58 protein-coding genes and 1 riboswitch (2 of these 59 only partly in view) are annotated in these 55,110 nt (G+C 71.9%); of the genes, 32 read left to right on the top strand and 26 right to left on the bottom strand.

Annotated elements, in window-relative coordinates:
• A protein-coding gene (locus tag KCQ71_RS18740) for a CLIPPER-2 domain-containing protein (protein WP_223408731.1) crosses the window boundary here: on the top strand, positions 1-635 show its 3' portion. It extends 1,363 nt beyond the left edge of the window; the window shows 635 of its 1,998 coding nt (coding positions 1,364-1,998); its start codon lies beyond the left edge, outside the window; its stop codon occupies positions 633-635.
• A 58-nt stretch (positions 636-693) separates the two neighbouring features.
• Here the strand turns inward: KCQ71_RS18740 and KCQ71_RS18735 are convergent, their stop codons facing one another.
• On the bottom strand, positions 694-960 hold the full coding sequence (locus KCQ71_RS18735) for a GlsB/YeaQ/YmgE family stress response membrane protein (protein ID WP_223408729.1): 267 nt from the start codon (positions 958-960) through the stop codon (positions 694-696).
• Positions 961-1,383: 423 nt separating this feature from the next.
• Here KCQ71_RS18735 and KCQ71_RS18730 point away from each other — a divergent pair, with 423 nt between their 5' ends.
• Positions 1,384-2,118 carry a sugar phosphate isomerase/epimerase family protein gene (locus KCQ71_RS18730; protein WP_223408727.1) on the top strand — a complete coding sequence of 245 codons (735 nt, stop codon included), beginning with the start codon at positions 1,384-1,386 and terminating at the stop codon, positions 2,116-2,118.
• Positions 2,115-3,230, top strand: coding sequence for a Gfo/Idh/MocA family protein (locus KCQ71_RS18725; protein WP_223408725.1), 1,116 nt, complete (start codon positions 2,115-2,117; stop codon positions 3,228-3,230). The genes KCQ71_RS18730 and KCQ71_RS18725 overlap by 4 nt, the downstream gene beginning before the upstream one ends.
• 117 nt (positions 3,231-3,347) lie before the next feature.
• On the opposite strand, the gene KCQ71_RS18720 is transcribed toward KCQ71_RS18725, so the two are convergent.
• The gene (locus KCQ71_RS18720; protein WP_223408723.1) at positions 3,348-4,556 is read right to left on the bottom strand and encodes an MFS transporter; all 1,209 of its coding nucleotides are present in this window, start codon (positions 4,554-4,556) and stop codon (positions 3,348-3,350) included.
• Between the two features lie 173 nt (positions 4,557-4,729).
• Here KCQ71_RS18720 and KCQ71_RS18715 point away from each other — a divergent pair, with 173 nt between their 5' ends.
• Positions 4,730-5,275: a winged helix DNA-binding protein gene (locus KCQ71_RS18715; protein ID WP_223408721.1), complete on the top strand. Its 546-nt coding sequence runs from the start codon at positions 4,730-4,732 to the stop codon at positions 5,273-5,275.
• A 15-nt stretch (positions 5,276-5,290) separates the two neighbouring features.
• Here the strand turns inward: KCQ71_RS18715 and KCQ71_RS18710 are convergent, their stop codons facing one another.
• Positions 5,291-6,025, bottom strand: a complete 735-nt coding sequence (locus tag KCQ71_RS18710) for a glycerophosphodiester phosphodiesterase (protein WP_223408782.1) — start codon at positions 6,023-6,025, stop codon at positions 5,291-5,293.
• Positions 6,026-6,223: 198 nt separating this feature from the next.
• Between KCQ71_RS18710 and KCQ71_RS18705 the strand changes: the two genes are divergently transcribed.
• The 5 genes from KCQ71_RS18705 to KCQ71_RS18685 all read left to right on the top strand — a co-directional run bounded on the left by KCQ71_RS18705 (position 6,224) and on the right by KCQ71_RS18685 (position 11,560).
• Positions 6,224-7,297 (top strand): hypothetical protein, encoded by a 1,074-nt coding sequence (locus KCQ71_RS18705; RefSeq protein WP_223408719.1) that lies wholly within the window; start codon positions 6,224-6,226, stop codon positions 7,295-7,297.
• 125 nt (positions 7,298-7,422) lie between these two features.
• On the top strand, positions 7,423-8,952 hold the full coding sequence (locus KCQ71_RS18700) for a hypothetical protein (protein ID WP_223408717.1): 1,530 nt from the start codon (positions 7,423-7,425) through the stop codon (positions 8,950-8,952).
• Positions 8,953-9,105: 153 nt separating this feature from the next.
• Positions 9,106-9,414: a hypothetical protein gene (locus tag KCQ71_RS18695; protein ID WP_223408715.1), complete on the top strand. Its 309-nt coding sequence runs from the start codon at positions 9,106-9,108 to the stop codon at positions 9,412-9,414.
• An 11-nt stretch (positions 9,415-9,425) separates the two neighbouring features.
• A complete protein-coding gene (locus KCQ71_RS18690) occupies positions 9,426-11,072 on the top strand; it encodes an alpha/beta hydrolase (protein WP_223408780.1) in 1,647 nt (548 codons plus the stop codon).
• A gap of 11 nt (positions 11,073-11,083) precedes the next feature.
• A complete protein-coding gene (locus KCQ71_RS18685) occupies positions 11,084-11,560 on the top strand; it encodes an LppA family lipoprotein (RefSeq protein WP_223408713.1) in 477 nt (158 codons plus the stop codon).
• A 44-nt stretch (positions 11,561-11,604) separates the two neighbouring features.
• Here the strand turns inward: KCQ71_RS18685 and KCQ71_RS18680 are convergent, their stop codons facing one another.
• The gene (locus tag KCQ71_RS18680; protein ID WP_223408711.1) at positions 11,605-12,786 is read right to left on the bottom strand and encodes an RNA polymerase sigma factor; all 1,182 of its coding nucleotides are present in this window, start codon (positions 12,784-12,786) and stop codon (positions 11,605-11,607) included.
• Complete coding sequence (locus KCQ71_RS18675) at positions 12,783-13,196, bottom strand: YciI family protein (protein WP_223408709.1); 414 nt, start codon at positions 13,194-13,196, stop codon at positions 12,783-12,785. The genes KCQ71_RS18680 and KCQ71_RS18675 overlap by 4 nt, the downstream gene beginning before the upstream one ends.
• Positions 13,197-13,355: 159 nt before the next feature.
• Between KCQ71_RS18675 and KCQ71_RS18670 the strand changes: the two genes are divergently transcribed.
• Complete coding sequence (locus KCQ71_RS18670) at positions 13,356-14,264, top strand: phosphotransferase enzyme family protein (protein ID WP_223408707.1); 909 nt, start codon at positions 13,356-13,358, stop codon at positions 14,262-14,264.
• A gap of 17 nt (positions 14,265-14,281) precedes the next feature.
• Positions 14,282-15,091, top strand: coding sequence for an MBL fold metallo-hydrolase (locus tag KCQ71_RS18665; protein WP_223408705.1), 810 nt, complete (start codon positions 14,282-14,284; stop codon positions 15,089-15,091).
• 9 nt (positions 15,092-15,100) lie between these two features.
• Here KCQ71_RS18665 and KCQ71_RS18660 read toward each other — a convergent pair whose 3' ends face one another.
• A complete protein-coding gene (locus tag KCQ71_RS18660) occupies positions 15,101-15,478 on the bottom strand; it encodes a VOC family protein (protein ID WP_223408703.1) in 378 nt (125 codons plus the stop codon).
• 60 nt (positions 15,479-15,538) lie between these two features.
• Positions 15,539-16,294: a hypothetical protein gene (locus tag KCQ71_RS18655; protein WP_223408701.1), complete on the bottom strand. Its 756-nt coding sequence runs from the start codon at positions 16,292-16,294 to the stop codon at positions 15,539-15,541.
• Positions 16,295-16,396: 102 nt separating this feature from the next.
• On the opposite strand from KCQ71_RS18655, the gene KCQ71_RS18650 reads away from it, so the two are divergent.
• The 4 genes from KCQ71_RS18650 to KCQ71_RS18635 all read left to right on the top strand — a co-directional run bounded on the left by KCQ71_RS18650 (position 16,397) and on the right by KCQ71_RS18635 (position 21,145).
• Positions 16,397-16,987, top strand: coding sequence for a PadR family transcriptional regulator (locus KCQ71_RS18650; RefSeq protein ID WP_223408699.1), 591 nt, complete (start codon positions 16,397-16,399; stop codon positions 16,985-16,987).
• Positions 16,984-17,727, top strand: a complete 744-nt coding sequence (locus KCQ71_RS18645; RefSeq protein ID WP_223408697.1) for an ABC transporter ATP-binding protein — start codon at positions 16,984-16,986, stop codon at positions 17,725-17,727. The genes KCQ71_RS18650 and KCQ71_RS18645 overlap by 4 nt, the downstream gene beginning before the upstream one ends.
• Positions 17,727-20,417, top strand: a complete 2,691-nt coding sequence (locus KCQ71_RS18640) for an FtsX-like permease family protein (RefSeq protein ID WP_223408695.1) — start codon at positions 17,727-17,729, stop codon at positions 20,415-20,417. Before KCQ71_RS18645 ends, KCQ71_RS18640 begins: the two co-directional genes overlap by 1 nt.
• 74 nt (positions 20,418-20,491) lie before the next feature.
• Positions 20,492-21,145, top strand: a complete 654-nt coding sequence (locus KCQ71_RS18635; RefSeq protein ID WP_223408693.1) for a vitamin K epoxide reductase family protein — start codon at positions 20,492-20,494, stop codon at positions 21,143-21,145.
• 285 nt (positions 21,146-21,430) lie between these two features.
• On the opposite strand, the gene KCQ71_RS18630 is transcribed toward KCQ71_RS18635, so the two are convergent.
• Positions 21,431-22,108: a DUF433 domain-containing protein gene (locus KCQ71_RS18630; RefSeq protein ID WP_223408691.1), complete on the bottom strand. Its 678-nt coding sequence runs from the start codon at positions 22,106-22,108 to the stop codon at positions 21,431-21,433.
• A 288-nt stretch (positions 22,109-22,396) separates the two neighbouring features.
• On the opposite strand from KCQ71_RS18630, the gene KCQ71_RS18625 reads away from it, so the two are divergent.
• A complete protein-coding gene (locus tag KCQ71_RS18625) occupies positions 22,397-23,509 on the top strand; it encodes an MFS transporter (RefSeq protein WP_223408689.1) in 1,113 nt (370 codons plus the stop codon).
• Here KCQ71_RS18625 and KCQ71_RS18620 read toward each other — a convergent pair whose 3' ends face one another.
• The 7 genes from KCQ71_RS18620 to KCQ71_RS18590 form a co-directional block, all read right to left on the bottom strand.
• Positions 23,510-24,190 carry a 4'-phosphopantetheinyl transferase family protein gene (locus KCQ71_RS18620; RefSeq protein WP_223408687.1) on the bottom strand — a complete coding sequence of 227 codons (681 nt, stop codon included), beginning with the start codon at positions 24,188-24,190 and terminating at the stop codon, positions 23,510-23,512.
• Positions 24,191-24,223: 33 nt separating this feature from the next.
• On the bottom strand, positions 24,224-25,090 hold the full coding sequence (locus KCQ71_RS18615; RefSeq protein WP_223408685.1) for a hypothetical protein: 867 nt from the start codon (positions 25,088-25,090) through the stop codon (positions 24,224-24,226).
• Positions 25,091-25,118: 28 nt separating this feature from the next.
• Positions 25,119-25,775 (bottom strand): cyclodeaminase/cyclohydrolase family protein, encoded by a 657-nt coding sequence (locus KCQ71_RS18610; RefSeq protein WP_223408683.1) that lies wholly within the window; start codon positions 25,773-25,775, stop codon positions 25,119-25,121.
• Entirely contained in the window at positions 25,772-26,575 is an 804-nt protein-coding gene (locus KCQ71_RS18605) for a cysteine hydrolase family protein (RefSeq protein WP_223408681.1), read from the bottom strand. The genes KCQ71_RS18610 and KCQ71_RS18605 overlap by 4 nt, the downstream gene beginning before the upstream one ends.
• Complete coding sequence (locus KCQ71_RS18600; protein WP_223408679.1) at positions 26,572-28,227, bottom strand: AtzH-like domain-containing protein; 1,656 nt, start codon at positions 28,225-28,227, stop codon at positions 26,572-26,574. Before KCQ71_RS18600 ends, KCQ71_RS18605 begins: the two co-directional genes overlap by 4 nt.
• 106 nt (positions 28,228-28,333) lie before the next feature.
• Positions 28,334-28,945, bottom strand: a complete 612-nt coding sequence (locus KCQ71_RS18595; RefSeq protein WP_223408677.1) for a pyridoxine/pyridoxamine 5'-phosphate oxidase — start codon at positions 28,943-28,945, stop codon at positions 28,334-28,336.
• On the bottom strand, positions 28,942-29,583 hold the full coding sequence (locus KCQ71_RS18590; RefSeq protein ID WP_223408675.1) for a helix-turn-helix domain-containing protein: 642 nt from the start codon (positions 29,581-29,583) through the stop codon (positions 28,942-28,944). The genes KCQ71_RS18595 and KCQ71_RS18590 overlap by 4 nt, the downstream gene beginning before the upstream one ends.
• A 104-nt stretch (positions 29,584-29,687) precedes the next feature.
• On the opposite strand from KCQ71_RS18590, the gene KCQ71_RS18585 reads away from it, so the two are divergent.
• Genes KCQ71_RS18585 through KCQ71_RS18555 form a run of 7 tightly spaced genes read left to right on the top strand, consistent with a single transcriptional unit; the run spans position 29,688 to position 37,079 of the window.
• Positions 29,688-30,623, top strand: coding sequence for an MBL fold metallo-hydrolase (locus tag KCQ71_RS18585; protein ID WP_223408673.1), 936 nt, complete (start codon positions 29,688-29,690; stop codon positions 30,621-30,623).
• Entirely contained in the window at positions 30,620-31,942 is a 1,323-nt protein-coding gene (locus KCQ71_RS18580) for an amidohydrolase family protein (protein WP_223408671.1), read from the top strand. The genes KCQ71_RS18585 and KCQ71_RS18580 overlap by 4 nt, the downstream gene beginning before the upstream one ends.
• Positions 31,943-31,977: 35 nt before the next feature.
• Complete coding sequence (locus tag KCQ71_RS18575; RefSeq protein WP_223408662.1) at positions 31,978-32,748, top strand: ABC transporter ATP-binding protein; 771 nt, start codon at positions 31,978-31,980, stop codon at positions 32,746-32,748.
• Entirely contained in the window at positions 32,745-33,716 is a 972-nt protein-coding gene (locus tag KCQ71_RS18570; protein WP_223408661.1) for an ABC transporter permease, read from the top strand. The genes KCQ71_RS18575 and KCQ71_RS18570 overlap by 4 nt, the downstream gene beginning before the upstream one ends.
• A gap of 36 nt (positions 33,717-33,752) precedes the next feature.
• Positions 33,753-34,934 carry a hypothetical protein gene (locus tag KCQ71_RS18565; RefSeq protein WP_223408659.1) on the top strand — a complete coding sequence of 394 codons (1,182 nt, stop codon included), beginning with the start codon at positions 33,753-33,755 and terminating at the stop codon, positions 34,932-34,934.
• A gap of 4 nt (positions 34,935-34,938) precedes the next feature.
• A complete protein-coding gene (locus KCQ71_RS18560) occupies positions 34,939-36,297 on the top strand; it encodes an FAD-binding oxidoreductase (protein WP_223408657.1) in 1,359 nt (452 codons plus the stop codon).
• Entirely contained in the window at positions 36,297-37,079 is a 783-nt protein-coding gene (locus KCQ71_RS18555; protein ID WP_223408649.1) for a creatininase family protein, read from the top strand. The genes KCQ71_RS18560 and KCQ71_RS18555 overlap by 1 nt, the downstream gene beginning before the upstream one ends.
• A 138-nt stretch (positions 37,080-37,217) precedes the next feature.
• On the opposite strand, the gene KCQ71_RS18550 is transcribed toward KCQ71_RS18555, so the two are convergent.
• The 5 genes from KCQ71_RS18550 to KCQ71_RS18530 form a co-directional block, all read right to left on the bottom strand.
• On the bottom strand, positions 37,218-38,378 hold the full coding sequence (locus KCQ71_RS18550) for an acetamidase/formamidase family protein (protein WP_223408647.1): 1,161 nt from the start codon (positions 38,376-38,378) through the stop codon (positions 37,218-37,220).
• Positions 38,375-38,818, bottom strand: coding sequence for a cupin domain-containing protein (locus KCQ71_RS18545; protein WP_223408645.1), 444 nt, complete (start codon positions 38,816-38,818; stop codon positions 38,375-38,377). The genes KCQ71_RS18550 and KCQ71_RS18545 overlap by 4 nt, the downstream gene beginning before the upstream one ends.
• Positions 38,819-38,851: 33 nt before the next feature.
• On the bottom strand, positions 38,852-39,364 hold the full coding sequence (locus KCQ71_RS18540) for a flavin reductase family protein (protein WP_223408644.1): 513 nt from the start codon (positions 39,362-39,364) through the stop codon (positions 38,852-38,854).
• A 253-nt stretch (positions 39,365-39,617) separates the two neighbouring features.
• Positions 39,618-40,040 (bottom strand): VOC family protein, encoded by a 423-nt coding sequence (locus KCQ71_RS18535; RefSeq protein ID WP_223408642.1) that lies wholly within the window; start codon positions 40,038-40,040, stop codon positions 39,618-39,620.
• A 10-nt stretch (positions 40,041-40,050) separates the two neighbouring features.
• A complete protein-coding gene (locus tag KCQ71_RS18530; protein WP_223408640.1) occupies positions 40,051-40,503 on the bottom strand; it encodes a helix-turn-helix domain-containing protein in 453 nt (150 codons plus the stop codon).
• A gap of 220 nt (positions 40,504-40,723) precedes the next feature.
• On the opposite strand from KCQ71_RS18530, the gene KCQ71_RS18525 reads away from it, so the two are divergent.
• From KCQ71_RS18525 to KCQ71_RS18515, 3 genes are read left to right on the top strand one after another with little or no spacing between them, the layout of a single operon-like run.
• Positions 40,724-41,701 (top strand): methionine ABC transporter ATP-binding protein, encoded by a 978-nt coding sequence (locus KCQ71_RS18525; RefSeq protein ID WP_223408638.1) that lies wholly within the window; start codon positions 40,724-40,726, stop codon positions 41,699-41,701.
• A complete protein-coding gene (locus KCQ71_RS18520) occupies positions 41,698-42,375 on the top strand; it encodes a methionine ABC transporter permease (protein WP_223408636.1) in 678 nt (225 codons plus the stop codon). The genes KCQ71_RS18525 and KCQ71_RS18520 overlap by 4 nt, the downstream gene beginning before the upstream one ends.
• 37 nt (positions 42,376-42,412) lie before the next feature.
• Positions 42,413-43,258, top strand: a complete 846-nt coding sequence (locus tag KCQ71_RS18515; protein WP_223408634.1) for a MetQ/NlpA family ABC transporter substrate-binding protein — start codon at positions 42,413-42,415, stop codon at positions 43,256-43,258.
• 83 nt (positions 43,259-43,341) lie between these two features.
• Here KCQ71_RS18515 and KCQ71_RS18510 read toward each other — a convergent pair whose 3' ends face one another.
• Together KCQ71_RS18510 and KCQ71_RS18505 are read right to left on the bottom strand one after the other, a co-directional pair.
• Positions 43,342-44,157 (bottom strand): LLM class flavin-dependent oxidoreductase, encoded by an 816-nt coding sequence (locus KCQ71_RS18510; RefSeq protein WP_223408633.1) that lies wholly within the window; start codon positions 44,155-44,157, stop codon positions 43,342-43,344.
• Positions 44,158-44,211: 54 nt separating this feature from the next.
• The gene (locus tag KCQ71_RS18505; RefSeq protein WP_223408632.1) at positions 44,212-44,538 is read right to left on the bottom strand and encodes a histone-like nucleoid-structuring protein Lsr2; all 327 of its coding nucleotides are present in this window, start codon (positions 44,536-44,538) and stop codon (positions 44,212-44,214) included.
• An 84-nt stretch (positions 44,539-44,622) separates the two neighbouring features.
• Here KCQ71_RS18505 and KCQ71_RS18500 point away from each other — a divergent pair, with 84 nt between their 5' ends.
• The 3 genes from KCQ71_RS18500 to KCQ71_RS18490 are packed head-to-tail and all read left to right on the top strand — an operon-like array spanning position 44,623 to position 46,483.
• Positions 44,623-45,255, top strand: a complete 633-nt coding sequence (locus KCQ71_RS18500) for a hypothetical protein (protein WP_223408631.1) — start codon at positions 44,623-44,625, stop codon at positions 45,253-45,255.
• Entirely contained in the window at positions 45,252-45,833 is a 582-nt protein-coding gene (locus KCQ71_RS18495; RefSeq protein WP_223408630.1) for a hypothetical protein, read from the top strand. The genes KCQ71_RS18500 and KCQ71_RS18495 overlap by 4 nt, the downstream gene beginning before the upstream one ends.
• Positions 45,830-46,483: a hypothetical protein gene (locus tag KCQ71_RS18490; protein WP_223408629.1), complete on the top strand. Its 654-nt coding sequence runs from the start codon at positions 45,830-45,832 to the stop codon at positions 46,481-46,483. Before KCQ71_RS18495 ends, KCQ71_RS18490 begins: the two co-directional genes overlap by 4 nt.
• On the opposite strand, the gene KCQ71_RS18485 is transcribed toward KCQ71_RS18490, so the two are convergent.
• The 3 genes from KCQ71_RS18485 to KCQ71_RS18475 all read right to left on the bottom strand — a co-directional run bounded on the left by KCQ71_RS18485 (position 46,456) and on the right by KCQ71_RS18475 (position 50,380).
• Positions 46,456-47,931, bottom strand: a complete 1,476-nt coding sequence (locus tag KCQ71_RS18485; protein WP_223408628.1) for a hypothetical protein — start codon at positions 47,929-47,931, stop codon at positions 46,456-46,458. The genes KCQ71_RS18490 and KCQ71_RS18485 overlap by 28 nt on opposite strands.
• Positions 47,932-47,940: 9 nt before the next feature.
• A complete protein-coding gene (locus KCQ71_RS18480; RefSeq protein WP_223408626.1) occupies positions 47,941-48,918 on the bottom strand; it encodes an alpha/beta hydrolase in 978 nt (325 codons plus the stop codon).
• 112 nt (positions 48,919-49,030) lie between these two features.
• Positions 49,031-50,380, bottom strand: coding sequence for an MFS transporter (locus KCQ71_RS18475; protein WP_223408624.1), 1,350 nt, complete (start codon positions 50,378-50,380; stop codon positions 49,031-49,033).
• Between the two features lie 75 nt (positions 50,381-50,455).
• Here KCQ71_RS18475 and KCQ71_RS18470 point away from each other — a divergent pair, with 75 nt between their 5' ends.
• Positions 50,456-51,097: an ArsR/SmtB family transcription factor gene (locus KCQ71_RS18470; RefSeq protein WP_223408621.1), complete on the top strand. Its 642-nt coding sequence runs from the start codon at positions 50,456-50,458 to the stop codon at positions 51,095-51,097.
• A gap of 82 nt (positions 51,098-51,179) precedes the next feature.
• Here KCQ71_RS18470 and KCQ71_RS18465 read toward each other — a convergent pair whose 3' ends face one another.
• Entirely contained in the window at positions 51,180-52,577 is a 1,398-nt protein-coding gene (locus KCQ71_RS18465; RefSeq protein ID WP_223408619.1) for an aminotransferase class V-fold PLP-dependent enzyme, read from the bottom strand.
• 32 nt (positions 52,578-52,609) lie between these two features.
• Positions 52,610-52,724, bottom strand: a riboswitch (SAM riboswitch).
• Between the two features lie 296 nt (positions 52,725-53,020).
• Here KCQ71_RS18465 and KCQ71_RS18460 point away from each other — a divergent pair.
• On the top strand, positions 53,021-53,233 hold the full coding sequence (locus tag KCQ71_RS18460; RefSeq protein ID WP_223408617.1) for a hypothetical protein: 213 nt from the start codon (positions 53,021-53,023) through the stop codon (positions 53,231-53,233).
• A gap of 86 nt (positions 53,234-53,319) precedes the next feature.
• Positions 53,320-55,110 carry the 5' portion of a helix-turn-helix transcriptional regulator gene (locus KCQ71_RS18455; protein WP_223408615.1) on the top strand. It continues 1,248 nt past the right edge of the window, so the window shows 1,791 of its 3,039 coding nt (coding positions 1-1,791); its start codon is at positions 53,320-53,322; its stop codon lies beyond the right edge, outside the window.

Below are 55,110 nucleotides of genomic sequence, written 5' to 3'. Positions count from 1 at the left end.
CCACGATCACCGCGGATCTGCTGAACACCGCGACCGTGACCGGCTACCCGGAGGGTGGCGGCGAGCCCGTGACCGACACGAACGACGCGTCGGTCCAGATGTACGTGATCACGGGCACGGTCACCCCGTTCTGTGAGGCTGACGCCCCGTACCTCGGGTACGACATCCAGACCAACGCTCCGGGGGCGACGGCGACCATCACCTTCACCGGTGACGGCGGCTCCGAGTCGGTCACCGTGCCGGTCGGTGTCGGTGAGGTGCTCTGGCCGGGCGCCGTGGTCGGGCCCGACGGGGTCGGGATCGACTGGCCCGGCTGGGACCAGGACGCGTCCGGCGACTGGTTCGAGAACCCCGCCAACGCCTACGCCTGGGCCCGCCCGGACGTGCAGATCACCGTGCAGGTGAACCCGACGACCGAACCGGTCACGGTCGCCTACCCACCGGGGACACCGACCTGCGTGACGGCGCCCCCGCCGAACGAGCCGCCACCGCCACCGCCGTCGGCCGGACCGCCCCCGCCGCCGCTCGCCGACACGGGAGCCAGTGACCCGACCGGCCCGGCCGGCCTCGCCGCCGCGTTAGCCCTTCTCGGCACTGCGCTCGTGGCGTTCTCCCGCCGGCTGGCACGCCGCTGAAGATGCCAGAAGCCGCCTCCCCGACTCCGGTGAGGCGGCTTCTCGCATGGTGCACCGGTCAGCGGCGGCTGCCCCGCCCCGCGACCGCGCCGTAGATCACGAGGACGAGCAGGGAGCCCAGGATCGCGACGATCCAGGTCTGGATGCTCCAGAACTCCTCAAGACCGACGCCGAAGATCGCTCCGCCGATCCAGCCGCCGAGCGCGGCGCCGACGACGCCGAGGATCAGCGTCGCGAGCAGGCCGCCCGGGGCGCGGTCCTTGAGTATCGCCTTCGCGATGGCGCCGGCGATGAGGCCGAGGACGATCCATCCGATGAATCCCATGTGGTCGTTCCTTTCGTTGAAGGGGTGGGCAGGTGAGTGCGCGGGCGCGCGCCGCCACTCAGGAGGTGCGGCGGGTCACCGCGAGGCGGACGCGGCCGGTCAGGGTCCGGGCGGGCGCCGAACTTGGTCGCCTCAGTCCTGCACTGCGGCGACGACGTCCCGCAGTTCCGCCTTCGGGACGATGCTTACGGTGCTTCTCAGCACAAGCGTGCTCCCCTCGGACCGGAGCCGCAACCGGGAGGTCGTGACACGGGCGGGCATCCTGCGCAGGCCGCCGTCCGAGCTGCCGTCCTCGCGGTCGATCGAGGGCCCGTTCGCGACGGCCGGTCCGACCGGGATCGAATCGTTTCGCTTTGGCCGTCGCGTGTGTAGGGTTGTCCGCGCGGTCAATCCATCAGGACACTCATCGAGGAGCCCCTTCACATGCCCGGAGCCATCTCCGTTCAGCTGTACTCCATCCGCAACGCCATGGCGGAAGACATGCCCGGCGCGCTGCAGCGCATCGCCGACCTCGGGTTCGAGAACGTCGAACTCTACGGGTACGTCGACCGCGTCGACGCGCACCGGGACGCACTCGCCGCTGCCGGCCTGCGCGCGCCGTCCGGGCACGCCCGACTCGTCGTCTCCGATGACGTCCCGGGCGTGCTGGACGCGTCCGCGGCGCTCGGCATGACCACCGTGATCGATCCGTCCATTCCCGAGGAGCAGTGGGCCACCCGCGAGCTCATCGAGGCCAGTGCCGCTCGCCTGAACGAGATCGCCAAGCAGGCGGCCGATCGCGGCCTCGAGGTCGGCTACCACAACCACTGGTGGGAGGTCGCCTCCGTCGACGGCACCCCGGGCCTGGAGATCTTCGCCGCCGCGCTCGACGACGGCGTGACCCTCGAGGTGGACACGTACTGGGCCGAGGTCGGTGGCGTAGCCGCACCCGGCCTGCTCCGTCGCCTCGGTGACAAGGTCACGCACATCCATGTCAAGGACGGCCCGGCCACCCGCGACACCAAGGCCCAGCTGCCCGCCGGGCAGGGTGTGGTGCCGGTCGCCGAGATCCTCGCCGCGGCGCCGGAGGCGCTGCGGGTCATCGAGTTCGACGATTTCGACGGCGACGTATTCGACGGTCTCGCGCAGAGCCTCGCGTGGCTGAAGGCGCAGGCATGAGCGAGGCCCAGGTGCGCACCGGGCGAGTCGGCGTCGGCATCATCGGTGCCGGTGTGATCAGCACGCAGTACCTGACCAACCTCACGCAGTTCGCGGACCTCGAGGTCCTGTTCGTCGCGGATCTGGACGTGGAGCGGGCCCGGGCGAAGGCCGAGGAGTTCGGCGTGCCCGGCAGCGGGACCGTGGCCGAGCTGCTCGCGGTCGACGCGATCGAGATCGTGATCAACCTGACCATCCCGGCCGTGCATGTCGCGGTGGGCGAGCAGATCATCGCCGCGGGCAAGCACCAGTGGAGCGAGAAGCCGCTGGCACTGGACCGCGAGTCCGGCCGCCGCCTGCTCGACTCCGCCGCGGCTGCGGGGCTGCGGGTCTCCTGCGCTCCGGACACGATCCTCGGCGCCGGACTCCAGACGGCGCAGCGAACGCTCCTCGAGGGCCGGATCGGCACGCCGCTGAACGGTCTGGTGCTACTCCAGAGCCCCGGCCCGGAGTCCTGGCACCCGAGCCCGGAGTTCCTCTACGACCTGGGCGCCGGTCCGCTGTTCGACATCGGCCCGTACTACCTGACGGCGTTGGTTCAGTTGCTCGGGCCGATCGCCCGGGTCAGCGCCACGTCGTCGACGGCGCGAACCACCCGGGTGATCGGATCCGGTCCCAAGGCCGGCACGGAGTTCCCAGTGAACGTGCCGACGCACCACGGCGCACTGATCGAGTTCGTCGGCGGTGCCGCCGCGCAGACGACGTTCAGTTTCGAGTCGGTCCGCAAGCGCACCCTGATCGAGGTCGCGGGCACCACGGGCACGCTGGAGGTGCCGAACCCGAACACCTTCGACGATTCCGGTCACCTCTGGCTGCCCGGAGCCGACGAGGCCGTCGAGGTCCCGCCGGTCGGCTCGACCTTCGGCCGCGGGAGCGGGGCGCTCGAACTGGCCCGGGCGATCCGGGCCGGGGTGCCCGAGCGGGCGTCCGGCGAGCTGGCCTTCCACGTGCTGGACGCGATGATCTCGATCGCCGAGTCGGCACTGTGGCACAAGCCGGTGGAGCTCGAGAGCTCGGCTGCGGCTCCCGCGCCCCTGTCGGAGGACTGGGACCCGGCAGCTCCGACCCTCTGAACCACCCGGTCCACCAACATACGAAGGGCCCGGTCCGCGACTGTCGCGGACCGGGCCCTTCGGCTCGGCGAGGCGGTCGGCGCACCCGCCGTGCGATTCCCGGACCGCTCGAGCCGTTCAGCCCAGAGGCTTGCGCGAGCCCGCGATCGTGCCGGTCACCACGATCACCACGCTCATCGCGAGCAGCAGTCCGAGGGATGCGGTCCAGGTCCCGGTCGCGGCGAACAACGCCCCGACGGCGACCGGGGCGAGAGCACCGATGGAGTAGCCGACGGTCTGGGTCATCGCCGATACCCCGCGGACCTGGGCGACGCTCGCCGAACGCATCGTCACGAGCGTCATCCCAAGGGCGAACGTGGCCCCCTGCGCGTACCCGGCCACCACGCACCAGACCCAGAACGCGCCCGGCATCAGCAACAGGCCGCCGATGGCGATCAGCCAGGTGCTTCCCACGAGGCCGGTCATGGTGCGGCGGGCGCGGACGCTCGACGCCATGAGCGGCGCGGTCAGGGTGCCGAGGATCCCGGTCAGCTGATAGGCGGACGTCGCGGCGCCGGCGGTGGTGAGGTCCGTCCCGGCAACCTCCGGCAACAGACTCGGCAGCCACGCCGTGAGCCCGTAGAACAGGCCCGACTGCATGCCGAAGTACGCCGCCAGCACCCACACCGCAGGCGTCGACCACGGCCTGCGCACAGGCTGCCCGACGGGCGTCGCCGGCTCCGCGGGACGCGGCAGTCGCGCCCAGATCACGGCAGCGGCCACCGCCAGCACGGCCCAGGAGGCGAGCGCGGCCCGCCAGCCGAGCCAGAGTGCGAGGGGCACCGTCAGGGCGGCTGCGATCGCCGCACCACCGGTGAGCGAGGACGTCGAGACAGCGATCATCGGGCCCTGGCGCCTGGGGAAGTCCCGCCGGACGACCACCGGCAGCAACACGTTTCCGGACGTGATGGCCAGACCGACCACGGCCGTGCCCGCGAGGAGTGCCCACGCCGGGCCCCACGGACGGATCGCGGTCAGCACGGCGATCACGAGCAGTCCGGTGATGATGGTGCGGTCCACCCCGAACCGGCGCACCGTGGCGGCGACGATCGGTGCTCCGACCGCATAGCAGGCGACCGGGAGGCTGGTGAGTAGGCCGGCGGCCGTCGGGCCAAGGCCCAGATCGGCCCGGATCTCCGGCAGGACCGCAGCCAGGGAGGTGATCGGGGTGCGCATGTTGACGCCCACGAGGGCGACCCCGGCGGCCAACAACCAGCCGGGTCGGCCGCGCAGGACCTCCATCGGGCCGCGTCGTCCGGGCTGCGGCTTCGGACGATCGGAGGACATGACGGTGACCGTAGACGGTTCTCGGCCACCTTGTGGCTTCGGTCCATCTCGCGATCTGGGCGGTCGGAACGAAGGGCCGGGGCCGGGCGTTGGGGGATGTGTAGAGCTTTGGAGGCGCGGGCGACCGCGTCGACGCGAGCGATCGCGGGAACAGAACGACATGAGGAGTGCACGTGGATGCCCTGGCACAGGTCCGGTCCGACGTTCGAGGGATGGTTCCGGCGAGTTCTCTGACCGGGATACTCGGTCTCACCGATGTGCTCGGCCGGATCGGGCAGGCTGGGATGGCACTCACACACCGGATCGAGTCCGTCACCGGGGTCCGTGCGGGGGAGCTTCAGGTCCTCGTCGCGGTCGAGGACGGCGCCGAGCACCCACGGGCGATCGCCGCGGTCACCGGGCAGCTCCCGGAGGCCGCCGAGGTGACCGTGAAGGCGCTCGTGGCGCGGGGTCTGCTCAACCGACACGCCCACCCGGCGGACACCTCCGGCGAGCCGGCGCTCGTGCACGTCACCCCGATCGGCACCGCGGCACTGGAGCAGGCCGAGGCGGTTCAGATCCGGATCGTCGACGCGCTCGCCCGCACGCTCGGGGGCGAGCAGACGCAGGACCTGAACCGGACGCTCAAGGTGGTCGCCGACGTCCTCGAGCACGGGAACGCGATCACGGACTTCGACGCGGCGGCGGGTCCCACGCACCTTCGAACCATCGAGGCCTGAGCGCCTCGCGGCGCGTCAGCGGGCGCTCAACCAGCCCACGAGCCGGTCGGGACGGTCGGTGATGATGCCGTCGACGCCCGCCTCGACCAGCGGCGCCCACAGCTCGGCGTCGTTGGGCGTCCACACATGGGCCTCGAGGCCGGCGTCGTGGATCGCGGTCAGCACGTCCGGTCGCTCGATGACCAACGTCGCCGGCGGATTCAGGGCCACAACCCCGAGGTCTGCCCCGATGGCCAGGGTGGTGTCGTCGAACTCGCTGATGAGCAGCCCGCGGCGAAGGTCGGGGGCGACCTCCTGCAGGGTACGCAGCATCTCGACGGAGAAGCCCTGCGCCAGGACACGGTCGGCGATGCCTGCCTCGTCGACCTCGGCGAGCAGCCGGTTGGTCGGTTCGAGCGGCCAGTCGCCCTTGAGCTCGAGCAGCAGCCCCGCGTCCGGGTGGCGCAGCAGTAGCTCGACCACGTCCGCGAACACCGGCAGCGCGGTACCGACGTAGGCCGGCGCGAACCACGAGCCGGCGTCGAGGTGGCGCACCTCTGTGCTCCGCAGCGCCGCGACCGGGCCGGCGCCGTCGGTGGTGCGGTCCACCGTGGCGTCGTGGATGACGATGCCGATGCCGTCCTCGGAGACCTGTACGTCGATCTCGATCATGTCCGCACCGGCGAGCACGGCCGACTCGAACGCGGGCAGGGTGTTCTCGGGGGCGACCGAGGAGTTACCGCGGTGGGCGATGATCAGTGGGCGCGTCATTGTTGGCACGGGACACAGCCTAATCGCCGGCTACGGCCGGCGCGGCGACGGACAGGAACGCTCACCGGTGGTTGGGGAAACGTTCACCGGGGACGCGGAGCCGGTTTCCAGGAATTGATCTGCCCCAGCCGCTGGTGGAAATGACGCGGGTGTGCCAGAGTCTGAACAAAGCATTCTGAGCCATGGGGGATTCCAGCGATGCACGCACGTCCGGCGACCGGTGCCACACCTGGCATCGTGGCGCGCTGGTTGCGGCGCGGGCTCCTGACTCTCGGCACCGCTGCCGCGGGGGTCGTGATCGGCGCTGGGGTCGCCGTCGCTGCCACGGGGGAGGCGCCCGGCCCGGAGTCGGAGGCGCCGAACGGTCTGCTCGCCTCGACCCTTGGCCTCGTGCAGGACGTCGTCGCCCCGGTGACCGAGCCGCTCGTCGCCGAGGTGGTGGCACCTCTTACGACGCCGATCCTGGATGAGGTGGCCCCGGTGACGGACCCGGTGGTCGACCACATCGTTGCCCCGGTGACCGCCCCGGTGCTCGACGCCGTCGCCCCTTTGATCACCGAGGTGACCGAGCCGCTCCGCCCCATCCTGGACCCGGTCCTGGATCCGGTCCGGCAGGAGGTCCTGGACCCGGTGCTCGATCTTGTCGAGCCGGTCACCGGTGGAGTCGTCGGTGACGTCGTGGACCTCGTGAGTCCCGCCGTGGACGCCGTGATCCCGCCGCAGTCCGGTGGATCCGGGCCATCAGACCCGGCGGACCCGGCTGGGCCAGGTGTGCCACCGGAGCCGTCTGAGCCGGGCGCGAACCCACCGGGTGCCGGGGGCGGTCCCGTGGCGGGCGCGGATCCGCCCGGTGACGCCCGGCCGGCCGGCACAGTTCCCGGCACCGATGAGCCGGAACCCGGTGCCCTCGCGGACACCGGGCTGCCGGAGCTGGCCGCCACCCTGGTGGGCGCGCCGGCGCCCGGTCGTCTGCTCGAGATCACCTCCGAGTTCGGCTGGGTGGTCAGGGCAGCCGATGCCACGGCGGCGTTCAGCGCCGACCGGGCGGAGAACCAGGGCGACCCAGCCCCGGCGCCAGTACCCCCGTACGGCAGCGACACCGGCCAGCAGAACGCGCCGATTCCGACCACCGGGCAGCCCCGCCCGGCTGATGCCACACCCACGCACGGCACTGATGTGCCGCGGCCGGTCGCGTTGGGTGCAGTGCGCCCCGCGGACCTGACTCCGCGGGTCACTGCCGAGCCGTTCGACATTCCTGTCTCGCCTGGATGATCTGAGCCCCGTGAGCCCTTGCTCACGGCCGCGCTAAACCCGGTTTCAATTCGGGCATTTCAGGTCATTCGACAGGAGTGGAACTCATGCATGCCATTTTCAGAACTGCATTACGCACGTTAGTGGTGACAGGCGGTCTCGTGATCGCCGGCGCAGGGGCCGCGCAGGCGGCGGAGGGTGACCTCGTGGACTTCGGCCTCGTGGAGGAACTGACGTCCGCCGTCTCCGAGACCATCGGCGGTGACCTCCTCACGGACGTCGTCGCGGACAACACGGTGACGGCGCCGATCTCGATCCCAATCACGATCGGCGACATCGCGCTCGGTGTCGGCGGCGACTCCGCCGTGAGTACCACGCAAGCAGCGCCACCACCGGCGCAGCCTGTGGAGGTCGTTGCGGTGTCGTCGGACAACGGCGACTCGCTGGTCGAGGATGTCGCGGCGGACAACACGGTGACGGCGCCGATCTCCATCCCAATCACGATCGGCGACATCGCGCTCGGTGTCGGCGGCGACTCCGCCGTGAGTACCACGCAAGCAGCGCCACCACCGGCGCAGCCTGTGGAGGTCGATGCGGTGTCGTCGGACAACGGCGACTCGCTGGTCGAGGATGTCGCGGCGGACAACACGGTGACGGCGCCGATCTCGATCCCGGTGTCTGTGGGTGATATCGCGGTGGGCGTCTTGGGTGATGCGGACGTCTCTTCCTCGCAGGGGCAGGAGGAGGCGGCTTCGTCTCCGGTGGATGTGGCGACCGGTGGCGGTGACGCGGCCGCGGACGGGCTGGTGTCCGATGTGGTCGCGGACAACACGGTGACGGCGCCGATCTCGATACCGGTGTCTGTGGGTGATATCGCGGTGGGCGTCTTGGGTGATGCGGACGTCTCTTCCTCGCAGGGGCAGGAGGAGGCGGCTTCGTCTCCGGTGGATGTGGCGACCGGTGGCGGTGACGCGGCCGCGGACGGGTTGGTGTCCGATGTGGTCGCGGACAACACGGTGACGGCACCCGTCACGGTCCCGGTGAACGTCAGCTGCAATAGCGTCGCAGTGCTCGGCGATGCCTCCGCGGAATGCTCGACGGCGGCCGCACCGGCCGCTGGTCCGGTCACCGTGGACACCGGTTCCGGTGAGGGCACACCGCCCTCGTCGGGCTTGGTGTCTCTCGTGACTGACGTGATCTCTGGAACCACCGTGACCGCGCCGGTCACCGTGCCGGTTGACGTCGGGTGCATCTCGGCCGGGGTACTTGGCGACGCGAGCACGACCTGCGCCGCCGGGACCACGGTTCCGACGGATCCCACGGATCCCACGGATCCCACGGATCCGACCGATCCCACGGACCCGACCGATCCCACGGATCCCACGGACCCGACCGATCCCACGGATCCCACGGATCCCACGGACCCGACCGATCCCACGGATCCGACGAGACCGGCGACGCCCGGCCAGCCCGGCGGGCGGTCACCGCAGGGACCGGTGCCGAGTGCTCCGACCGGCTTGACGCCGTCGCCGGCCTCCGGCCCGGCACCGACCGAGGCCGGCGGTTCGCTCGCGGAGACCGGACCGGACGCCGCCGCATCCGTTGCTGGACTCGCCCTGGCTCTGATGATGCTCGGTGGCCTGCTTGTGGGACTGCGGAGGTTCGCCGACCGCTGACCCGTTGACCGGTCGCGGCCGTGGTGTAGGTCCACGGCCGCGGCTCGGTCATGGGTACCTCTGGCCATCGCGTCAGTCATCCCGACGCCGCTACGGTGCATCAGTGCCCCGCGCGGTGGGGACCGGGGTCAATACGTAGGGGAGTCCTTGGTGGTGAGTGTCGAGGTAGTGCCTGCCGACGTCGCTGCGGCCGGCGCCCGGCTCGAGGAGGCGCGCGACGGCGTCGCCTCCGTGCGCGCGGCCGACGATCTCGCGACCGTGACGTCAGCGCTCCCCGGCGCCGAGAGCGCGCGTGCGGCCGGGGAACTGGCCACGGCCTGGAAGCGACGGTTCCGCGCGTGGGACAGCGCCGCGCAGAACCAGATCGAGGCCATGGGCGTCAGTGCTCAGGCGTACGAGGAGCAGGACGGCGAGGGCGCCGCCAACTTCAACGCCATCGGTCCGTCGCTGGGGACACACTGACCATGGTGACGATGTCCCAGGTGCGGTCCTGGCGCCCGGACACGCTCGGCCTCGTCGCCGACGCGATGGTCCAGCGCCGCCGTACCCTCGTCGCCCTCCAGGACGAGATGGACGACGGTGCCCCGCCGTCGACCTGGGTCTCCGAGTCGCGAGAGGCGGCCGTCGCCTCGCACACCACGCTGCGCGAATCCCTGGCAGACCTCGTCGCCGAGGTGGCACAAGTGGCCGCAGCCCTCGACATCGCCGTCGACGCGGTCACCCGCGCACGGGTCGAACTCGACGAGGCGCTGGCCGTCGCCTCCGCCAACGGGTTCAGTATCTCCACGACCGGCAGGGTCACGGACAACCGGGACACCCTCACCGACGACCAGGAGGTCGCCGACCGGCGCGCGATCCGCGACGAGATCGTCGACAAGATCGAACAGGCCCTACGCAACGCGGGCCACGCGGACACCTCGCTCGCGGCCGCGCTGCGTAGCGCAGCGAGCGGGGTCGACGGCGGAACGTCCTCGCTCGGGCAGGCTGCGGCCACTGGGACCGCGGGTGGGCAACGCGGCGTGCTCGAGCCGCCGACGGGCGGCAGCGATCACGACCTCAACTCGTGGTGGGAGGGACTGACCGAGGATGATCAGGCCTCCGTGATCCGCGAGCACCCCGAGTGGATCGGGAACACCGACGGCATCCCGGCCTGGGCCCGCGACGAGGCCAACCGGGAGCTCATCGACGACTACCGGGCCGACCTGACCGGCCAGCTCGCTGCCGCGCAGGACGCAGGGGACAAGGGACTCGCCCAGACCCTCACCGAGAAGCTCGACGGACTCGACGCCGTCGAGGACACGCTCGAACTCGGCAACCGGCAGCTGCTCGTGCTCGACATCACCGGCGAGGACCAGCTGATGGCCGCGATCGCGTACGGGGACGTCGACACCGCCGACCACGTCGCCGTCTTCACACCCGGCTTCACCACCACCGTGGCGGGGGACATGGCCGGCTACGACAGCCAGATGGCGAACCTCGTCGAGGAGGCCGCCGCGCAGTCGGACAAGTACGGAGCCGGCGGTACGGTCGCAGCCGTGAGCTGGCTCGGCTACGAGGCGCCACAGTGGGACAACGTGCTCGACCCGGGCTCGTCCGTGGCCTCACGTGCCCCGGCCGAGGCCGGCGCCGGCAACCTGGCCTCCTTCTACAACGGCCTCGACGCCTCTCGCGACGCCGATCCGCACCTGACCGCGCTTGGGCACTCCTACGGCTCGCTCACCACGGGCCTGGCGCTACAGGAGCAGACCGGTGTCGATGACGCGATCCTGTTCGGCTCACCCGGCATCGGCACCTCGCACATCGACGACCTCGACGTCTCCGACGGGCACGTGTACCGGCTCGAGGCCCGCCGGGACGCCGTCGCCGACGTCGGTGGCCTGGGACCGTTCGGTATCGACCCCTCCTACATCGACGGGATGACCGGCCTCAGCACCGAGGACGGCTCCACCGGTGGCGTCGAGTACCGCGAGTCCGTCGGCCACAGCGACTATCTGACCCAGGGGTCGATGAGCCAGCACAACATGGCATCCATCGTCGCCGGGGTGCCCGAACAGACCGTGGAAGGGGACACCCGCGGCTTCGGCGACATCCTCTCCTGGCCGCTGCCGTGGACCTACTGATGGATGAACCGATGACCCCGACGACTCCGGCGCAGCCCGCCGCGTCCCCCGGACCTGCCCCGACCATGGAGCAGGTGCTGACCGACTACACCGCGATGCGCGAGGAAATGGTGTCCGCACTCGCCGGGGCGCTGGGGGAGCGGGCCTGGCGGGAGTCGCCGAACTCGCCCGGCCTGCGTCGGTCACGGGTCGGTGGTGCGGACCCCGCGGCCGAGCAGGTCGGCCTGGTGACCTGGTCCTTCGAGGGCACCTACGCCGTCGACGCCTGGCACGGCGCCGCTCGGCTCGTCGCCGAGGTGGGGCGCCGGCACCACTTCACCGACGGCGGCATCACAGTGGACCGCCCGGGTGACCTGGAGATCTTCGGCGTCGACGCCCACGGCGGCCGCTACACGTTCGGGATGGCCACCAACACCATCCTGACCCTGCGAACCGGACCGCACCGGTGGGAACACCCACCGGAACCGGCCGATCAGCAGCCGACCTGACCTTCCGCGGGAGCGACTCGGGGGTTCGCTCCCGCGGGGGCCGCTCACACGTCGCGAAGCCGCGCCGCCTGCCGGGTGAGGTGACCACGCTCGGCAGCGCTCGTGGCGAGCCGCGCCGCCGCCAGGTACTCCTCGCGGGCCGTGTGCGCCTCGCCCGCCCGCTCGTGCAGGTACGCCGACACGGCCGTGCGCCGGGGGACGTCCGCCGGTACCTGCTCGAGTGCGCGGAGCCCGGCGAGCGGGCCGTCGGCCTCCCCGAGCGCGACCACCCGGTTCAGCGCCACGACGGGGCTGTCGGTGAGCGCGAGCAGTTCGTCATACCAACCGAGGATCTGCGTCCAGTCCGTCTCCTCGGCCCGCTGGGCGTCCGCATGCAGCGCCGCGATCGCGGCCTGGGCCTGGAACTCACCTACCTGGTCCCGGGCGAGCGCCTTCTGCAGGATCCCGATCCCCTCCGCGATCCGGACGGCGTCCCAACGGGACCGGTCCTGCTCCGCCAGCGGTACGAGCGCGCCGTCGGCGGTGAACCGGGACGCCCGGCGGGCGTGGTGCAGCAGCATCAGCGCGAGCAACCCGGCGGCCTCCGGGTCCCGCGTTCCCCCCGCGAGTTGGCGGGTGAGCCGGATCGCCTCGGCGGCCAGGTCGACGTCCCCGCCGTACCCCTCGTTGAAGATCAGGTACAGCACCCGCAGCACCCGGCCGAGGTCGCCCGGCCCCTGCACACCCTGCGCGGCGACCGTCCGCTTGGCGCGGCTGATCCGCTGCGCCATGGTCGCCTCGGGCACGAGGTAGGCCTCGGCGATCTGCCGGGTGGTCAGGCCACCGACCGCGCGGAGCGTCAGGGCCACCGCGGACGACGGCGTCAGGTCGCGATGGCAGCACAGGAACAGCAGGAGCAGGGTGTCGTCGCCGGTCTCGGCCGGTCCGGCCGGTGGCTGGGCGTGGTCGATCAGCTCCCGGCGGCGGCGGGCCGCCTCCGAGCGCAGCACGTCGAGATGCTTGCGCCACGCCACCGTGACGAGCCAGCCCTTCGGGTCGTCGGGCCGACCGTCGGGCCAGCGCTGGACGGCCTCGAACAGGGCCTCTTGCACGGCGTCCTCGGCCGCCGCGAACTCGACACCGCGGCGGACGAGGACGGCGAGCACCTGCGGGCCGAGTGCCTTGAGCAGGTCGTCGGAGCCGGCCGGCGCCTCGGACGCGTCCCTCGCCGCCGGTGGCGCGGTCATTCGGTCACGATCGGCGGATTGCCGTACAACGGCCTGACCTCGATCCATTCCTGGAGCGGCAGGCCGCCAGGCCCCGGCGCCGAGGACAGGTACGCGGCCTTCTCCTGCGCCTGCTCGAGCGTGTCCACGTCGATCATCATCCACCCGGCGATCAGATCCTTCGTCTCCGCGAAGGGCCCGTCAGTCACCGGCGGCCGACCCTCGCCGTCGTACCGGACGAACGCGCCCTCCGGCAAGAGCGCGGCGCCGCTGACCCACTCGCCGCGCTCGCGCAGGTCCTCCTCCATCCGGTCCATGAACGCGATGTGGTCGGTGACCTCCTGTGGCGTCCACTGTTCCATCGGCGCCTCGGCGTTGGGCATCTGCTTCGGTCCGCCGCGGTAGTGCTTGAGCAACAGGTACTTGGCCATGGGAGTCCTCCTGGTTCGTGGCGGCCATTGTGGCTGCCCTCACCCCTGGGACGGAACCCCGCGCCGGTTCTCGACATCGTCCGGGCGCCGAATTCTGCTGGACGGTTCGGTTAGCCTCCCAACGACCACCACAACCGGAACCGAAAGGCGGCGTGGATCGTGCCGGACCTCGACGTATCCGCCATCCTGGCCGAGTACGATCTGCGCGCCACCGGCCCCGCCGTCCCGCTCGTCGGCGGCGAGGACAACCGCAACCTCCGCATCGGCACCGACGGCGGCGAGGTGGTCCTGCGCGCGTACCGGTACTCCGGCCCCGAGAAGGTCCGGGCCGAGCTGCGGTTGGTCTCCTTCCTGGCGGAACACGGGTACCCGACGCCGGCACCGCTCCGAAGCCGTGGCGGAGAGGTTCTCGTGCTCGCCGGGTCCCCGGTCGCTGTGTTCGCCCTGGCGCCGGGCGAGGTGCCCGAGACGGTCACGGAGCCGCTGGCCGAGCGGATGGGTGAACTGCTGGGCCGCATGCACCAACTCACCGTCGGATGGGCCGACGCGCGGATCGCAACGATCGACCGCCTCGGCCTCATCGACCGGGCCCTGGCGTCACGGCCCGACCTCGACGGCGTCGCCGAGTGGCACGCGCAGATGCGACGTTTCCTCGACGACCATGGAGCCGACCTGGCCCACCTGGGCGAGTTGCCGACCGGCCCGCTCCACCACGACCTGCACCGCCACAACCTGCTGGTCGCCGGCGGTGCGGTGACCGCGGTCCTCGACTTCGACGAACTCAACCAGGGACCGCTCGTCCTCGACCTCGCCCGGGCCCTGCAGTACCTGGCGCTCGACCGCGATGACCGGCGCCTGCCGCGCGACCTGGCCGACGCCGTCGTGGCGGGCTACGACCGCACCCGGGAACTCACCGCGGCGGAGCGTCGCCTGCTGCCGGTCGCGCTCGATCTGGTGGGCATCGTCGACGCCGCGGGCGTCCTCATGTGGGCCGCGCCGGAGCTGGGCCTGCGGCGGGTCGATCAGTGCCACAGTTGGGTGGCGTACCTGCGCAATGCGGGCTCGTAGCGAGAACTGGAGTGGCAGTGACGGAGCACGGCGCACGGATCACGGACCGGGTCGAACTCCTCAGGTGTGAGAACCCAGGCCCGATGACGCTGGAGGGCACGAACACGTACCTGCTGCGCGAGCCCGGCAGTACGGAGGTCCTGGTGGTCGACCCCGGGCCGCTCGATCCCGCCGACCCCGCCTACCCGGAGCACCTCACACACCTCGACCGGGTCCGCACCCGCGCCGAGGCCGACGGTGGCCGGGTCGCCGAGATCTGGCTCACCCACCACCACCTCGATCACACCGGCGCCGCCGACCGCCTCGCCGACCTCACGGGCGCGCCCGTCCGGGGAGCCGGACGCGGCGCGGCGTTCACGGACGGAGAGCGGGTCGCATTCGGAGGGCTCGAGGTGGTGGTGCGCCTCGCGCCGGGGCACACGGCGGACTCGGTGCTGTTGCGCCTGCCCGCCGAGGCGCTGCTGCTGTCCGGCGACACCCTGCTGGGCCGAGGCACCACGGTGATCATGTGGCCCGACGGTGATCTCGGCGCCTACCTGGAAACCCTCGCCGCGATCGCCGCGGACGTGGACGCCGGCCTGGTCTCCCGGATCGCTCCCGGGCACGGCCCGCTGATCACCGAGCCCGGAGCGTTCGTGGCCGGAGTACACCAGCACCGGCTGGACCGGCTCGACCAGGTGCGTGCCGCCGTCGGGCAGGGCGCCGAAGGCGTCACCGGAGTGGTGCGCGCCGTCTACGGCGATCAGGACCCGAAACTGGCCGCGGCCTGCGCGCGGATCGTGCAGGCGCAGTTCGCGTACCTCGGGCTGGACCCGGAGTCGGACTGAGTCAACGGATCAATCCTTCGGCGGGTGCTCGGCGAGGCAGAAGAGGTTGCCCTCGGGGTCGGCGAGGGTGGACCACTGCACCCACGGAACCTCGTCGAGGACGTCCCAGCGATGCGTCGCACCGAGGGCGATGGCGCGCGCCACCTCGGCGGTGCGGCTGCCCCAGGCGACGGTCAGATCCAGGTGGGCGCCCTGCCGGTCCGGGCGCGGGCCGTTGGCGGGCCTGATGAACATCCCGAAACCCCCGGGTCCCGGTTCGAGATAGACGTTGCCGCGTGCCTCGTTCGGCGTGCTGCCGAGAAGTTCGGCCCAGAACGCGGCGAGCACGGTTGGGTCCTCAGCCTCCATGTTGAAGGCCCCGAGGGTGATCGCCGCAGTCGTGGTCATCCGCAGAGCGTACGAGGAGGGTGCGACATCGCCCTCGCGATCGAACCAGCAGCGAGGGGCTCAGGCGTCCGGCTTGAACTTCCGGCGGGTCCGCTCCGAGAGTGCCCCGAGGGTCAGGCCCGCCACGCCGGTCCGCCCGGCGCGCAGATGGAGTACCTGACCGGCGCGCGGGCCGCCGGGCACGTCCCGCGGCAGCGAGGCGGACGCGATCAGCCAGGTCGGCAGCGTGAGCAGCCGCAGCGCCGAGCGCACCCGGTCCGACTCGCTCTCGCTCTCGGTCAGCTCCTCGTCCAGGAGTTCCTCGAGCTCCTCGGCCGGGTCGGACTCCTCGCCATCGGAAGCCCCAGGGCTCACGCAGACCCGGACGAGCTCGGCGGCACTCTGCGCGCCGGAGCCGCCGAGTGCGAGCATCGCCTCCGGCAGTGGATCGCCGAACTCGTCCAGCGGGATCTGACCGAGGGCGAGGTCATCGTCATCCTCGGGGGCGCTGTCGAAGTGGCCGATCCGCTCGCCTGCCTCGAAGGCCCAGAGTCGCAGCCGCTTGTCCCGATCAACCTCGACGGCGACCGCGACGACGCCGAGGCCGCCCGCCAGGTCGCGGGCAAGGGCGTCGAGGGTTCGCTTGCCGGCGGCGACGGTGCCCCGTGCGTTCGTCGCGACGGCGAGCACCCAGTCGCCCTCCTGCGGCCCGACGAACCCGGTGAAGGCTGCCTCGGCCAGGGCGGTGGCGACCGCGTCCCGCGTGGCCGCGAGGTACACACCGGCGTAGCTCTCGCCCACGACCTTGTCCGGATCGGAGGCGCCCATGGGAATCATCGGTCCAGTCTGGCACCGACGCGCCGGGGCTAGGCATGGTTACCGAGTAACGCTATGGTTACCGGGTAATCGTCGCCATGGTGGCGGCACGGGAGGGGTGCCATGTCCGTCAAACAGAGCCTGCTCGCGCTGCTCACCGAGGAGCCGATGGGCGTGTACGCGCTCCGCAAGGAGTTCGAGGCGCGCACCGGCGGCACCTGGCCGCTGAACATCGGGCAGGTCTACACGACGATCCAGCGCCTGGAGCGGGACGGACTGGTCGAGCGCACCGACGACGCAGGTGGGGATGGGGACGTCGAACGGTTCGCGCTGACGGACCCGGGGAGGGCTGCGGCCCAGGGCTGGTGGCTCTCCCCGGTCCGGCGTGGTGCGCCGGAGCGCGACGAGCTCGTCATCAAGCTCGCGCTCGCCGTCGGCGCCCCCGGCGTTGACATCCGCGCCGTCGTGCAGACGCAGCGCAGCGAGACGATGCGCGCCCTGCGTGACTTCACGCGGCTCAAGGCCGCGGAGCCCGACGGCGGAACTCGCCCGGGTGGTGATCTCGCCTGGTCGCTGGTGCTCGACCACCACGTGTTCGCGGCAGAGGCCGAGATGCGCTGGCTCGACCACGTCGAGGCCCGGGCCAGCCGGGCCGCGGCCGCGGCCACCCGCTCGGCCTCAACGGCCGACGCGCCGGCCCGGAGCCGGCGATGAGCGCCGCGCCGGTCATCCTCGAACTCATCGGCGCCACCCGCGTCCACGGCGACGGCGTTCGGGCCGTCCGCGCACTCGACGACGTCGACCTGACCGTCCGGATGGGCGAGCTCGTCGCCGTGATGGGCCCGTCCGGATCCGGCAAGTCCACCCTGCTGAACCTCGCCGGCGGACTGGACACCCCCACCGCGGGCGCCGTGCGCCTCGCCGGCGAAACCCTCTCCGATCTGGACGCGAAGGGCCGGGCCGCGCTGCGCCGTCGGCGGATCGGTTACGTCTTCCAGGACCTGAACCTGATCCCCGCCCTGACCGCCGCGGAGAACGTCTCGCTGCCCCGCGAGCTCGACGGGGTCCGGCCGCGCAAGGCGAAGCAGGAGGCCCTCCTCGCCCTGGAGCAGGTCGGCGTCGGGCACCTCGCCGGCCGGTTCCCGGACGAACTGTCCGGGGGGCAGCAGCAACGCGTCGCGATCGCGCGTGCCCTCGTCGGTCCGCGCCGCCTGGTCCTCGCCGACGAGCCGACCGGGGCGCTGGACTCGGTGACCGGTGAAGCCGTGATGCGGGTGCTGCGTGCCCGGGTGGATGCCGGCGCGGCCGGCCTGCTGGTCACCCACGAACCGAGGTTCGCCGCGTGGGCGGACCGGACCGTGTTCCTGCGTGACGGCGTGCTGGTGGACAGCACCACCGACGAGCAACCCGAGTCGCTCCTGGCGGCATCCGGCCCGCGCCACCGGGAGGACTGATGGACCGCTGGCTGACCCGCTGGCGGGCATCGCTACGGATCGCCCGCCGGGACGCGCTGCGGCATCGCGGCCGCACCCTGCTCGTGGTCGCGATGATCGCGCTGCCGGTGTTCGGGGCGACGTTCGTCGCCACCGTGATCCGTTCATCGAGCCCGACTGTGGCCACCACGCTGCAGCAGACGCTGGGAGATGACGCCCAGGCGCTGGCCACGGTGGACTCGTGCGGCTTCGTGATCCAGCAGATGCCCACCGGCGTGCGGACCTGCCTTGCCGACCAGCCGGTCGAGGAGGTCGGTGAGGCCGATATCGCGGCACTGGTGCCGACCGGAGCCGAACTCGTCCCGCGGCGTGAGTTCGCCGTCGACCTGTCCACCGACGACGTGCGGATCAGCGACGAGGTGCTCGCCGCCACGGATGCCGAGCGGGTACCCGGGCTGCTGCCGCTGACGTCGGGCGACGTCCCGTCCGCGCCGGGCGAGGTGGTGCTGGCTCAGCGGCTCGTCGACCGGCTGCGGATCGAGGTCGGGGATGCGTTCACGATCGCGTCGAGGGAGACCGACACGCCCGCCACTCTCGTCGGGATCACGCGCAACGGCGACTCCTCCGGGCTGGCAGCGGAGGGCACCCTGCCGGAGGAGGGCGCGCTCTCAAGGTCCTGGTACGTGCTCGGCGCCGACCCGGTCACCTGGGCGGACGTGCTGGCGTTGAACGAGATCGGGGTGGGAGCCGTCAGCCGGGCCGTGCTCCTGGATCCGCCGCCGCGCTCCGAGGTCCCGTATTTCGCGTCATTCGGCGCGGACTCCCGCCTCGCCGGCAGCACCATCGGGCTGATAGCCGCCGTCGCCGGCATCGGCCTGCTCGAGGTCGTGCTGCTCGTCGGGCCGGCGTTCGCTGTCGGGGCCAAGAGCAGTACCCGGCAGCTCGCACTCGTCGCGGCTTCCGGCGGCCGGCCCGCGGACCTGCGCCGGATCGTGCTCTCGGCAGGCCTGGTCGCCGGGCTCGGTGCCGCCGCGGTCGGGGTCGCGCTCGGGCTGCTCGGCGGCGCCGTCTTCTACCTGATCCAGAGCCGAGGCGATTACCCGCCCCCCAACCTCGCGTTGCCCAGCTGGGAGCTCGCCGCGATCGGGGGCGTCGCCGTGCTGCTCGGTCTCGCCGCGGCCTGGCTCCCGGCCCGCACGGCGTCGCGTGCCGACGTGGTCGCCGCGCTCGCCGGCCGTCGCTCCGAGGCCACGCCTCGACGGCGGGTGCCCTGGATCGGGGTCGGACTCACCGTGGTCGGTCTCGGGCTTGCGAGCGTCGGTGCGACGAAGGCGAGCATGCCGATGCTCGTGCCTGGGGTTCTCGTCATGGAGATCGGCCTGATCCTCGCCGCCGGGGGGATCATCGCGCTCCTCGGTCGCGTGGCGCCGCGTCTTGGGGCACCCGCCCGGATCGCAGTGCGGGACGCGGACCGTCAGCGCGGCCGGACCGCTCCGGCTGTCGCCGCGGTGCTCGCCGCCGTCGCCGCGGCCACCGCCGGGATGGTCTACACCACCAGCGAGGCACGGGCCCAGGACGCGTCCTGGGCGCCGATGGCCGCAGACGGCACGGGCTACCTGACCACTTATAGTTTCATCGACCCCGCCGAGGATGCGCAGGGCCTGTTCGATGACGCACTGGACGTGGTCCGGGCTGCGCGCCCTGATGTGGCCGCCACCCCCGTGCTCGGCTTGATCCCGGACGACCCGGCCGGCTACGTGGAGCTCTGGGCCGAGAGGGATCCGGCGACGGTCTGCCCGCCCGGACTGACCGCGGACGATGGGGCCGAGGACGACCGTTGTGCCGTCGGGACCATCACGGCCGGCTACGCGTGGGGCGCGCAGCTCCTGGTCGACGACGGAACCGTGGTCGCCGCCTCAGGGTTGCCCGGCGCGACCGAGGCGGCGCAGGCGCTCGCGGACGGGCAGATCCTGGTCAACGACCCGGACCTCATCTGGCCCGACGGGCTGGTGCACCTCACCCTCGTCCCCCCGCCGGACGACGCCGGCAACGAAACCGCTGACCCGCTGGAGCTGACCGTGCCGGCACATGTGGTGGAGTGGCGGCACTGGTCCTACGGGCTGCTGCTCTCGCCTGAGGTCGCCGACCTGCTCGACCCGGCGAGCGTGCAGGCGCGGGTGGCCCCGATCGGCGCGCTCGTGACCACCCCCGGGGGCCTGGCCCAGGCGGATGTGGACGAGTTGCGGCGCAGTCTCGCCGGGTTGGGTGGCGGGGTCAGTCTGCAGGTCGAGGGCATGCAGAACTCCCGCGACACCGTCGGCATCAGCCTGATCGTCGCCGGCGCCGCACTAGCGATCGCTCTCGCCGCGACCGGCCTCAGCGTCGGGCTCGCCGCGGCCGAGTCCCGCCCGGACCTCGCCACCCTGGCCGCCATCGGAGCCAGCCCCGGCCTGCGCCGGAAAGTGGCGGGCGCGCAGGCGGGCGTGATCGCCGTCATCGGTGCGGTCGTCGGTGTCGGGACTGGGCTCGCACTGGGCTACGTGCTCAGCCTGTGGCAGCGCACGGCTGGGAACTGGGGCGCACTCTGGGAGTTCACGGTGCCGTGGCCGGCCGTGGCGCTGCTCGCCGTCGGGCTCCCCGCGCTGGCGATCGGCGGCGCGATGCTGCTCACGCGCGCCCGGCTGCCGATGGTGCGCAGGATCGCACAGTAGGAGGTGGGGTCGCGGGACCTCTGCAGGGACGTACGTCCCACGCTCTGCTGCCGGCGGTCGCCCACCATGGGACGGTGAGCAGCACCGTCGATCCGAGCGCACACCCGGCCGTGGACGAGGGAACGGCACTGGCCGGCCGGCGGCATAGCCCGCCGCTGCTGTTCGCGACCATGATGGTCTCGTCCATCGTCTGCCTGATCGCCTCCGCGGTCCTGGCCATCGACGCCGTCATCCTCGCCGCCGAACCCGCCGCCTCCCTCAGCTGCGACATCAACGCCGTCGTCAGCTGCGCCACCGTCGCCCAGTCCTGGCAGGCGAACGTGTTCGGGTTCCCGAACGCGTTCATCGGCCTGGCGACCGAACCGGTGATCCTGACGATCGCCGTCGCCGGGCTCGGCGGCGCGCGGTTCCCGCGCTGGTTCCTGTTCGCCGCCCAGATCGGCTACGCGCTCGGCCTGGTCTTCGCGTACTGGTTGTTCGTGCAGTCGCTCACGGTGATCGGCGCGCTGTGTCCATGGTGCCTGACCATCACTGTGTTCACGACGATCACGTTCTTCACGTTGCTGCACCTCAACGTGGTGCAAGGCAATCTTTACCTGCGCCCACGCGCGCAGGACTGGACCGCCTCCATGATCCGGTCTGGCGCCGACTACCTGATCCCGGCGCTCCTGATCGCCTTGATCGTCCTCTCCATTCTGCTGACGCACGGAGTCCGTCTCTTCGCCTGAGGCCCGAGTGCGTGCTCAGTGCAGGTCGACACGCGCGAAGCGGGAGCGAGTCGCCGTGTAGATGAAGGGTCCCCGTTCCGCTAGGAGTGACTCGATGCGCCGCCAGTGGCGCATCACGATCTCAAGTTGGTTCCACGTGCTAGTACCTTCATCGCCGGAGATGGTGACCTGCCGTGCGCCGGGATCACCGGGGTACGTGCAGTCGTTGCGTAGGCGGCAGATCGTGTGGGCCAGACCGAGGACGTCGGCGTCGAAATAGAAGCGCACGACCGCCGGACGCATGACTCAGGCCGCTCGTCCCGAGTTCTCGTACGCGACTGCCCACGCCACGTCGGACTTCGAGATCGCGAACTCCTTGGCGATCTCAGCCTCGGTGTAGCCGTCCTCCGAGTACTCCCACAGCACATCCGTGCTGATGCCGTGCACCGCCGGCTTGCCGAACCGGAGGTTTGGGTCGACGACCACGGGCGATTCGGGGTCGGCACTCGGACGCCACCGTACGGCAACGTCTCCGTCGAACTCGGCGCGGGCAAGGAAATCCTTGCCTGGTGGCAGGAGCAGTGGCTGATCGCCCACAACCGCGTACACCCAATACTCCTCGGAAAGCCCAGCTTGTTCCTGCGCCTCGATCACGAGGCGCTTCTCGATCGACCACGGCCGGAACGTCGCCAGGGGATACGGCACACCCAGTGACTCTCGCAGCAGGCTGATGAACTGCCGCAGTTCGGGCATGGGTACCTGCAGATCGCGCCGGTACTGCTTGAGCAGGCCCGCCTCGACGAACTCTGCCCAGGTGACCACGCGCCGTCGGGTGGGTTCCGCCCGGAGGACGGGAAGGTAGGTGACGTGACCTCGGGTGCCGCCCTCCAGCCAGTAATGCAGCGTGCCCTGGGGCACGCGGAGGAGCCGAGATGCCTCCGCCTCGGAGTACATCTCGCGTTCGAGTAGCGCGAGGGTCGTCACCTATCCAGTCTGTCAGAGGCCGCCCTTTGGTGTGTGGGACATCCACACCCGTCGACCTCGTAGGACGAGGCGTGACTCACCCTCAGACCATGGAGTAGACGCTGGGGCCCGGCTAGACTGGCCGGACAATTCAGGGAATCAGCGCTACCGGGGTGGGAGGAGCGCACCCCGTCGACCCCGGGAGACGCCCTGTCTGTCATCTCCTCCTACCGCAGCCTGTTCGCCCTGACCGGACGGGCCTACGTCGTCGTCGCGTTCGTCGCTCGGCTGCCGCTCGCTATGTCCCAGATGGGCACGTTGCTGCTGGTCGCCGGCGTCTCCGGTAGCTACGGCGCGGGGGGCGTCGCGGCCGGGGCGATCGCCATCACGAACGCGATCGGTTCGCCCCTGGGTGGCGCGATCAGTGACCGGATCGGGCAGCGGCCCGTCCTGCTCGTGCAGTCCGTGGCCGGGTCCGTACTGTTGGCACTGCTCGTGGTGCTCTCGAGCCTCGAGGCACCGTGGCAGGCACTCGCGGCGGTCGCCGGTGCGGCGGGGCTGTTCCTGCCGCAGGTCGGCACCATGGCGCGGGTGCGCTGGCGCGAGATCGCCGCCGGCAAGGGGACCGACCGGTTCCGCCTGACGTCGGCGGCCTTCTCCTACGAGGGTGCGGCGGACGAGGCCTCGTTCGTGCTCGGCCCGGCCATCGTGGGCCTCGGAGCCGCGTTCGTGTCCCCGTCCGGCTCGCTGATCCTGGCCGCGGTGCTGCTCGCCGTGTTCGGGCTCTGGTTCGCACTGCACCCGACCGCCGCCGTCGCCGCCGGGCATCCGGCCGGCCCCAGGTCCGGCCCGCTGCTGACCCCGCTGCTGGTCGGGCTGACCCTGGGCACGCTCTGCGTGGGCGCGGTCTTCGGTTCCGTACAGACCGGCACGACGGCGTTGGCCACCGAGGCGGGTCAGGCCGGCTACGCGGGGCTGCTGCACGCCCTGCTCGGCGTCGGCAGTGTGGTGGCCGGCCTCACCGTCGCGGCCCTCCCGGCGCGGTTCGCGTTCGCCGACCGGCTGCCCGTGTTCGGGGCAGCGCTTGCGGTGTTCGCCCTGCCGCTGCTGGCCGTGCACTCCATCGGCGCTCTCGCCGTGGTGCTGCTCGTGCTCGGGCTGGCGGTCGCGCCGTATCTGATCACGGTGTACTCGGCCTGCGAGGCGACCGTCGATCCCCGGCGGCTGGGCGCCGCGATGATGGCGTTGGCCGCATCCACGAGCCTCGGCTATGCGCTCGGTTCGAGCGTGGCCGGGCAGATCGCCGACCGCAGCGGCTACACCGGCGCGTACGCGGTGACGGTCGGGGCCTGCGTGGCCGCCCTCGTGCTCGCGTTGGTGATCCGGCCGGCGCTGAGCCGGGCCCAGCGCGCCGACGGCTGATCAGCTGTGAGCGCCGGGCGGCGGCAGGATCGAGCTGGCGTCGAGCCCGACGACGTCAACCGGTGGCGAGTCGACGACGGCGACCGCCGCGCGATGGTTCGCATCCACGACGACGTCGTGCAATTGGAGGCGCGGCGAGCCTACCGGCAGGACCGGTGACGCGGCCTTGACCGCCGCCTCCCTGCGGACCCACATGCGGGTGAACGCCCACGCCCGGTCGGCGTCGCCAAGCCGGAGCAGGGCATCCGAATCCCGATCCCCGAGCGCGACCCGGGCCAGCCCCACGTGGTCCAGCGACGGGTCGACCGCCTCCACATCCACGCCAACCGGTCCGTCGCGACCCGCCGCGACCACCACCCAGGTGCCCGAGTGCGAGACCGACACCTCGAGGGTCTCGCCGGGTTGGCGGAGGTCGTCGGCGAGGCGGACCTTGCCGTGGGGTCGACCGCAGTTCGGACAGGTCCGGTCGAGCGGCACGCGGTGCGAGGCGATCGCCAGGTCGTTCGCGAAGATCTGGCGCACGGCGACCGCGCCGACCAGGAACCGGGCCCGGTCGGCGCTCCGACGGTAGGCGGCATAACGCCGCGCCTCCACCGGGTCCAAGAGATCGAGCCACGTCGGGTCCGCCACGTCATAGGGCGCCCACCACAGCGTCACCGTTCCGTGTCGCAACCGCACCACCCCGCGACTGTACAGCGGCAGGAGCGGGCGACCTCAGGCCAGCGGCAACCCGGGCCCGGCCAGGGTGGCCCGGTCGTGCACGTCGAGGATCAGGCCCTCGTCCGCCGTCGGGGTGGCGCCGAGGCGCTCGAGCAGGTGGCAGGTGGCGTAGCCGCGGCAGCGGTGCCGATAGGTCTGGATCCAGGACTCGGTCCGCGCCTGCGTGGAAGCGTCGGGGTAGGGCCACGCGATCGTGATGCGCGGCGCGCCACAGCGCCACGGCTTCGGTGTGAGCCGGGCCCGGTAGGTCTTGTGGGTCGCGCACAGCGTCACGTAAACGGGATCCGAGGCGAGGTCGTGCAGGATCCGCTCGGCCTCCGGGGAATCCGGGGCAGCGTCGGTGCCGGTCACGATCACCCGGAGCCCCGCGGCGGTCCGGTACACGTGTGCGCCGAGCGCCGGGTTCGCCGCGGCGAATGCGCGGATCCGGTCCAGGGCCACGTCCCCGGGCGTACCTTCCGGCTCCGGCGTCGGCGCTGCGCCGAACAACCGGCGCAGAAATCCGCCGGCGCGAGCGAAGGTCGCGGAGGCGGGCAGGTCCACATCCGCGATCAGCACCCGGTCGGTGTTCAGCACCTCGGCGCCATAACGGTTCCGGGTGGTCGCGCCGATGAGGGCGCCGTCGGCGCCGTGGAACTCCTGCAGGGTCTGCTCCCGCAGCGGCATGCGCGGGTAGTACCGGCCCGGCCGGGCTCCCGCCGCCAGCCGTGCCACGGTCTCGGTCAGACGCCGGTTCGCGACGTCACGGGCGTGGCCGAGCGAGGTGGTGGACCAACCCCAGATCGTCAGCCGGAGCGGCGTCCCGTCGGCGGAGGTGGCCGGGCCGACCACCTTCTCCCAGAAGCGCGGGATCGGCTGCATGAGACGATCCTAGGGTGGGTCGCACGGGTCAGGCGCGCGCCAGCGCGACGCTCGTCATCCTCTCGGGCGCGGCCCGCACCCGCGCGCGGATCCGGTCAGACATCGCCTCGGCGCGGGTCGCGGCCGCATCGAGCGTGGTGATCGCGGCGCGCAGCGGCAGGCCGGCCCCGTTGCTGTCTCCGGCCCTGGCCGCGCACGCCAGGTCCACCTCGATCATCAGCACCGACGCCCGCAGCGCTGCCGCCAGGGTCGAGGCGGCGACCCCGAGGTCGGAGATCACCATCGGGTTGCCGTGGGTGGCCAGGGCCGCGAGGTCGGGCAGTAGGTCCAGCCCGGCCCGGCCCAGCTCGACGGCGGTCAGCGCCGCCGCGATCGAGGCCGCCACGATCGCGGCGTCCCGGTCACGGCGCTGCGCGGGGCTCGTCTCGGGCAGGCGGAAGGCGGCGGCGAAGCGGGCGGAGGCGGCGCCGTCGGCCTCGACCAGGTCCGCCGCACGCGCCCGGGTCTCCTCCGTGTGCCGACGCAGCGCGGCGATCGACCTCGGCCCGGTCGGCCAGTCCGTGCTGTACCCGGCCACCATCGAGGCGAGCGCGGCCGCCACTCCGAGCAGTGCTCCGGCGGCGGCGCCACCACCGGGGTCGGGCTGGGGCGCGGCCAGGCGGTCCAGCCAGGTGGGCGTGCTCACGGTCGTGGACCCAGGCCGGCACGCGGTCCGGGGCCCGGCGGGTCGAGCGCCGCGAGCAGGTCCGCGCCGGTCGCGGTGAAGCCGAAGCACTGCCGGACGTTGTACACGGTCGCGTCCAGGCAGAACTGGGGGCTGGTGGTGGCGACCGCGTCCTCGAGCATGACCACGTCGTAGCCGAGGTTCGCGGCGTCGATGAGCGTCGCGAACACGCACTGGTCCGCGTTCACGCCGGTCAGCAGCAGCGTGTCCACCCGGAGGTTGCGCAGGATCGAGTCCAGCGGGGTGTCGGTGAACCCGCTCATCCGGTACTTGTCCACGTGCAGATCGCCCGGCTCCGCGGTGAGCCCGGCCACGACGGCCGCCGCCCACGAGTCCTTCTGGAGTACCGGGGATCCGGTGGGGGAGTCGGTGGAGCCGATGCCGCCGCCGGTGCCGTCGGCGTCGTAGACGTGCAGGACACCGGGTGGCAGGTTCGCCAGGTCCGGGCGGTTGCCCCAGTTCACCCACACGACCGGCACACCCGCCGCCCGTAGCGCGGGCAGCAGTCCGGCCAGGGCACCTGCAGGGGCGGCGGTACCGCTGACGTCCACGCCGATCCCGCCGAGCCAGCCGTCCGGGTGGCAGAAGTCGTTCTGCATGTCGATCACGAGCACGGCGGTACGGGCCAGGTCGAGGGTGAGCCGCTGTGGTTGTGCGGGGATCGTCACCGGTGCCTCGGGCCGGGTCGGTCGACGCAGGTCGACGGCGGATGCAGACAGCCCCCAGCTGTTGCGTGGGCGGTCGGTCGCGGTGAGCGTCATCGGGCCTCCTGGGTGAGCAGAGCGAGTAGGGAGCGGTCCGCGCCGGGCCCACCCACGAGGCCGAGCCCGAGTGGCAGGGTGCCCACCCGTGCCGCCGGGATGCTGAGCTGTGGCAGCCCGGCGAGCGAGGCGAGGCAGGTCAGCCGCAGGGTCGCCGCCCGGGTGGACTCGACCACGGCCGCCTTCGCGCCGACCGGCGGGGCCGCCGAGGACGTGGACGGCAGGGCGAGCAGGACGCCGTCGGGCAGTGCCCCGACGAGGGCATCGCGGGCCGCCGCCAGTACCTCGGTCGCGCTCTCGCGCAGTTCCTCATCGACCTCGGCGCCGGCGCGGAACCGGGCGGCCACGGCCGCGTCGAGGCGGTCGCCGTGGCCCCGCACGAAGGACCGGTGGGTCGCCCAGGCCTGGGCCTGCTGGACGGTGCGGAACGCGGCGAACCAGGAGGCCAGCAGTTCGGGGTCGAGGTCCGCCGCCGCCACCCGGGCGCCGGCGCGCAACGCGAGCGCACGCAGTGCGGCCTCCGTGGCCAGGCGGGCGTCGGGCTCGGCCAGTCCCATGAGCTCGTCGACGACGACGATGGTCTCGGTCGGGACCACCGCCGCCGGCGGCAGCAGCGCGCCCGCCGCGCGGCTCAGCGTCGCGGCGTCCCGGGTGAGTACGCCGACGGTGTCGAACGACGGCGCTAACCCGACGAGCCCGTCCCGGCTGACGGCGTCGTGGGTGGTGCGCAGGCCGTACAGGCCGCAGTACGAGGCGGGCACCCGGATCGAGCCGGCGGTGTCGGTCCCGAGACCGACGTCCGCGACGCCCGCCGCGACGGCGGCGGCGGGTCCGCTCGTGGACCCGCCGGTGATCCGCCCGGGTGCGGCCGGGTTGGGCGGGGCGCCGTAGTGGACGTTCTCCCCGGCCAGGGAGAAAGCGAGCTCGTCGGTGTGGGCGATCCCGACGACGTCCGCACCCGCTTGGACCAGCGCGCGCACGGCGGCGGCGTCGGCGGTCTCGGTCGGTGCGGCATCGGCCCAGGTTGGGTTGCCCGCCCCGATCCGTTCGCCGGCGACTGCGAACAGGTCCTTCACGGCCACCCGCGCGCCGGTCAGCGGACCGCCCGGGGCGCCGGGCCGCAGTGGGGCCGGCCCGGGCGGCACCCGCCAGATCGTCGGGTCCACCTCCGCGCCGTCCACCGGGGCGAAGGCCGCCGCGGGCACCGTCGAGACGTGCGCCGCGCTCACCCGCCAGCCGCCGTCGCCACGCTCCCACACCTGGGTCTGCACGCCCGTGCCACCGTCGGCGCGGACGCTCTCGGCGACGAGGAGGGCGACGCCGTCGGCGAGCGCGCGCAGGTGCACGCGGGTGAGCTGTCGGTGGGGCACGCCACCGCGGCCGGCCCGGAACGCCGCGATGTGGTCGTGGCCGACCAGAACGGTGCCGGCATCCGCACGCAGGGTGCGCCCACCGGGTGCGAACAGCGCGTCCAGGTCCGGCACATCGTTGCCGATCAGAGCGCGCTCGTAACGCCAGAACGCCTCGAGCAGGGCGGGGTCACCGAGCGGAGCCGGATCGGGCCCCTGACCGGTCGCACCGACCAATTCGGGGCGCGGTTCGGGCACCGCCGGCGCGGGGACGGAATGCAGCGAGCGGGTGTGGGGGGTCACGGTCCGACCGTACCGACGAGTGTTGATGGGACGAACATCCGTCACAAAGGTCTTACCTGCGCGAAACACGGCGCCGCGCGGCGTCCTTCCTCGGACCGTCGGCGCGTCAGGGCAGCACGGGAAAGCTGCGCCACCCGGCGTCGTCGGAGCGGAACCGGGTCTTCTCGGCCGGGGTCGTCTCGGTGCCGACCTGCCAGAAGTCCACGCCGGAGGGCCGTAGTTCGATCGTGGTCCAGCTCGCGGGGGCGGGCAGGGTCCGCGGGTCCCGTGCGGCCGCTGCCGCGAAGGCCTTCTCGACGGCGCCCGCCGGGACCTCGTAGTCGGGTCCCGTCAGCGCGGGAGTCAGGTCCTCGTACGCCCACGCGACCAGCTGCAGCGTCCGGGGCCGGGTCGGGTAGGCGGCCGTCGTGACCGCCCGGTCGAGCTCGGTCGCCGCACCGGTCAGGATGGCCTGCCGGCCGAGCGACGGCCAGTGGAACACCGCGCTCACCCGCGGGTTGTCGGCCAGGTCCCGGGTCTTGGCCGTGGGGGAGGAGGAGTGGAACCGGAGCGAGTGATCGTCGATCGCCGTCACCAGCACCGTGCGGGCATGCGGGTTCCCGTCGGCGTCGACGGTGGCCAGGGTCATCGTGGACGGCATAGGGACACCGGCCGCCTCGGCCTCGGCGACCCATCGGGCCAGGACGTCCAGCGGGTTGCCGGTGAGGGTCTCGATCATGCGGTGGGTTCCTTCGGGAGATCGGTGGCGGACGTGTCGCCGGGTTCGGCGGCGTGGATGACGAGGACCACGCTCGGGGTCTGGCCGACCTGCCGGAACCGGTGCTCGGTGCGGCCGGGGTAGCCGACCGAGTCCCGTGGGCCGAGCGTCTCGAGGCGAGGGCCGGCGTCGTCGACGATCTCGACCTCGATGGTCCCGGCGACGACGTACAGGAACTCGTGGGAGTCGTGCTGGAAGAAGTCCGCGAACTCCGTCGGCGAGTTCACGAACTCCGTGACGTCGATGTGGCGATCGTGCACCAGCAGCCGGGCGCCGCCGGTCAGCACGTCCACGAGGTCGGCGTCGCTGCCGCGCACCACCGCGTCCGCCGACGACGCCGCCGCGGCGGACAGCAGTGCCTGCTGGGTGGTGCCGAGGGCCTGCGCGATCTGGAACAGCGACCGCATCGACGGGCGGGCCCGGCCGCGCTCCAGCTGGGACAGGAACGGGTGCGACAGCCCGCTCGCGGCGGCCACCTGGACCAGGGTCAGCGAGCGCTCCTTACGGAGCCCGCGGATCGCCTGGCCGAGCCGCACGTCAGCCTCTCGTTCGGTGCTGGCGGGGCGCCTCGGACGGCGTTTCGCCTGCTCTGCGGTCATGTTCACACACCCGGTTCGGTTCGGTTACGTCTCGGAAACAGTCGCTGCCTACGTTGCTCGATGTTACTCACATCAACATTCCTCGACGAGCCAGGGAGGTGGCCATGACCGCCGTGCACGGAGCCGAGATCACCGCGGGCCGAGTTTCCGCCGAGCCCGCCGCGGCCGACTGGTTCCACACCCGGGACCTCGGCGCCGGCGTGGTGCTGATCGCCGAGCCGGGGCACGTGAACTCGTTCCTCGTCATCGGTGCCGAGCGGGCGCTCCTGTTCGACACCGGCATGGGCATCGCGTCGATCAGCGAAGCGGTCGCCGCCCTCACCGACCTCCCGGTGCTCGCCGTCAACTCCCACGACCACCTCGACCACCGGGGCGGCAACGCCGACCTCGTCGAGAACGCGACACTGGTCGACCTCGAGGACCTGTGCGCCCACCCGGCCGGCCGCCACGACGCCGTCGACCCCGCGTACCTGGCCGCGTACGCGGCCGCCATGAGCGCCGTCCATGCCGACCACGAGACCTACCGGCGCCTCGACGAGAACGCCTTCTTCGCCGTCGGGGACCTGCCCAGGATGCACGCGCTCCCGGACCTCGGCGGGTGGCAGGTCGGTGCAGTGCCACCCACCCGGCGCCTGGCCGACGGCGAACCGATCGACCTCGGGGGCCGCACGCTGCGGGTGCTGCACACCCCCGGGCACAGCCCCGACGGCCTCGCCCTCTGGGACGAGGCCACCGGCACCCTGCTCGCCGGAGACACCGTCCTCGCGGCCGCGCATTGGCTGCACGGCGACGGCGCGGACGTCGCCGCCTTCGACAACACCCTGCAACGTCTCGCGGCGCTGCGGCCGGCCCGGGTCCTGGTCGCCCACAACCTGCGCCACGAACTACCCGGTGGCGCCGTCGAGCGGGTCGGCGCAGCCGTGCGGGCCGTCCGCTCGCGCCGCTCCGTCGGCAGGCCCGGCCACGACCTGCTGGGCGGGCCGGCCCACCGTCACGACGTCGACGGCGTCGTCCTGCTCACCCCTTCGGAGGGCTCATGACCACGGACACCACGACCGGTCCGGCGCGCGCCGCGGCCCCGGTACCGACCGTAGCGGTCGGCGCCCCGGGTGCCCCGGCGCACCTGGCCGGCACCGCCGTGGCCGCGCTCCTCGGGGTGCGGCTGCCGGACGGCACGATCGCCGACCTCACCCTCACCGATGGCTGGATCACTGGCGTCCGGCCCGTGGGTGCCGCCGGCCCGGTGCCTCGGCCCGACGGCGCAGCCCTCCTCGACGCGTCCGGCTGGCGGTTCGTGCCCGCCGCCAGTGAGCCCCACGCCCACCTCGACAAGGCGCTCACCGCGCCACGGATGGACCCGGGCGCCGGCAACGACCTGGTCTCGGCCGTCGCCTCGTGGCGCGAGCTCCTGCCCACGATCACGTCGGCGGACGTGCACGAGCGGGCGCTCGCGGCCATCCACCGCTACGCGGCGAACGGCATCACCACGATCCGCTCCCACGTGGACATGCCCGCCGAGGGCGACCCGATGCGCGGCGTCGACGCCCTGCTGGCCCTGCGCGAGGAGCTCTCCGGACGGATCCGGCTGCAGGTGTGCATCCTGGCCGGTTCCGAGACCCCGGACTGGGCGATCGCCGAGGCCGTCGCCCGCGGGGTCGACGTCATCGGCGGCTGCCCGCACCTCTCGCCGGACCCGCATGCCGAGACCACCCGGATGCTCGACGTCGCCGAACGGCACGGGCTCCCGGTCGACCTGCACACCGACGAGCAGACCGCCGCACCCGAGGTCGACATCGTCGACCTCGCCGAGCAGGTCCTCGCCCGCGGGCTGACCCAGCGGGTCACCGCCAGCCATTGCGTCCGCCTCGGGTCCCTGCCGCCGGAACGGCTCGTCCCCGTCCTCGACCTGGTCGCCCGCGCGGGCCTGGGCGTGGTGACCCTGCCGATCACGAACCTCTACCTGCAGGGCTGGGACGCCACCCACCTCGCGCCTCGTGGCCTCACCGCGATGCGGGCGCTCCTGGACGCGGGCATCCCGCTCGCCGCCGGCGCCGACAACCTGCGCGACCCGTTCAACCCGGCCGGGCGGGCGGACCCGTTCGAGACCACCGCGCTGCTCATGACCGCCGGCCACCTACGCGCCGAGGAGGCGCTCGCCGCCGTGACCACCGGCGCGCGGACGGTACTCGGACTGCCCCAGGTGGGCGCCGCCGTCGGGCATGCCGCGGACCTGATGCTCGTCCCCGACGGCGACCTCGGCGACCTGCTCGCCGGCACCCCCGACGCCCGGGTGGTGCTGCACGGCGGCCGCGTCGTCGCCGACACCCGGATCAACCGCTCCCTCGACCTGTTCCAGTGACCGACCCGTCCGACCGATCCGAAAGGTGACACCGAATGGCCGCACCTGCTTCCACGATCGCACCACCCGCCTCGATGACCAGAACCCTCGTGATGGAGGGGGTCTCGAAGAGGTTCGACACCGGCACCGTCGCGCTGACCGACGTCGACCTGCACCTCGCCGCCGGGGACTTCGTCTCCGTCGTCGGACCCTCGGGCTGTGGCAAGTCCACGCTGCTACGGCTGGCCTCGGGCCTCGACCACGTGACCGGCGGCACCATCGAGGTGAACGCCCACTCCACCAGTTACGTGTTCCAGGAACCCGCCCTGCTGGAATGGCGCTCCGCGATCCGCAACGTCGAACTGACCGGCGAGCTGCGCGGGGTGCCCACCTCCTCGCGTCGCGCCCGCGCGCAGGAAGCGCTCGATCTGGTCGGCCTGACCGGCTTCGAGCAGCAGTTCCCCCGGCAACTCTCCGGCGGCATGCGGATGCGCGTCTCGATCGCCCGTGCCCTCGTCACCGAACCGGACCTCGCGCTCTTCGACGAACCGTTCGGTGCGCTCGACGAGATCACCCGGTTGCGGATGCAGACCGAGCTGCAGCGGATCTTCCAGCTCAAGCAGTTCGCCGGGCTGTTCATCACCCACTCGGTCTCCGAGGCCGTGTACCTGTCCAACCGAGTGATCGTGATGAGCGGCCGCCCCGGCCGGGTGGTCGCGGACATCAAGATCCCCTGGGACTACCCCCGACCGCCCGAGCTGCGCTACGAACCTGAGTTCGGCGCCATCACCGGCGAGGTCTCGGCCGCACTGGGAGAGCACTCATGAAGACCACCACAACCAAGGCGGGGTTGGAGCGAGACACCCTGGACGCCGTCGGAGCGGAGATCACCGAGATGGCCGTTGCCCCCATGACCCCCACCGAGACCGACGTCGAGTCAGCCGCCGCGGCGGACGTCGCCGACGAGACCGCCGAACAGGCGCTCAGCGGCGGCGCCACGACCACCCCCTGGTGGCGCTCCGCGATCCGGCAGTCCGCCCCGGTCCTGCTCGCCCTCGCCGGCATCGCCGCGATCTGGTACCTCGTCTCCCTCGCCGTGCTGCCGCAGGACCAGCGGTTCCTGCTCCCACCGCCGCACGAGGTGTTCAGCCGGGCCCTGACGAACAGCGCCCTGATGACCCCGATGCTCGAGGCGCTCGGCCGGACGGTGGTGGTCGCGATGATCGGCCTGGTCATCGCCGTGGTCCTTGGCATCGGCTGGGCCGTGGTCATGTCCTCATCCGGCTGGGCCGAGCGCATCCTGTACCCGTACGCCGTGATCATGCAGACCATCCCGATCCTCGCGCTCGTGCCGCTGATCGGGATCTGGTTCGGGTACGGCTTCCCGGCGCGGGTGATCGTGTGCGTGATCATCGCCCTGTTCCCGATGATCTCCAACACCCTGTTCGGCCTGCAGTCGGCGTCGCCGTCCGCCCATGACCTGTTCACACTGAACAAGGCGACTGCACTGCAACGGCTCACCAAGCTGAAGTTCCCCGCCGCGCTGCCGTCGATCTTCACCGGACTACGCAACGCCGCCGGCCTGAGCGTCATCGGCGCCATGGTGGGCGACTACTTCTTCCAGCAGGGTCCCGTCGGCATCGGCGGGCTGCTGCGCACCTACACGCTGCGCCTGCAGATGGACGCCTTGTTCACCGCGATCGCCCTCACCGCCGTGTTCGGCGTGCTCGTGTTCACGATCTTCGCCGTCCTGGACCGGCTGGTCATCGGCCGCTGGTACGGCCTCAAGCGCTGACCCCCATTCCCACCCCCCACCGAGGAGAACCACGTCATGAACAGAACCATCTCTATCGCGGCACTGAGTGCGGCGGGGCTGCTCGCCCTCACCGCCTGCGGAGGAGCCTCCGATGCAGCCGATGACACCGCCACCGGCGCAGCCCTGGACGCCACGGCTGCGGAGGCCGGCAGTGCACTTGACCTGTCCGACGTGTGCCCGGCCACCGTGGTCATGCAGCAGGACTGGCAGCCTCAGGCCGAGCACGGCGCGATGTATGACCTCATCGGCTCCGACTACACGATCGACACCGAGGCCAAGTCGGTCACCGGCTCCCTGGTGCTCGACGGCGTGGACACCGGTGTCGACATCGAGGTGCGACCCGGTGGGCCGAACGTCGGTTTCCAGGCAGTGCCGGCGCTGATGTACCTCGACGACGACATCACCCTCGGTGCCGTGAACTCGGATGTCGCGATCAGCGGATACGAGTCCCAGCCCACGATCGCGGTCACCTCGCAGCTGACGATCAGCCCGCAGATCCTGATGTGGGACCCGGACACCTATCCCGGCGCGACCACGATCGAGGAGGTCGTGGCACAGGGCGCCGTGGTGGTCACGGCCGGGGACGTGATCCCCGCGCTGCTCGCCGAGACCACCTCGTTCGACCTCGCCAACTCCGACACCAGCTACGAGGGCACCCCGGCCCGGTTCGTCTCGGACACCACGATCATGCAGCAGGGATTCGCGTCCGCCGAGCCCTACATCTACGAGTCCGAGATCGCCGAATGGGGCCGCCCGGTCGGCAGCCAGCTCCTCGCCGACGTCGGCTACAACATCTACCCGGAGCCGTTGGCGGTGCGCGCGGACCGGATCGACGAACTCTCCGACTGCCTCACCAAGCTGGTGCCGGTGATGCAGCAGTCCCTGATCAACTACCTCGAGGACCCCGCCGCGACGAACGAGCTGATCGTCGAGGTCGTCGAGGCCTACGACCTGTCCTGGACGTACTCCGTCGGCGTCGCCGAGTTCTCGGCGGCCACCCTGCTCGACGAGGGCATCGTCACCGACGACCCGGCATCCGGGGTGTTCGGTCAGTTCGACCCCGAGCGGATGCAGGCGATCGTGGACACGTTCGTACCGCTGCTGGAGGCCCAGGGCCTGATCACCGTCACGGACATCGACCCGGCCGAGCTGTACACGAACGAGTTCATCGACCCCTCGATCTCGATGGAGAACTGAACCGATGACCACCCATGCCACCCCCAGCGTCGCCGAGCGGTCCCACCGACTCGCCGAGCTCCTCGCCTTCGAGCTCGGTGAGGCGGCGGTCTCCACGGAGCCGGAGCTGATCCGGAAGGTCTCCTCGGACTGGTCCCGGATGTCCCCGATCCTGGCCGAGAAGGTCCCGGCCGGCCGGTACCTCGCGGACCTCGTGGTCCGGCCGACCGCTCCCGAGGAGGTGCCCGTCGTCCTGGCCCTCGCCCTCGAGGCCCGAGTGCCGGTCACCCCCCGCGGCGCCGGCACCGGCAACTACGGCCAGCTCACCCCGTTCGAGGGTGGCCTCACGCTGGATCTGCGCGGCCTCGACACCATCACGGTCGGCGAGCAGACCATCACCGCCGGGCCGGGCGCGAAGCTCACCGCGATGGACGTGGCCGGCCGGGCCGCCGGACGGGACATCTGGATGTTCCCGTCCACCAAGGGCTCCACGATCGGCGGCTTCATCGGCGGCGGCAGCGCCGGCACCGGCACCATCGAGAGGGGCACCACCACGGACGGGTTCGTGGAGTCGCTGACGATCGCCCCGATGGACGGCAGCGCCCGCGCGTTCACGGTGCACGGCGAGGACACCCAGGCCTACATCCACACGTACGGGGTCACCGGCGTCATCACCTCGGCGACGGTGCGGACCGACCCGGCCCGGGAATGGGTGGCCATCTACGCCGCCTTCGACAGCTACGCCGACCTGGTCGGCGTGCACCGGAGCCTGCTCGACCTTCCGGTGCTGCCGCGGCTCGCCTCCGCGGACGAGCCGGCCCTGGTACCGACGCTGCCGGCCTCGGTACCGCTGGACCCGGAGCGGCACAGCCTCCGCGTGATCGCGGAGGTGTCCACGGTCACCGAGATCGAGCGCCGGATCCGGGCTGCCGGTGGCTCCGTGGTCGCGGTGCTGGCGGACTACGCGGAGACGGACAAGCTCTCCTCGATGTCCTACAACCACCCGATCTACTTCTGGCAGCAGGCCGAGGGCGACCCGCCGTGCTTCCACCTGGAGACCGGTGGCACCGTGCTCTGGGACGACCCGGACGCCATCCGCGGCGTGTATCCGAACACCCGCCTGCACCTGGAGCTGATGGGCACCGGGCCGCTCGCGATGGTGGTCGGCGACTACGTGGACGAGGCCCAGGTCCTTGCCGGCATCCCCGCCCTGGAGGCGGCCGGGCTCGGCGTGCACTCCCCGCACCAGTGGTACGTCGACCGGAACGTGGCCCTGGCGGTCGAGACAGCCAGGAGGACCGACCCACGCGGCCTGCTGAACCCCGGCAAGCTCGACCCGGCGCTGGCCCGCCCGGACACCCGCTCCACGATCGGGACGAACTGATGGCGGCGCCGAGGTTCATCGACCTGACCTTCCGGGAGGTCGAGGCGTTACCAGCCGACACCGTCGCGGTGCTGCCGCTCGGTGCGATCGAGCAGCACGGTCCGCACCTGCCGGTGTCCACCGACTACGTGACCGCGACCGAGGCGGCCGAGGCGGCGGTCGCCTCGGTCGCCGAAGCCGGCGCGGCGAGCGTGGTGCTGCTGCCCGGGCTCGCCTACACGAAGTCCGACGAGCACCACTGGGCGCCCGGCACGATCTGGCTGACCTGGGAGACACTCATGGCCACCCTGGTGGACATCGGCCGGTCCCTGCAGACGTCCGGCATCACCCGGCTCATGTTCGTCAACGGCCACGGCGGCAACTCCGCGCTCGGCCAGGTCGCGTGCCGGGAGATCCGCCGCCGGTTCGGGCTGCGCACGTTCTTCTCGCACCTGTCCGTGCCGCCGGACCAGACCCGGGACGTCGCCAACCCGCACGAGCTCGGTCTTGGCATCCACGGCGGGCACAGCGAGACCTCACTGATGCTGCACCTGCGCCCCGAGCTCGTGCACATGGACCTGGCCGAGCGGCGCGTGCCCGAGCACCTCGCCGACTACGAGCTGATCGGGTTCGGCAAGCCGGTCAGCTTCGGCTGGCTGTCGGACGACTTCGGTCCGGACGGCCACATCGGCGACCCGACCACCGCGGATGCGGACACCGGCAGGATCCTCTTCACCGCCGCCGTCGAGCGGATCGCGCAGGCGATCGTGGAGGCATCGGTCTTCGACCCCACCCCGCGCTGACGTCGCGGGCCGACTCACCCCCGGACGGAGCGGGCCGAGACAGAGTGTTCCAGGTGAATCAGCGCCCTACAGTCCGCTGGCTCACCTGGAACGCTCTGTCTCGGCGTGCGGGAGAGGGTCGGGCGGGGTCGCGCGGGTTCAGGCGAGCTCGGCCAGGTCCGCCTTGCGGATCTTGCCGTGCACGCCGCAGACCCGGTCGACCACCTGGGAGACGGCGAAGTCACCCGCCGCGGACAGGTAGGCGTACGCGTGCTCCGGGCGCATGCCCAGGTCGGTGAGGAGAACGACGGCGGAGCGTACGGCCGCACGCATCGCCACGTTCAGGTCCGGGTCGAGTCCGATCGGGACGAGCAGGTCGGGGGTCTCCGCCCAGAGCTCGCCCGGGCGGGGCAGGTGCGCGGCCGGGATGACGTCGAAACGCACGCTCGCGCGCAACGGGGCCTCGAACGCGGTGAGCGCGACCTCGCCGTCACCCTGGGCGTAGTGCGGGTCGCCGACGTAGGCGAGCGCACCGTCGACCTGGACCGGCACGTGCAGCGTGGACCCGACCGTCAGCAGCGAGACGTCCACGTTTCCGCCGTGGGGTCCCGGTGGCACCGAGTGGGCCCGCTCGGATCCCGCGACCGCCACGCCCATGGTGCCGAGGAAGGGCGCGAGGGGGAACCGGACCCGCCGAGCGTCGCCCGGCCCGACCGGCATCGAGCCCATCGACGTGCGGGCGAGGCGCCGGCCCACCTCACCGAGGTTGGCATGCCGACGGGATCGGTGAGGACCGCCCAGGGCGGGCCGACCGCCTCGGCGAGCGCCGCCGTCGGGCATCGGCTCGACCCGGGCCAGGATCGAGGTGACCGGCGCGCCCTCGAGCGGGAACTCCTCGGGCAGCGCGCCGCGTCCGTGCCGGCTCGAGACGATGCCGTAGTCGGCGCGCATCCGCAGGTCCAGAACGGTCATCGAGAGCACGTCTCCCGGACGGGTGCCGCGGACCCGGATCGGCCCGGTGACCACGTGCGGGCCGTGCACCGCTGGGTCGTGCGGCACCTCGGCGGCGACCGCGACGGCGTCCCGGAGTACCTCGGTGATGCCGTGGCTTGCGAAGAACGCGGCCGGGTCGCGGCCCTGGTCCTCGAGGATGCCCTCGTGGGAGACGGTGTCGATCACCACGGTCTCGCCGGGGTCGATCGTGAGCACCGGGTCGTCGCCGGCGCACGGCAGCTCACCCCACAACACGGTCCCGGGGGTGGCCGGGAGGTACCGGCCACCCCCGGGACGCGAGTCGAGGGGCTGGAGGAGGGTGCTCACACCACCTGCGGCAGGCCGGCGCAGAGCACCGCGCGGTCCGCCTCGGTGAGCGTGACCTCGGTGCCGTCCGTGACGAGCTTCGCGAAGCCACCGTCGTTGGACATGATCGTGATCGTGTAGAGGTCCTCGGTCTCCGAGGTGTTGATGATCCGGTGCTCGGAGCCCTCCTGGAGGATCAGCACGTCACCCGCGGCGAGCGACACCACGTCCTCGTCGCTGTGGGCCTGCGCCTGCCCCTTGAGGACGATGAAGATCTCGGCGGACTCCTCGTGGGAGTTGAGCGGCTGCGCACCGCCCGGCTCCCAGACCTCCAGGAACACGCTGGTGTTCGTGCCGTCCTTCGGCCCGGCCAGGTAGGCGAGTTTCACCGTGTCCTCGGGGCCGATCAGGAAGGCCGGGGTGTCCGCGAGCTTGCGGATGACGGGTGCTGCTCCACTCATGATGGTGTCCTCTCGTTGGCTGTGCGGGTGGGGTCAGGACCGGGGGAGTGCGTGGAAGCGCCGGTCCACATAGGCGAGGGCCGAACCGCCGGCGACGGCGGAGCCGTGCACCGCGTCGACGGCGCCGAGGATGATGACGTGGTCCCCGGCGTCCGCGGTCTGCGTGATGGTGCACTCCACCGACCGCAGGCTGTGCTCGGCGAGCCAGGGCAGGCCGCCCGAGGTGTAGCGGTGCGGGGTGCGCGCGAACTTGTCCGTGGCGCGGGACGCGAACAGCGTCGCGACGTCCTGCGCCTCGCCGTGCAGCACGTTCGCGACGAACGCACCGCGCTCGAGCACGGCCGGCAGGGTGCGGGATCGGACGTCCACGCACAGACCGAACATCGGCGGCGTGACGCTGACGCTGAACCCGGTGGAGACCGTCAGCCCGCTCGGGCGGCCGTCCGCGCCGGTGGTGGTGATGACGCAGACCCCGGCGGCCAGGCCCGCCATCGCGGCGCGGAACTCATCGGTCACTGCGGTGGCGGGCGGTGCGGTGGTGGTCATGGAGAGGGCTCCCCGGTACTCGGAGGGATGTTGATGTCATCAACATTCACCGTAGGGGCGGGATGTTTCGGTCACATGACGCGCCGTTAATATCCCGGTGACGTCTCCACGTGCGCGCGCTCCGTGGCGATCGTGGCGCGGGGCTGCAGCTGCGCGCACCCCCACTCGCATGCGCACCTGTTCTCAGCGGCATGGGACCACCGTCGGAAGGTGTACCGCGGGTTACGGCCCCGGGTCGAGGCGGGGCCGGTGCTCAGGCCTGTGCGAGCATCGGGTACGTCTGGGTGATCCGGATGTGGTTGCCGGCCGGGTCCCGGAAGCCGAAGTCGATGCCGTAGACCTGCTCGGTCGGGTCCTCGGGCAACTCGACGCCCTTGGCCGCGAGCTCGGCATGCGCGGCGTGAGCGTCGTCGGTGCTGAACATCAGGGTGCCGCCGGCGGCGCCCTTGCTGACCATGGCCCGCACGGCCTGTGCGGTCTCGGGGTCGTATCCGGGCGGGCCGGGCTGCTCGAGGAGGATCTCCCGGTCGGTGCCGGGTACCCGCACGGTGAGCCACCGCATCGGGCCGAAGTTCATGTCGGCGGACGGTTCCAGGCCGAGGATGTTCACATAGAAGTCCAGGGCCTCGTCCTGGTCGGTCACGAAGATCTGCGAGACGGTCAGGTTCTTGATCATGCCGACCACACTAGGCAGGCCCCGTAGCCACCTGCTTATCCGAAACTGCTCCGTTCCCGGCCGGCGGCGAGTGCTCGGACGGGCGGGCCCAGCGCATCGTGAAGCACGACGGGACCGCAGGCAGCGGCCCACGGCGCCGGTACGCGCTCGGGCTCTGGCCGACCACCGCCGTGAACGTGCGGCTGAACGTGCCGAGGCTGGAGAAGCCGACCTCGACGCAGATCTCGGTGACGTCCCGATCCCCCTGGCGCAGCAGGAACATCGCTCGTTCGACCCGGCGCCGCTGCAGGTAGCGGTGTGGTGTCTCCCCGAAGACCGCGCGGAAGCTGCGGATGAAGTGGGCGGCCGAGACGTGGGCCACGGCGGCGAGGGCCGGGATGTCCAGCGGCTCGGCGTAGGCCCGGTCCATCAGGTCACGTGCCCGCAGCATCCTGCGATTGCGGTCCTCCTCCGCCAGGGTCACGATCAGCACTGTACGGCCACTCGCGGGAATGCGTCCCGTCTCGACCGGTGAGACGATTTCCGAGCGCTCGTTGAGCCGACCAGCGCGACCGTTACCGTCGATGGGCCCGGCGCGGCGTCGGCCGCGCTCGCGCATGCCACGACGAGCCGACCACAGGCCGTCGGAACATCTCAAGGGCGTTCGACGCCCCGCCGTCATCCCCCATCGAAACGAGCCAGCCATGATCACGCTGCAGGATCTGCGGAAGGTCTACCAGACCCGCAGCGGCGAGGTCGTGGCGCTCGACGGCATCAGCCTCGAGATCCCCCAGGGGCAGATCCACGGCATCGTCGGCCAGTCCGGTGCCGGCAAGTCCACCCTGATCCGGTGCCTGACCGCGCTCGAGCGGCCCACCACCGGGTCGGTGATCGTCGACGGCGCGGAGGTGAGCGCCCTCAGCGAGGCCCTGCTCCGGCAGGCGCGCCGCCGGATCGGGATGGTGTTCCAGCACGTCAACCTGTTCGAGGCCCGCACCGCGGCGGCCAACATCGCCTACCCGCTCGCGATCGCCGGGGTACCCCGGGCCCAGCGCGCCATCCGCGTGCAGGAACTGCTCGACCTGGTCGGGCTGGGCGACCGCGGCGACGCCTACCCCGCGCAGCTGTCCGGCGGTCAGAAGCAGCGCGTCGGCATCGCGCGGGCGCTGGCGACCGAGCCCGCGGTGCTGCTCTGCGACGAGCCGACCTCCGCGCTCGACTCGACCACCACCCGGCAGATCCTCCGGCTGATCCGCGACGTGCGGGACCGGCTCGGCATCACGGTCGTGATCATCACCCACGAGACGTCCGTGGTGCGCGAGGTCTGCGACGCCGCCACCCTGCTCGCGGATGGCCGGATCGTCGAGTCCGGACCGCTCGCGGACGTCGTCACCCGCCCCGGCTCGCCGCTGTCCCAGGCGCTCGTGCCGGTGCCGGACGTGGGCGTCGGCGATCAGCGTGCACTCGTGCAGGTGAGCGCCGGCGGCGCCCAGGCACAGATCGCACACGCGCTGCACGCGATCGCGACCGAGCCGGACGCACACGTCGTGGCGGGATCGATCGAGACCCTTGGCGGGGTGCGGGTGGGCCGGTGGCACCTGGACGTGGCCGACGGCGATCGCGTGGCCGTGCTCTCACGCCTGCGTGCCGCGGGTCTGGCCATCGAGGATGACGCGGCATGAACTGGTGGAACGAACTCCTCGCCAACCCCGCGATCAGCGAGAAGCTGCCCGAGGCGACGCTCGAGACGCTGGGCATGGTCGCGTTCGCATCCTTCTGGACCGCGCTCGTGGGCCTGCCGCTCGGGCTCGTGCTGCACGCCACCGGCAAGGGCGGCACCCGCCCGGTCCCGGTGCTGTACGTGGTGCTGTCCGCCCTGGTGAACATCGGGCGGGCGATCCCGTTCATCATCCTGATCATCCTGCTCATCCCGGTGACCCGGGCCGTGGTCGGTACCCCGCTCGGCTGGCAGGCGGCGGTGCTGCCCCTGGCCGTCGGCGCCGTGCCGTTCTACGCCCGGCTCGTGGAGACCTCCGCGCGGGAGGTCGCCCCCGGCAAGATCGAGGCCGCCCTGATGGTGGGCGCGTCCCGGCTGCGGATGACCGGCGGCGTGATCGTCCGCGAGGCGCTGCCCTCCCTGATCGCCGGATTCACGGTCACGGTGATCGCCCTGGTCGGCTACTCCGCGATGGCGGGTGCGGTCGGCGGCGGCGGCCTCGGCTTCCTCGCGATCACCTACGGCTACCAACGTTTCGACGCCTCCGTGATGTTCGCGGCGGTCATCGTCATCCTGGCGATCGTCTTCCTCATCCAGTTCCTCGGTGACCGGGCCGCCCGGCTCGTCGATCACCGCTGAGCCGACCTTCTACAACACACCGAAAGGGACACTCCCAATGCGTAGAACCCTGCTGGCCGCCTCGACCCTCACCGTGGCCGCACTCACCCTGGCCGCCTGCGGAGGCGGCGGGAACGGCGCGGGCGGGTCCGGCGACGACGAGAGCGCCGCGTCGGACGGTCACATCGTCATCGGCGCCTCCCCGACGCCGCACGCCGAGATCCTGGAGTTCGTCCAGGACAATCTCGCCGCGGACGCCGGCCTCGAGCTCGAGATCATCACCTACGACGACTACGTGCTGCCGAACACCGCGCTCTCCGAGGGCGACCTGGACGCGAACTACTTCCAGCACCTGCCCTACTTCGAGGAGCAGGTCGAGTCCCAGGGCTTCGACTTCGACCACTTCGAAGGCGTCCACATCGAGCCCTTCGCCCTCTACTCCGAGACCCTGACGGACGTCGCGGACCTGCCCCAGGGCGGCCAGATCGGGGTCCCGAACGACCCGGCCAACCAGGGGCGCGCCCTCGACCTGCTCGCGCAGGCAGGTGTGATCACGCTGAGTGTGGATGACGCCGCGACCGCGGGACTCTCGGACATCGACGAGAACGATCTGGGCCTCGAGTTCATCGAGGCGGACGCGGCGTCGCTGGTGCGCACCCTGCAGGACGTGGACGCGGCCGTCATCAACGGCAACTTCGCCCTCGAGGGCGGCCTGAACCCGGCCACCGACTCCCTGCTCATCGAGGACGGCGAGGGCAACCCCTACGCGAACTTCGTCGCGGTGCGCTCCGAGGACATCGACGACCCCGACCTGGTCGCACTCGACGAGCTGCTCCACTCCGACGAGGTGCGGGCCTTCATCGAGGAGACCTGGCCGGCCGGCGAGATCATCCCGGCTTTCTGACGACGTACCTCAGCATGACCGCGGCCCCCGGGAATCCGCCAACCAACCCGGGGGCCGCCGTCGTCTGCCGGAGGAACGCCCGCTCAAACCAGCCGCGACCGCGCCTGCGCCACCGCGTCCACGAGCCCCAGGATCGCCTCGGTCCCGTCGGGCGGGCCGGCGGCACTGATGCCACAGACCGGGATCCGGTTGACCCCGACCTCCAGGTACGGGCGTACCGCGGTCTCGACGTCATCCGCCGAAGCGCCCACCGGCACGTTCACGGTCATGACGACGTCGAACGGGTTGGTGATGCCCTGGGCCGCACGGGCCTGCGTGGCCACCCGGATGCTCTCGACCACGGCCTCCGGCGACTCATCGCCCGCACCCAGCAGGACGCCGTCGCCCACCTCGCCGGCGAGCGCGAGCGTCCTCGGCTTGACCGCGCCGACCAGGAGCGGCAGCGCCGGGTCCGGCGGATACCTGAGCTGAACGTCGTCGAGGTGGACGTACGCACCGCTCGTGGTGACGGACTCGCCGTCGAGCAGCGCGCGCAGCGCGAGCGTGTACTCCCGAAGGAGGGTCAACGGCGACTTCGCACGTGCGCCGACCTGCTCCATCCAGTCGAGCACGCCGTGACCGACACCCGGCAGGAACCGGCCGGGGAAGAGCCGGGAGATCGTGGCGATCTCCATGGCGGTGATCGCGACGTTGCGCAGCGGTACCGGGAACAGGCCGATGCCGACGTTGATCCGTTCGGTCCAGGCGAGCACGGCCGAGGCGGGCGCGACACCGGACTCGGAGAAGCAGTCCTCCCAGAGCCAGAGCTCGTCCAGGCCTGCCGACTCGGCGGCGAGGGCGACGTCGCGCAGACGCTCCGGGGGCTGATCGGGCGGGAAGACGATGCCTAGAGTGGTCATGCCGACCACCCTAGGTGGACCCACCGACGCGGCGGCAGGTCGCTGGGGCAGGCGTCAGTACCCGGCCTCGCGGAACGCGTCGACGACCTCCCGCGGCACCCGGCTCCGCGGCGGGATCGTGATGCCACGCGAGCGGGCCCACTCCCGGACCGCGCGCGGGTCCACCGGCGTCTCCTCGCGCACCGTCGCGGGCTCGACAACACCACCACGGACGCGGCGAGCCGCGGCGGCGAACGGCGCCAGGGCGGTGAGCAGCGCGTCCCGGTTCGCCTTGTTCAGGTCGATCTCGTAGATCGTGTCCTCGAGTGAGAACCGCACGGTGTGCTGCGCCGGACCACCGTCGAGATCGTCGGTGAGTTCGGTGACTGTCCTGGTGGCCATCGTGTCCTCTGATCGGCAACCTGCTGGGGGCACCATGCTAGGCGCTGCGAGCCCGCATCCCGTGCATCGGCGTACTCTTGGCGCGTGGCCAACGACGTGGGGGCGCTGTTGAGCGTGCCGGGGATCGCGCGCTGGATCGTGCGCACCTGGCCGCGGCGGGTCGCGATCGCGATGGTGGGGGTCCTGGTCGTGGTGATCGCCGCCGTCGGGGGGTTCGCGAGGGTCGCACCCGAGCCCGCCCGCCAGCTCACGGTGGGCGAGACCGTGGACGTCGGCCCGTACTCGGTGACGGTGGAGTCCTTCTTCGTCTCCGACCAGGTGGACATCTACGGCATCCCGGACGAGGCGGATGCCTGGGTCGGGGTGGTGATGGTGCTCGAGACCTCCGAGCTCGAAGGGATCTACACCGACCATCAGAACTTCCGCCTGAGCGGTGCGGACCTGGTCGAGGAGCGGTTCCAGAAGGTCGTCCTGCTGGCCGACGACTCGAGCGCGAGCTTCCTGACCGCGGACCTGCCGGTCCACGTCGCGATGCTCTGGCCGGTGCGGGACTCCGGTGCCATCGGGGACGAGGTGGAGCTCACCCTCACCGAGACCTACGAGGACATCAGTTTCCTGTTCGAGGAGCCCACCTGGTTCGCGGGGGACCGGATCGGTGTCGTGACGGTGCCCCGCGACGACGAGATCCCGCCCGCGATCCTGGACGAGGAACCGTGACCGGCCGGCAGTTCCCGGCCTGGGCGGTCACCGTCGTCATGCTCGCCGTGCTGGTGGGCGCCGGGCTCGGTGTCAACGCCCTCGAGGCCAACGCACCCCCGAACGGGCCCATCGGCGTGCGGATGACCCTCGGGCGGGACTCGGTGGTGCATCCCCTGCAGGTGAACGTCTCGGGTGCGCGCGCGTACGAGACGATCCTCGACGAGGATGAGAACCCGCTGGAGACCGTGGGGGTCTGGGTGCTCGTCGACCTGTCCTACGCCACCACCGACGAGCCGAGCCTGCCCGGTGATTTCGTGCTGGTGGACGAGCGCGGCCGCCGGTACCCCATCACCGGCCGCGACTTCGGCGAATGGTTCGCCAGCCCGGACCTCTGGCACCGGGGCACCCTGGCCTTCGAGGTGCCGCTGGACGCGCTCGGCGACCTGACCTTCGAGGCTTGGCCGTCGGGTCTGGGACCGGGCTCCGACACCCCGATGCCGTACGCCGTGCTCGCGCTGCGGGTGGACCCGGGCACGGTCGAGCCCGGTCCGGGCGTCGTCGAGGAACCCGAACTGCTGCCGGTCGGTGAGCGATGAGCGGACCCGCGCCGTACCCGCCCCCGTACCAACCCGGGCAGGGTCGCGAGGACTGGATGGCACCGGCTCAGGAGCCGCTACCGGCCGCCCCGCCGCCGCTGCCGCAGCACCGGTCCCGGCGCGCCACGGTGGCACTCGCGGTGGTGGGGATCCTGGTCCTGGGCTCGCTCGGCTGGCGGGTGAGCGCGGAGGCCCGGGACACCTGGTGGCACGGCGAGTCGCACGTGCCGGTACCGGTTGACGCGAACGGGGTGGCCAGCCACGAGGGCGTCAGCATCGAACTGGTCGGGGTCGAACGGCTCGACGGCGGCGTGGACACCTACGATGAGCGGTGGGAGCCACCCGCGGGCACGGTGCTGTGGCAGGTCGGCCTCGCGGTGGAGAGCACGAACACCGAGATCTACAGCCTGGACACGCTCGTCCAGGACACCCAGGGCCGGCGGTTCGAGACGGGCAACGACGTGCCTTACGGCGTGGAGGGGATCCAGGACTCCCTCGACGTCGCGCAGCCGGAACCGGGCGACGACCCGTTGCCCGCCGTCCAGTACCTGCTCGTCCTGATGCCGGAGGACGCCGAACCGGCCACGGTCCGGCTCGAGTCGAGCTGGAGCCTGTCCCCGGACTATTTCAGGCTGCCCGTGACCGAGTGACCCAGCCGGTGGGTCCCGGCGCCTTCGGGGGCCGCCTGCGGCGCCGTGATGCCCGACGGCGGCCGGTCGCCCCAGGCCTGGTCGGTGCCCTGGTGCATGGTGCCGCGGGAGTAGCCGAGCGGGTTGGCTCCCGGCCTCCGGCGGGAGAGCGGCAGCCGGAGCGAGGGGTTGGCGCCGTAGCGCTGCAGCAGGGCGTCCGCGGCCGCGGCGAGCAGGGCCGCGGAGACCATCAGCACGAGGATCTCGGCGATGACGTCCAGCGGGTCCCAGAGGGCGAACCAGCCGAGCGTGGTGATGTTGCCGGCGAGCAGACGCGCCACTCCCCAGACCAGGTAGGGGATCTGGGTGATGAGGACGTAGCCGAGGCAGAAGACCAGCACGGTGACCCAGCCGGCCCGCACGATCATGGCCATCCCACCCATCAGCGCGCCGAACCGGCCGTTCGGCTCGGCCAGGGCGTGCCAGGCCTTGGTGATGGTGGTGTCACCGAACCGGCGGGTGACGCGGCTCAGGAGCGGCGCGCGGCCGCCGAGGCGGGCCACCTCGTCATCGGCGATGACGTCACTGGCCTCGATCCCGTAGATGATGATGCCGATGGCGAGCCACGCGATCGGGACGATGAGGGCGGTCCCTAGCGCAGCGGCGACCGGTCCGATCGCGCCGACGACCCAGTCGCCGACGCCACCGATGACCGGGAAGTCGATCCGCACCCCGGCCCAGAAGTCGATGACCCAGTGCGTCACCGCGCGGCTGCCCAGCCACCCGACGGCGGTGGCCACCAGGCTGCCCACCACATAGGCGCCGAGGACGATCCAGACCAGCTCGAGGTAGCCGACCAGCGCTTGCAGCGCGGTGCGCCGGGGGTCGTCCCGGCCCTTCCAGAACCGCCCGGACGTGACGAAGTAGCCACCGATGAGCCGGCCGATCAGAGCGACCGCCACGATCGCCAGCACCAGGGCGGAGGCCGCGTCCGGGATCCGGGAGGCGCCGTCGACGTCGGTGGTGTCGAAACGCGAGAAGTCGTCCTGGATCCCGAAGTAGGAGTGGTGGCGCAGGTCGTCGTCCAGGCGACCGCCGCTCTGGTAGACGACCAGGAACGGCAGGAGCACGCTCCCGGTGGCGGCGAGCAGGTCGACCGCGACGTGCCGCGAACGTTCCCGGCGCCGCAGGACCAGGAGCATCCCGATCACCGCGAGCATGGTGCTGAACGGGACCAGCGAGAGTCCGAGCATCCCGGGCACGGCTCCGAGCCGGCCGAGCCAGACCGCGAGATCCAGCAGGTACCAGTGCGCCGCGACGCCGGCGCCGGCGATCACCGCGAGCGGGAGCCAGTGCCGTGCCAGGAGCCGGCCGGTGGTGCGGAACAGGGACACGCTCTCGCTGAGCAGCGACTGTCCCTGACCGGTATCTGCCGGTGCGCCCTGGGGTGGGGGCGCCGGCACGGTCATGGGCATACCTTAGCGAGTGGTCGCGCCGGTCCTGAGGCGAGCCGCGAGCCAGTCGAAGACGGTGCGCTCGTAGTCGGCGCGAGCGGCCGGCCCGGAGAGGGCGAGGTCGTGCCAACCACCGGCGATGCGTACCGCGGTGACGTCGGGTCCGACTCGCCCGATCCGGGCATGCATGTGCTCGACGTCCAGGACGCAGTCGGAGCCGTTGAGATCGTCCTGACTCGGCCGGCTCGCGGATCCGGACCGGGCGGACGTGCACATCAGGACCGGCGCGTCCACGTCGAGCCCGCGTGCGATCCGGGCGTGGCCGCGGCGGATCGCGCGCAGCCAGCCGGCGTGCGCCTCGAAACCCTCGAGGGGTTTCCAGGCCAGGTCGTAGTCGTACGGCCCGCCCGTGGAAGCGTGCAGATGCCGGCCGTAGGCCTGGTTCACACGTCCGACCTTGAGGTGGGGAACGCGAGGGCCGATGAGGTCCACGACCCGCGTGGTGATCACCCGGTGGAACCAGTTCTCGTTGAGGTCGAACCACGGACTGTTCAGGACCAGGGCATCCACGGCTCCGGGATGGTCGCTCGCGTACAGCGTCGTGATCAGGCCGCCGGTCGAGTGGCCGAGCAGCAGGACCGCGTGGTAGCCCTCGGCGCGGATCGCGGCCAGCGCGGCGTCCAGTTCCTCGTCGTAGGCGGCCAGATCGGCGATCCAGTTGGGCTGGCGGCCGGGCCGGATCGACCGGCCGTAGTCGCGCAGGTCGAGCGCGAAGAAGTCATAGCCGTGCTCGGCCCACGCGGCCGCATGATCGGCCTGGAAGAAGTAGTCGCAGAATCCGTGCACGTACAGGACCGCGACGTCCTGGGTGCGCTCGGCGCCGAGCCGGACCAGTGTCGCAACGGGTGGCCCGACCGCCGCACCGTCGGGCGTGAGCGTGATCGTCCGGGCGGTGAACTCGCCGCCGAGAACGTCGGGAACCGGAGCATCGAGGCTGGTCACGGACACATCATCCCCCACTCCCACGCCGCAGAACCCGGCGGCAGTGCGATGGTGCGGCGCATGGACCCGATGGGCCGCACGATGACTCCGTGAGTGGCTGGGTCCAGAGGGGTCAGCGGGTGCCGAACCGCGCGGCGTGGGCGGTCCAGCCGGACTCTGCGGGCAGCGCCCGCAGGCCACGGTTGGTGATTGCCAGGAGTGCAGCGACGGCGCAGAGCGCCGCGCAGATGGCGATGGTGCCCTCACGCCCGATCCAGGCGAGCCCGAAGCCCGCGATCAGCGGACCGAGCGGCATCGCCCCGATCCCGAGGACCATGGACGCACTGTTCGCCCGGCCGAGGAGCTCGCTCGGTGTCGCGACCATGAAGTACCCCATCAGAGCCGCGTTCAGGGCGGGGACCGCGAGCACCGAGGCTGCGAGCACGGCGGTGATCGCCCAGACCGAGTCCACGAGCGAGAGGGAGTAGGCGCCGACGGCCGCCACGGTCAGCCCGACGATCGTCAGCACGCCGGCCGGCACCCGGGACACCAGCATCGGCGCGACGACCGCCCCGAGCAGCATCGCGGCACCCGCGCCGGCCGAGACCCAACCGATCGCAGCCGGGGACTGCCCGTCCTGTTGCAGCCCGTACACCACGGTCGTGATGGCAGCGTTGAAGCCGAGGTTGATGATCGTGGACACCAGCAGGACGCCTCGCAGGTCGGTGCGGGAGAGCAGCCAGGCGAAGCCGGCGCGCAGTTCCGCTAGCGCGTTCGGTTCGGGTGTCCGCGCACCCGCGGTGGCCGGGGTCGCGGCGGGCGTGTCGGGGACGCCCGGATCGGCCGGAACGCGTGCCTCGGCCGTAGGGTTCACCTCGGCCGCGCGCGACGACCGGCCGAGCAGCCACGCCGTGATCGCCGCGATCAGGTGACAGGCGGTCATCGCAGCGCCGACCACCCAGCCGCCGACGGCGAGCAGCGCGCCGCCGAGCGGCCCGCCGGCCAGTTGCAGGACGGCATCGCGGCCCTGGTTCGCCGCCTGCGCCCGACCCATCGCGCCGTCCGGCACGACCTCCTTCAGCGCGCTCTCGCCGGCGACGTCGAAGAAGCCGGTGCGCGCCGCGAGGAGTACGGCGACGATCAGGAGGGTCATGAACGTGAGGGCGTCTCCGAGTGCCAGCAGGGTGAACGAGCCGGCGATCGCGACGCCGATCGACGATCCGAGCACCATCAGGGCGATCCGGCGGTACCGGTCCGCGATCACGCCGCCGGCGAGGGTGGTCAGCGCGCGCACGGCCAGGCCCACGGCGCCGATGATGCCGGCCCGAGCCGGGTCGTTCGTGATGATCAGAGCGAGCAGAGGGACCGCGAAGGAGAACAGGGCGGCCGCGAGGCCCTTGCTGGTGTCGCTGATCAGCCAGGTGAGGTACCGGGTGTTGCGCAGCAGCGACGGGGGAGCAGCAACGGTCGTCTCGGAGGTCATGTCCGCAACCCTAGATCCGCAAGGAGTATTGCGCAATGATTCTTGCGCAAGATTCCTTGGGGATATGCTCGAACCATGTCGGACACGGAGGACGAGCGCACGGACGGCACTGATGGCACCGTGCCGGCCACCACCACCGAGCGCGCGGGTGGGCCCTGGAACGAGGCCGTGATGACGTCGGCGATGCTCAAGGCGCTGGCGCACCCGCTCCGGCGGCGGATCACGAAGGTGCTCACCCAGCGTGAGTTCGCGCGTGCGGCGGACATCGCCGCGGATCTCGACGAGGCGGCCAACAGCGTCAGCTTCCACCTGCGCGTCCTCGCGGATGCGGGCCTCATCGTCGAGGCTCCCGAGCGGGCGCGGGACCGGCGGGACCGCGTCTGGACGCGGGTGCCAGGTGCGTACAGCCTCGGCACCCCCGAGCACCCCGTCGAGGACGAGATGCTCGGGAGCGTGCTCATGCGCACAGTGATCGACGACCACCACGAACTCGTGCGCAGGGTGGCCGCCTGGGCGCCCGAGTACGTCGCCGGTCGCGCCCCGGACGTGCACGCCTACCTCGTCCAGCGGACGGTCCGCCTCACCGAGGCCGAGTTCGAAGCGATGATGACGAAGGTCGAGGACGTGATGCGGGCCGCCGTCGACGCGCACGATCAGGGCGACCCGGACGGTCGGGTCTGGGAGATCGACACCGTCGCGGCGGACAACACGATCTGATCGCTGGCCCCGGCGAGCGTGCTGTTCCGCGGCTCATCCGGGTGATGCGCCGCAGGACCGCACGCTCGCGGGGTGAGGGCTCTCAGTGGGCGACGGCGGCGAGCACCTCGGCGACGGACGGCGCGGGACCGCAACCCGCACCCGCGGCGGCCGTGGCCAGCACGGAGGAAGCGTCGGAGTCCGCGTGCAGTGCCTGCAGCAGCGCGATCGCCTCGGGGAGCTCTCGCTGGTCGTCGCGCGGCTGCCAGCGGCCGCCCACGACCTCGTAGTCCGACCTGGGGCCGCTGGTGACGAACTCGGACACGCCCCGGACGAGCCGGTCGATGTCCTCGGTGGTGGTGCCCAGGCCGATGCTGGCCCGCAGGCCGGCGGCGACCCCCCTCGCCTCGAGCAGGGGGTGCGCGCAGAACCGCCCGTCGCGGACGCCGATGCCGTGCTCGGCGGACAGGTACGCGGCCACCAGGCCGGCATCGTGGCCGGCCACCGTGAACGAGACCACGCTCACCGGGTCCGCGGAGTCCGACCAGAGCCGAAGCACCCGCACGCCGGGGATCTCGGTGAGAGCGGACACCAGACGCTCACGGAGCGCACCGTCGTGCTCGGCGAGACGATCGGCCACAGCGGTCAGCTCGGTCGCCGCGACCCCGAGGGCGAGGGCTCCGATCACGTTCGGGCTACCTGCCTCGTGTCGCTGCGGCGCCGGTTCCCAGGCGGTGTGGGCCACGGCGACGTTCGTCACCGCGCCACCGCCGGCGAGGTACGGGCGCCCGGCGTCCAGCCAGTCCCGCCGGCCGATCAGCGCGCCCGCGCCGTAGGGTGCGTACAGCTTGTGTCCCGAGATGGCCACATAGTCCGCGCCCGTCGCGGCGAGGGAGAACGGCCGGTGCGGTGCCAGCTGGGCGGCGTCCACGACCACCCGGGCTCCTCCCGCGTGCGCGAGGGCGACCACCTCCGCCACCGGCAGGGACTCGCCGGTCACGTTCGAGGCGCCGGTGAGGGCCACCAGCCGGTAGTTCCGCGTGGCCAGGGCGTTGGTCAGTGCCTCGAGCGTCGCGGCCACGGTCTCGCGTGCCTTCAGAACGTCGGCGCCGATCCGCTGCCAGGGCAACAGGTTCGCGTGATGCTCGATGTCCAGCACCAGGACCCGAGCGCCGTCCGGCACGCACCCGGCGAGCAGGTTCAGCGAGTCCGTCGTGTTGCGGGTGATCACCACGACGTCGCCGGTACGGGCGCCCACGAACCGGCCGATCGCCGTCCGCGACTGCTCATAGAGGGCCGTGGAGACCTGGGACAGGTACCCGGCGCCGCGGTGCACGGACGCGTACAGGGGCAACGCCCGGGTGACGGCTTCGGCGACGGCGGCCAGGGCCGGGGCGCTCGCGGCGTAGTCGAGGTTCGCGTACCGCACGGTCGCGGCACCGTCGAGCGGGACGGTCAGCGGCACCCGGGTCTCGGAGCCGACGAGGGGGAGTAGTGCCATGGGAGATCCTCCAGATCGCTGTGGGACCCGTGGGCCCGCGCTTGCCGGCGCCACCGCGGCACCGACCCGGTCGTCACCCGGGGCACCCCACCGCGGTTGGAGGGTTGCCGGCCAGCAAGCCGGGGCTACGCGCTGGCACTCATGACCTGCACGACATGATGCCACGAGGCACCCGGGCGCCGGGCGGACCGGCGACGTGCGTCCGCATGGTGGACGCTCGCCGTACGGCGGTGCGTGCGGGTCGCCTCCGCTGAGGGACGGACTGGTTCGGCACGTGTGCGCACGGCCGTCGGCGGGACCCCTTACCCCGCGGAGAGCATCGGATCGGGGCATCCCTTACCTGCCTGCGCGACCCCTCAGGGCGCGGGTAAGGGGTCGGCTCCCGAGGGCCCGCGTGACCCTCCGATACCTGACCCGTGCGCCTCAGCGGCACCGTGTCGGTCATGGGAACGAGCATGGAGTACCTCATGGAACCAAATCTGGACATTCTGAACGCCGACCTGGCGTACCGGCGCGAGCACCTGCTGTCGGAACTCGGCTCCCGGCAGCAGAACGTACGCCGCAGCGGCGTGCGCCGCCTGATCGAGGAGCGCCGGGTCCGGCGGGCGGCCGCGGCGCGCCGTCTCGACGCCGCAGACCTGGTCAAGCGGGCCTGAGCGGGCCGAGCGTGGCAGCCGTCGTGGAGCCCTGGGGTGGATATACATCCGTCCCCACGGAGCCGACCCGTGACAAGATCTCGGATGTGGCACGGGTCGGCTCCGAGATCGCGCTGGTGGCGCGCGGTGACGAACTCGCGCGCCTGCGCGAGATCTGGGCGCAGGCCGCCGCCGGGTCTGCGGCGGCCGTGCTGCTGCCCGGTGACGCGGGAGTCGGCAAGACCAGGCTCGTGACGGAGTTCGCAGCCGAGGTCCGGGCCGGCGGTGGCTACGTGCTCACCGGCCACTGCGTCGGCCTCGGCGAGTCTGCCCCGCCGTACCTGCCCGTCGTGGAGATCCTCGAACAGATCCGTGACGCCGATCCCGCGATCCTTGAGGACCGGCACGCGCTGGCGTCCCTGGTGAGCCGCTCGGGCGCGGACCGTCCCACCGAGCAGCTGCCGCTCTTCGACTCCTTCCTCGGCGTGCTCAGCACGCTCAGCGCCGAGCGGCCGGTCCTGCTCGTGATCGAGGACCTGCACTGGTCCGACCCCTCCACGCGGGACCTGATCACGTTCCTGGTCGCTCGGATGTCCGAGCAACGGCTCACGGTGGTGCTCACCTACCGCTCGGACGACCTGCACCGGCGGCACCCCGTGCGGCCGATGACGGTGGAACTGGGGCGGATGCGCCGGGTCGAACGCCTCGAGCTCGACCCCTTCTCACCCGAGGAGACACGGGCGTTCGCACGCGAGCTGGCACTGCTCGACCACCTCGGCGCCGGGGCCGACGAGCACCTCATCGCCGATATCGCCCGACGCTCCGAGGGGAACGCGTTCTTCGCCGAGGAACTGCTCTCCAGTGCCCGCTCGGCCACAGGTCTGGGCGACGCCCTCGCCGACGTCCTCCTCGGCCGCATCGAACGGCTCGGCCCCAACGGACAGCGGCTGGTGCGCACCGCCGCGGTCTCCGGCCAGCGCCGGATCCGGCACAGCACCCTCCGGGCGGTTCTCGACCTGACCGACGACGAGCTCGAGGACGCCCTGCGCGACTGCGTCCAGCTGCACGTGCTGGTCGCCGATCCCGACGGCGATGACTCGTACGAGTTCCGGCATGCCCTGCTGCGGGAGGCGGCGTACTCCGACCTGCTGCCCGGCGAGCGCACCCGCATCCACGCGGCCTACGCCAGCCTGCTCGCGCAGTTGCGCCTGCCCGGCTGGCGTGGCGCGCAGGCCTACCACGCGAGCCGGGCCAACGATCTGCCCACCGCGCTGGCCGCGCACGTGGGCGCCGCGGACGAGGCCGCTCAGGTCGGTGCGACCGCCGACACGCTCGCGCACCTGGAGAGCGCACTGGCCCTGTGGCAGGCCGTGCCGGAGCCGGCCACGGTGAGCGGCACCGACGAGCTCCACCTGACCATCCAGGCCTCCGACGCCGCGGTGGCCGCCGGGCAGGTGGACCGGTCCCTCGCGTTCGCCCGGTCCGCGCTCAAACTCGCCGACGCCGAGGGTGACGTCGCTGCGCGAGCCTCGGTGCGCCGTCGGCTCGCCAAGATCCTGTATTCCGTGGATCAGTGGCCGGAGGCGCAGTCGGTCATCGCCGACGCCTGGGACCTGATCCGGGACGAGCCCACGAGTGCCGAACGCGCCTGGGTGCTGAGCACGCTCGCGTTCGGGGAACTGAAGGACTCGAGCCGGGGATACGCCGAGGCTGCGATCGCAGACGCCCGCGCCAGTGGGGACGGCGGCGCGGAGGCGGACGCGCTGACCACCCTGGCCTACATGCAGCTGAGCGACGGTGAGGTCGACCGTGCCCTGACCACCCTCGAGGAGGCTCGCATGCGAGCAGCCGAGGTAGGTGCCTTCGAGGTGGAGCTGCGCGCCGTGTTCAACCTGACG

The sequence above is a fragment of the Occultella gossypii genome (genome assembly GCF_019947135.1).
GTDB lineage: Bacteria > Actinomycetota > Actinomycetes > Actinomycetales > Beutenbergiaceae > Occultella > Occultella gossypii.
Note: the sequence above shows the minus strand (reverse complement) of the source record. Positions and strands in the feature narration are given on the sequence as shown.

Coding starts and splice junctions, on each gene's coding strand:
- KCQ71_RS18735 (WP_223408729.1), bottom strand. CDS start 960: ATGGGATTCATCGGATGGATCGTCCTCGGCCTCATCGCCGGCGCCATC.
- KCQ71_RS18730 (WP_223408727.1), top strand. CDS start 1,384: ATGCCCGGAGCCATCTCCGTTCAGCTGTACTCCATCCGCAACGCCATG.
- KCQ71_RS18725 (WP_223408725.1), top strand. CDS start 2,115: ATGAGCGAGGCCCAGGTGCGCACCGGGCGAGTCGGCGTCGGCATCATC.
- KCQ71_RS18720 (WP_223408723.1), bottom strand. CDS start 4,556: ATGTCCTCCGATCGTCCGAAGCCGCAGCCCGGACGACGCGGCCCGATG.
- KCQ71_RS18710 (WP_223408782.1), bottom strand. CDS start 6,025: ATGACGCGCCCACTGATCATCGCCCACCGCGGTAACTCCTCGGTCGCC.
- KCQ71_RS18705 (WP_223408719.1), top strand. CDS start 6,224: ATGCACGCACGTCCGGCGACCGGTGCCACACCTGGCATCGTGGCGCGC.
- KCQ71_RS18690 (WP_223408780.1), top strand. CDS start 9,426: ATGTCCCAGGTGCGGTCCTGGCGCCCGGACACGCTCGGCCTCGTCGCC.
- KCQ71_RS18685 (WP_223408713.1), top strand. CDS start 11,084: ATGACCCCGACGACTCCGGCGCAGCCCGCCGCGTCCCCCGGACCTGCC.
- KCQ71_RS18680 (WP_223408711.1), bottom strand. CDS start 12,786: ATGACCGCGCCACCGGCGGCGAGGGACGCGTCCGAGGCGCCGGCCGGC.
- KCQ71_RS18675 (WP_223408709.1), bottom strand. CDS start 13,196: ATGGCCAAGTACCTGTTGCTCAAGCACTACCGCGGCGGACCGAAGCAG.
- KCQ71_RS18660 (WP_223408703.1), bottom strand. CDS start 15,478: ATGACCACGACTGCGGCGATCACCCTCGGGGCCTTCAACATGGAGGCT.
- KCQ71_RS18655 (WP_223408701.1), bottom strand. CDS start 16,294: ATGATTCCCATGGGCGCCTCCGATCCGGACAAGGTCGTGGGCGAGAGC.
- KCQ71_RS18650 (WP_223408699.1), top strand. CDS start 16,397: ATGTCCGTCAAACAGAGCCTGCTCGCGCTGCTCACCGAGGAGCCGATG.
- KCQ71_RS18645 (WP_223408697.1), top strand. CDS start 16,984: ATGAGCGCCGCGCCGGTCATCCTCGAACTCATCGGCGCCACCCGCGTC.
- KCQ71_RS18640 (WP_223408695.1), top strand. CDS start 17,727: ATGGACCGCTGGCTGACCCGCTGGCGGGCATCGCTACGGATCGCCCGC.
- KCQ71_RS18625 (WP_223408689.1), top strand. CDS start 22,397: ATGGGCACGTTGCTGCTGGTCGCCGGCGTCTCCGGTAGCTACGGCGCG.
- KCQ71_RS18615 (WP_223408685.1), bottom strand. CDS start 25,090: ATGCAGCCGATCCCGCGCTTCTGGGAGAAGGTGGTCGGCCCGGCCACC.
- KCQ71_RS18605 (WP_223408681.1), bottom strand. CDS start 26,575: ATGACGCTCACCGCGACCGACCGCCCACGCAACAGCTGGGGGCTGTCT.
- KCQ71_RS18595 (WP_223408677.1), bottom strand. CDS start 28,945: ATGATCGAGACCCTCACCGGCAACCCGCTGGACGTCCTGGCCCGATGG.
- KCQ71_RS18590 (WP_223408675.1), bottom strand. CDS start 29,583: ATGACCGCAGAGCAGGCGAAACGCCGTCCGAGGCGCCCCGCCAGCACC.
- KCQ71_RS18585 (WP_223408673.1), top strand. CDS start 29,688: ATGACCGCCGTGCACGGAGCCGAGATCACCGCGGGCCGAGTTTCCGCC.
- KCQ71_RS18580 (WP_223408671.1), top strand. CDS start 30,620: ATGACCACGGACACCACGACCGGTCCGGCGCGCGCCGCGGCCCCGGTA.
- KCQ71_RS18575 (WP_223408662.1), top strand. CDS start 31,978: ATGGCCGCACCTGCTTCCACGATCGCACCACCCGCCTCGATGACCAGA.
- KCQ71_RS18570 (WP_223408661.1), top strand. CDS start 32,745: ATGAAGACCACCACAACCAAGGCGGGGTTGGAGCGAGACACCCTGGAC.
- KCQ71_RS18565 (WP_223408659.1), top strand. CDS start 33,753: ATGAACAGAACCATCTCTATCGCGGCACTGAGTGCGGCGGGGCTGCTC.
- KCQ71_RS18560 (WP_223408657.1), top strand. CDS start 34,939: ATGACCACCCATGCCACCCCCAGCGTCGCCGAGCGGTCCCACCGACTC.
- KCQ71_RS18555 (WP_223408649.1), top strand. CDS start 36,297: ATGGCGGCGCCGAGGTTCATCGACCTGACCTTCCGGGAGGTCGAGGCG.
- KCQ71_RS18545 (WP_223408645.1), bottom strand. CDS start 38,818: ATGAGTGGAGCAGCACCCGTCATCCGCAAGCTCGCGGACACCCCGGCC.
- KCQ71_RS18540 (WP_223408644.1), bottom strand. CDS start 39,364: ATGACCACCACCGCACCGCCCGCCACCGCAGTGACCGATGAGTTCCGC.
- KCQ71_RS18535 (WP_223408642.1), bottom strand. CDS start 40,040: ATGATCAAGAACCTGACCGTCTCGCAGATCTTCGTGACCGACCAGGAC.
- KCQ71_RS18525 (WP_223408638.1), top strand. CDS start 40,724: ATGATCACGCTGCAGGATCTGCGGAAGGTCTACCAGACCCGCAGCGGC.
- KCQ71_RS18520 (WP_223408636.1), top strand. CDS start 41,698: ATGAACTGGTGGAACGAACTCCTCGCCAACCCCGCGATCAGCGAGAAG.
- KCQ71_RS18515 (WP_223408634.1), top strand. CDS start 42,413: ATGCGTAGAACCCTGCTGGCCGCCTCGACCCTCACCGTGGCCGCACTC.
- KCQ71_RS18510 (WP_223408633.1), bottom strand. CDS start 44,157: ATGACCACTCTAGGCATCGTCTTCCCGCCCGATCAGCCCCCGGAGCGT.
- KCQ71_RS18505 (WP_223408632.1), bottom strand. CDS start 44,538: ATGGCCACCAGGACAGTCACCGAACTCACCGACGATCTCGACGGTGGT.
- KCQ71_RS18490 (WP_223408629.1), top strand. CDS start 45,830: ATGAGCGGACCCGCGCCGTACCCGCCCCCGTACCAACCCGGGCAGGGT.
- KCQ71_RS18485 (WP_223408628.1), bottom strand. CDS start 47,931: ATGACCGTGCCGGCGCCCCCACCCCAGGGCGCACCGGCAGATACCGGT.
- KCQ71_RS18475 (WP_223408624.1), bottom strand. CDS start 50,380: ATGACCTCCGAGACGACCGTTGCTGCTCCCCCGTCGCTGCTGCGCAAC.
- KCQ71_RS18470 (WP_223408621.1), top strand. CDS start 50,456: ATGTCGGACACGGAGGACGAGCGCACGGACGGCACTGATGGCACCGTG.
- KCQ71_RS18465 (WP_223408619.1), bottom strand. CDS start 52,577: ATGGCACTACTCCCCCTCGTCGGCTCCGAGACCCGGGTGCCGCTGACC.
- KCQ71_RS18460 (WP_223408617.1), top strand. CDS start 53,021: ATGGGAACGAGCATGGAGTACCTCATGGAACCAAATCTGGACATTCTG.